This is a genomic window from Arthrobacter sp. NyZ413, from assembly GCF_049390645.1.
Classification (GTDB): domain Bacteria; phylum Actinomycetota; class Actinomycetes; order Actinomycetales; family Micrococcaceae; genus Arthrobacter.
Map to the genome: position 1 here is coordinate 1 of NZ_CP155435.1, position 53,874 is coordinate 53,874.

62 protein-coding genes and 1 pseudogene are annotated in these 53,874 nt (G+C 65.1%); 32 read left to right on the forward strand and 31 right to left on the reverse strand.

Going from position 1 to position 53,874, the window contains the following annotated elements; genetic code table 11:
* Window positions 1-1,371 (forward strand): MFS transporter, encoded by a 1,371-nt coding sequence (locus tag ABCW42_RS20755; RefSeq protein ID WP_423183365.1) that lies wholly within the window; start codon window positions 1-3, stop codon window positions 1,369-1,371.
* A gap of 45 nt (window positions 1,372-1,416) precedes the next feature.
* Here ABCW42_RS20755 and ABCW42_RS20760 read toward each other — a convergent pair whose 3' ends face one another.
* Window positions 1,417-1,617 (reverse strand): hypothetical protein, encoded by a 201-nt coding sequence (locus ABCW42_RS20760; protein WP_423185068.1) that lies wholly within the window; start codon window positions 1,615-1,617, stop codon window positions 1,417-1,419.
* A gap of 324 nt (window positions 1,618-1,941) precedes the next feature.
* On the reverse strand, window positions 1,942-3,333 hold the full coding sequence (locus ABCW42_RS20765; protein ID WP_423185069.1) for a PucR family transcriptional regulator: 1,392 nt from the start codon (window positions 3,331-3,333) through the stop codon (window positions 1,942-1,944).
* A gap of 168 nt (window positions 3,334-3,501) precedes the next feature.
* Between ABCW42_RS20765 and ABCW42_RS20770 the strand changes: the two genes are divergently transcribed.
* Genes ABCW42_RS20770 through ABCW42_RS20780 form a run of 3 tightly spaced genes read left to right on the forward strand, consistent with a single transcriptional unit; the run spans window position 3,502 to window position 6,433 of the window.
* Window positions 3,502-4,833, forward strand: a complete 1,332-nt coding sequence (locus ABCW42_RS20770) for an MFS transporter (protein WP_423185070.1) — start codon at window positions 3,502-3,504, stop codon at window positions 4,831-4,833.
* Window positions 4,830-6,077: a flavin monoamine oxidase family protein gene (locus ABCW42_RS20775; RefSeq protein WP_423185071.1), complete on the forward strand. Its 1,248-nt coding sequence runs from the start codon at window positions 4,830-4,832 to the stop codon at window positions 6,075-6,077. Before ABCW42_RS20770 ends, ABCW42_RS20775 begins: the two co-directional genes overlap by 4 nt.
* Complete coding sequence (locus ABCW42_RS20780; RefSeq protein WP_423185072.1) at window positions 6,074-6,433, forward strand: cupin domain-containing protein; 360 nt, start codon at window positions 6,074-6,076, stop codon at window positions 6,431-6,433. Before ABCW42_RS20775 ends, ABCW42_RS20780 begins: the two co-directional genes overlap by 4 nt.
* A gap of 38 nt (window positions 6,434-6,471) precedes the next feature.
* Here ABCW42_RS20780 and ABCW42_RS20785 read toward each other — a convergent pair.
* Window positions 6,472-6,692: pseudogene (locus tag ABCW42_RS20785) on the reverse strand (recombinase family protein); the annotation flags it as partial.
* An 894-nt stretch (window positions 6,693-7,586) separates the two neighbouring features.
* Between ABCW42_RS20785 and ABCW42_RS20790 the strand changes: the two are divergent.
* A complete protein-coding gene (locus ABCW42_RS20790) occupies window positions 7,587-10,931 on the forward strand; it encodes an RHS repeat domain-containing protein (protein WP_423185073.1) in 3,345 nt (1,114 codons plus the stop codon).
* Between the two features lie 836 nt (window positions 10,932-11,767).
* Here the strand turns inward: ABCW42_RS20790 and ABCW42_RS20795 are convergent.
* The 7 genes from ABCW42_RS20795 to ABCW42_RS20825 form a co-directional block, all read right to left on the reverse strand.
* A complete protein-coding gene (locus ABCW42_RS20795) occupies window positions 11,768-13,042 on the reverse strand; it encodes an MFS transporter (protein WP_423185074.1) in 1,275 nt (424 codons plus the stop codon).
* 78 nt (window positions 13,043-13,120) lie between these two features.
* Entirely contained in the window at window positions 13,121-14,533 is a 1,413-nt protein-coding gene (locus ABCW42_RS20800) for an MBL fold metallo-hydrolase (protein ID WP_423185075.1), read from the reverse strand.
* A gap of 106 nt (window positions 14,534-14,639) precedes the next feature.
* Window positions 14,640-15,002 carry a thioredoxin gene (trxA, locus tag ABCW42_RS20805; protein WP_076797777.1) on the reverse strand — a complete coding sequence of 121 codons (363 nt, stop codon included), beginning with the start codon at window positions 15,000-15,002 and terminating at the stop codon, window positions 14,640-14,642.
* A 52-nt stretch (window positions 15,003-15,054) separates the two neighbouring features.
* Complete coding sequence (locus tag ABCW42_RS20810) at window positions 15,055-15,351, reverse strand: rhodanese-like domain-containing protein (protein ID WP_076797778.1); 297 nt, start codon at window positions 15,349-15,351, stop codon at window positions 15,055-15,057.
* Window positions 15,352-15,401: 50 nt separating this feature from the next.
* A complete protein-coding gene (locus ABCW42_RS20815) occupies window positions 15,402-15,743 on the reverse strand; it encodes a rhodanese-like domain-containing protein (protein ID WP_423185076.1) in 342 nt (113 codons plus the stop codon).
* 22 nt (window positions 15,744-15,765) lie between these two features.
* A complete protein-coding gene (locus tag ABCW42_RS20820) occupies window positions 15,766-16,524 on the reverse strand; it encodes a sulfite exporter TauE/SafE family protein (RefSeq protein WP_423185077.1) in 759 nt (252 codons plus the stop codon).
* On the reverse strand, window positions 16,521-17,144 hold the full coding sequence (locus tag ABCW42_RS20825) for a rhodanese-like domain-containing protein (protein ID WP_423185078.1): 624 nt from the start codon (window positions 17,142-17,144) through the stop codon (window positions 16,521-16,523). Before ABCW42_RS20825 ends, ABCW42_RS20820 begins: the two co-directional genes overlap by 4 nt.
* A 116-nt stretch (window positions 17,145-17,260) precedes the next feature.
* Between ABCW42_RS20825 and ABCW42_RS20830 the strand changes: the two genes are divergently transcribed.
* Entirely contained in the window at window positions 17,261-17,518 is a 258-nt protein-coding gene (locus ABCW42_RS20830) for a metal-sensitive transcriptional regulator (RefSeq protein ID WP_076701482.1), read from the forward strand.
* Between the two features lie 33 nt (window positions 17,519-17,551).
* Window positions 17,552-17,956, forward strand: a complete 405-nt coding sequence (locus ABCW42_RS20835; RefSeq protein ID WP_423185079.1) for a DUF302 domain-containing protein — start codon at window positions 17,552-17,554, stop codon at window positions 17,954-17,956.
* A 755-nt stretch (window positions 17,957-18,711) separates the two neighbouring features.
* On the opposite strand, the gene ABCW42_RS20840 is transcribed toward ABCW42_RS20835, so the two are convergent.
* The 4 genes from ABCW42_RS20840 to ABCW42_RS20855 form a co-directional block, all read right to left on the reverse strand.
* On the reverse strand, window positions 18,712-18,987 hold the full coding sequence (locus tag ABCW42_RS20840; RefSeq protein ID WP_423185080.1) for a hypothetical protein: 276 nt from the start codon (window positions 18,985-18,987) through the stop codon (window positions 18,712-18,714).
* 144 nt (window positions 18,988-19,131) lie between these two features.
* Window positions 19,132-19,506 (reverse strand): hypothetical protein, encoded by a 375-nt coding sequence (locus ABCW42_RS20845; RefSeq protein WP_133206100.1) that lies wholly within the window; start codon window positions 19,504-19,506, stop codon window positions 19,132-19,134.
* A 35-nt stretch (window positions 19,507-19,541) separates the two neighbouring features.
* Window positions 19,542-20,057 (reverse strand): J domain-containing protein, encoded by a 516-nt coding sequence (locus tag ABCW42_RS20850; protein WP_423185081.1) that lies wholly within the window; start codon window positions 20,055-20,057, stop codon window positions 19,542-19,544.
* Between the two features lie 207 nt (window positions 20,058-20,264).
* Window positions 20,265-20,690, reverse strand: a complete 426-nt coding sequence (locus ABCW42_RS20855; RefSeq protein WP_423183389.1) for an Hsp20/alpha crystallin family protein — start codon at window positions 20,688-20,690, stop codon at window positions 20,265-20,267.
* Window positions 20,691-20,821: 131 nt separating this feature from the next.
* Between ABCW42_RS20855 and ABCW42_RS20860 the strand changes: the two genes are divergently transcribed.
* Complete coding sequence (locus tag ABCW42_RS20860; RefSeq protein ID WP_423185160.1) at window positions 20,822-21,142, forward strand: MerR family transcriptional regulator; 321 nt, start codon at window positions 20,822-20,824, stop codon at window positions 21,140-21,142.
* 480 nt (window positions 21,143-21,622) lie between these two features.
* Here the strand turns inward: ABCW42_RS20860 and ABCW42_RS20865 are convergent, their stop codons facing one another.
* Entirely contained in the window at window positions 21,623-21,880 is a 258-nt protein-coding gene (locus ABCW42_RS20865; RefSeq protein WP_423185082.1) for a hypothetical protein, read from the reverse strand.
* A 314-nt stretch (window positions 21,881-22,194) separates the two neighbouring features.
* On the opposite strand from ABCW42_RS20865, the gene ABCW42_RS20870 reads away from it, so the two are divergent.
* Window positions 22,195-22,893, forward strand: coding sequence for a TetR/AcrR family transcriptional regulator C-terminal domain-containing protein (locus tag ABCW42_RS20870; RefSeq protein WP_423185083.1), 699 nt, complete (start codon window positions 22,195-22,197; stop codon window positions 22,891-22,893).
* A 374-nt stretch (window positions 22,894-23,267) separates the two neighbouring features.
* Here the strand turns inward: ABCW42_RS20870 and ABCW42_RS20875 are convergent, their stop codons facing one another.
* Complete coding sequence (locus ABCW42_RS20875) at window positions 23,268-23,477, reverse strand: hypothetical protein (protein WP_423185084.1); 210 nt, start codon at window positions 23,475-23,477, stop codon at window positions 23,268-23,270.
* A 172-nt stretch (window positions 23,478-23,649) separates the two neighbouring features.
* On the opposite strand from ABCW42_RS20875, the gene ABCW42_RS20880 reads away from it, so the two are divergent.
* Window positions 23,650-24,378, forward strand: coding sequence for a GAF and ANTAR domain-containing protein (locus ABCW42_RS20880; protein WP_423185085.1), 729 nt, complete (start codon window positions 23,650-23,652; stop codon window positions 24,376-24,378).
* A gap of 183 nt (window positions 24,379-24,561) precedes the next feature.
* Here ABCW42_RS20880 and ABCW42_RS20885 read toward each other — a convergent pair whose 3' ends face one another.
* Window positions 24,562-24,795 carry a hypothetical protein gene (locus ABCW42_RS20885; RefSeq protein ID WP_423185086.1) on the reverse strand — a complete coding sequence of 78 codons (234 nt, stop codon included), beginning with the start codon at window positions 24,793-24,795 and terminating at the stop codon, window positions 24,562-24,564.
* 438 nt (window positions 24,796-25,233) lie between these two features.
* On the opposite strand from ABCW42_RS20885, the gene dprA reads away from it, so the two are divergent.
* The 3 genes from dprA (at window position 25,234) to ABCW42_RS20900 (ending at window position 28,120) form a co-directional block, all read left to right on the forward strand.
* On the forward strand, window positions 25,234-26,142 hold the full coding sequence (gene dprA, locus ABCW42_RS20890; protein ID WP_423185087.1) for a DNA-processing protein DprA: 909 nt from the start codon (window positions 25,234-25,236) through the stop codon (window positions 26,140-26,142).
* Window positions 26,143-26,762: 620 nt separating this feature from the next.
* Window positions 26,763-27,788, forward strand: coding sequence for a DUF4192 domain-containing protein (locus tag ABCW42_RS20895; protein ID WP_423185088.1), 1,026 nt, complete (start codon window positions 26,763-26,765; stop codon window positions 27,786-27,788).
* Window positions 27,789-27,970: 182 nt separating this feature from the next.
* Window positions 27,971-28,120, forward strand: coding sequence for a hypothetical protein (locus tag ABCW42_RS20900; RefSeq protein ID WP_423185089.1), 150 nt, complete (start codon window positions 27,971-27,973; stop codon window positions 28,118-28,120).
* A 323-nt stretch (window positions 28,121-28,443) separates the two neighbouring features.
* Here the strand turns inward: ABCW42_RS20900 and ABCW42_RS20905 are convergent, their stop codons facing one another.
* From ABCW42_RS20905 to ABCW42_RS20915, 3 genes are all read right to left on the reverse strand, one after another.
* Window positions 28,444-29,205 (reverse strand): DeoR/GlpR family DNA-binding transcription regulator, encoded by a 762-nt coding sequence (locus ABCW42_RS20905; protein ID WP_423185090.1) that lies wholly within the window; start codon window positions 29,203-29,205, stop codon window positions 28,444-28,446.
* Window positions 29,206-29,395: 190 nt separating this feature from the next.
* Entirely contained in the window at window positions 29,396-30,214 is an 819-nt protein-coding gene (locus ABCW42_RS20910; RefSeq protein WP_423185091.1) for a shikimate 5-dehydrogenase, read from the reverse strand.
* 22 nt (window positions 30,215-30,236) lie between these two features.
* Complete coding sequence (locus ABCW42_RS20915) at window positions 30,237-31,814, reverse strand: PTS fructose transporter subunit IIC (RefSeq protein ID WP_423185092.1); 1,578 nt, start codon at window positions 31,812-31,814, stop codon at window positions 30,237-30,239.
* A gap of 814 nt (window positions 31,815-32,628) precedes the next feature.
* On the opposite strand from ABCW42_RS20915, the gene ABCW42_RS20920 reads away from it, so the two are divergent.
* The 9 genes from ABCW42_RS20920 (at window position 32,629) to ABCW42_RS20960 (ending at window position 37,787) form a co-directional block, all read left to right on the forward strand.
* Window positions 32,629-33,138 carry an ester cyclase gene (locus ABCW42_RS20920; protein WP_423185093.1) on the forward strand — a complete coding sequence of 170 codons (510 nt, stop codon included), beginning with the start codon at window positions 32,629-32,631 and terminating at the stop codon, window positions 33,136-33,138.
* A gap of 55 nt (window positions 33,139-33,193) precedes the next feature.
* Complete coding sequence (locus ABCW42_RS20925) at window positions 33,194-33,412, forward strand: hypothetical protein (RefSeq protein ID WP_423185094.1); 219 nt, start codon at window positions 33,194-33,196, stop codon at window positions 33,410-33,412.
* 171 nt (window positions 33,413-33,583) lie between these two features.
* Complete coding sequence (whiA, locus tag ABCW42_RS20930) at window positions 33,584-34,573, forward strand: DNA-binding protein WhiA (protein ID WP_423185095.1); 990 nt, start codon at window positions 33,584-33,586, stop codon at window positions 34,571-34,573.
* 548 nt (window positions 34,574-35,121) lie between these two features.
* On the forward strand, window positions 35,122-35,382 hold the full coding sequence (locus ABCW42_RS20935; protein ID WP_423185096.1) for a glutaredoxin family protein: 261 nt from the start codon (window positions 35,122-35,124) through the stop codon (window positions 35,380-35,382).
* Window positions 35,379-36,191: a single-stranded DNA-binding protein gene (ssb, locus tag ABCW42_RS20940; RefSeq protein WP_423185097.1), complete on the forward strand. Its 813-nt coding sequence runs from the start codon at window positions 35,379-35,381 to the stop codon at window positions 36,189-36,191. The genes ABCW42_RS20935 and ssb overlap by 4 nt, the downstream gene beginning before the upstream one ends.
* An 88-nt stretch (window positions 36,192-36,279) precedes the next feature.
* Window positions 36,280-36,549 carry a hypothetical protein gene (locus tag ABCW42_RS20945; RefSeq protein WP_423185098.1) on the forward strand — a complete coding sequence of 90 codons (270 nt, stop codon included), beginning with the start codon at window positions 36,280-36,282 and terminating at the stop codon, window positions 36,547-36,549.
* Between the two features lie 138 nt (window positions 36,550-36,687).
* Window positions 36,688-36,936, forward strand: a complete 249-nt coding sequence (locus ABCW42_RS20950; RefSeq protein ID WP_423185099.1) for a hypothetical protein — start codon at window positions 36,688-36,690, stop codon at window positions 36,934-36,936.
* A 118-nt stretch (window positions 36,937-37,054) separates the two neighbouring features.
* Entirely contained in the window at window positions 37,055-37,507 is a 453-nt protein-coding gene (locus tag ABCW42_RS20955; protein WP_423185100.1) for a hypothetical protein, read from the forward strand.
* A complete protein-coding gene (locus tag ABCW42_RS20960; protein ID WP_423185101.1) occupies window positions 37,500-37,787 on the forward strand; it encodes a ParB family protein in 288 nt (95 codons plus the stop codon). Before ABCW42_RS20955 ends, ABCW42_RS20960 begins: the two co-directional genes overlap by 8 nt.
* Window positions 37,788-37,801: 14 nt before the next feature.
* Here ABCW42_RS20960 and ABCW42_RS20965 read toward each other — a convergent pair whose 3' ends face one another.
* From ABCW42_RS20965 to ABCW42_RS20975, 3 genes are all read right to left on the reverse strand, one after another.
* Complete coding sequence (locus ABCW42_RS20965; RefSeq protein WP_423185102.1) at window positions 37,802-38,068, reverse strand: hypothetical protein; 267 nt, start codon at window positions 38,066-38,068, stop codon at window positions 37,802-37,804.
* A gap of 25 nt (window positions 38,069-38,093) precedes the next feature.
* Entirely contained in the window at window positions 38,094-38,705 is a 612-nt protein-coding gene (locus tag ABCW42_RS20970) for a hypothetical protein (protein WP_423185103.1), read from the reverse strand.
* Between the two features lie 95 nt (window positions 38,706-38,800).
* Window positions 38,801-39,193, reverse strand: coding sequence for a hypothetical protein (locus ABCW42_RS20975; RefSeq protein ID WP_423185104.1), 393 nt, complete (start codon window positions 39,191-39,193; stop codon window positions 38,801-38,803).
* 386 nt (window positions 39,194-39,579) lie between these two features.
* Here ABCW42_RS20975 and ABCW42_RS20980 point away from each other — a divergent pair, with 386 nt between their 5' ends.
* The 3 genes from ABCW42_RS20980 to ABCW42_RS20990 all read left to right on the forward strand — a co-directional run bounded on the left by ABCW42_RS20980 (window position 39,580) and on the right by ABCW42_RS20990 (window position 40,773).
* Complete coding sequence (locus ABCW42_RS20980; protein WP_423185105.1) at window positions 39,580-39,918, forward strand: Lsr2 dimerization domain-containing protein; 339 nt, start codon at window positions 39,580-39,582, stop codon at window positions 39,916-39,918.
* A gap of 46 nt (window positions 39,919-39,964) precedes the next feature.
* Entirely contained in the window at window positions 39,965-40,447 is a 483-nt protein-coding gene (locus tag ABCW42_RS20985) for a hypothetical protein (protein WP_423185106.1), read from the forward strand.
* Window positions 40,448-40,539: 92 nt separating this feature from the next.
* Complete coding sequence (locus tag ABCW42_RS20990; RefSeq protein WP_423185107.1) at window positions 40,540-40,773, forward strand: hypothetical protein; 234 nt, start codon at window positions 40,540-40,542, stop codon at window positions 40,771-40,773.
* Window positions 40,774-41,178: 405 nt separating this feature from the next.
* Here the strand turns inward: ABCW42_RS20990 and ABCW42_RS20995 are convergent, their stop codons facing one another.
* Window positions 41,179-41,685: a hypothetical protein gene (locus ABCW42_RS20995; protein WP_423185108.1), complete on the reverse strand. Its 507-nt coding sequence runs from the start codon at window positions 41,683-41,685 to the stop codon at window positions 41,179-41,181.
* A 224-nt stretch (window positions 41,686-41,909) separates the two neighbouring features.
* On the opposite strand from ABCW42_RS20995, the gene ABCW42_RS21000 reads away from it, so the two are divergent.
* The 6 genes from ABCW42_RS21000 to ABCW42_RS21025 all read left to right on the forward strand — a co-directional run bounded on the left by ABCW42_RS21000 (window position 41,910) and on the right by ABCW42_RS21025 (window position 46,716).
* Complete coding sequence (locus ABCW42_RS21000; protein ID WP_423185109.1) at window positions 41,910-42,140, forward strand: hypothetical protein; 231 nt, start codon at window positions 41,910-41,912, stop codon at window positions 42,138-42,140.
* 288 nt (window positions 42,141-42,428) lie between these two features.
* Window positions 42,429-42,725: a hypothetical protein gene (locus ABCW42_RS21005; RefSeq protein ID WP_423185110.1), complete on the forward strand. Its 297-nt coding sequence runs from the start codon at window positions 42,429-42,431 to the stop codon at window positions 42,723-42,725.
* Between the two features lie 240 nt (window positions 42,726-42,965).
* A complete protein-coding gene (locus ABCW42_RS21010) occupies window positions 42,966-43,766 on the forward strand; it encodes a hypothetical protein (RefSeq protein ID WP_423185111.1) in 801 nt (266 codons plus the stop codon).
* 717 nt (window positions 43,767-44,483) lie between these two features.
* Window positions 44,484-45,515, forward strand: a complete 1,032-nt coding sequence (locus tag ABCW42_RS21015; protein ID WP_423185112.1) for a PDDEXK nuclease domain-containing protein — start codon at window positions 44,484-44,486, stop codon at window positions 45,513-45,515.
* 224 nt (window positions 45,516-45,739) lie between these two features.
* Entirely contained in the window at window positions 45,740-46,075 is a 336-nt protein-coding gene (locus tag ABCW42_RS21020; RefSeq protein ID WP_423185113.1) for a hypothetical protein, read from the forward strand.
* A gap of 497 nt (window positions 46,076-46,572) precedes the next feature.
* Window positions 46,573-46,716, forward strand: coding sequence for a hypothetical protein (locus ABCW42_RS21025; RefSeq protein ID WP_423185114.1), 144 nt, complete (start codon window positions 46,573-46,575; stop codon window positions 46,714-46,716).
* A gap of 51 nt (window positions 46,717-46,767) precedes the next feature.
* On the opposite strand, the gene ABCW42_RS21030 is transcribed toward ABCW42_RS21025, so the two are convergent.
* Entirely contained in the window at window positions 46,768-48,144 is a 1,377-nt protein-coding gene (locus ABCW42_RS21030; RefSeq protein ID WP_423185115.1) for a type II toxin-antitoxin system HipA family toxin, read from the reverse strand.
* A complete protein-coding gene (locus tag ABCW42_RS21035) occupies window positions 48,144-48,428 on the reverse strand; it encodes a helix-turn-helix domain-containing protein (protein WP_423185116.1) in 285 nt (94 codons plus the stop codon). Before ABCW42_RS21035 ends, ABCW42_RS21030 begins: the two co-directional genes overlap by 1 nt.
* A 614-nt stretch (window positions 48,429-49,042) precedes the next feature.
* Between ABCW42_RS21035 and ABCW42_RS21040 the strand changes: the two genes are divergently transcribed.
* Window positions 49,043-49,399, forward strand: a complete 357-nt coding sequence (locus ABCW42_RS21040) for a hypothetical protein (protein WP_423185117.1) — start codon at window positions 49,043-49,045, stop codon at window positions 49,397-49,399.
* Window positions 49,400-49,526: 127 nt separating this feature from the next.
* On the opposite strand, the gene ABCW42_RS21045 is transcribed toward ABCW42_RS21040, so the two are convergent.
* The 5 genes from ABCW42_RS21045 to ABCW42_RS21065 all read right to left on the reverse strand — a co-directional run bounded on the left by ABCW42_RS21045 (window position 49,527) and on the right by ABCW42_RS21065 (window position 53,819).
* On the reverse strand, window positions 49,527-49,865 hold the full coding sequence (locus ABCW42_RS21045) for a hypothetical protein (protein ID WP_423185118.1): 339 nt from the start codon (window positions 49,863-49,865) through the stop codon (window positions 49,527-49,529).
* A complete protein-coding gene (locus ABCW42_RS21050; RefSeq protein WP_423185119.1) occupies window positions 49,862-50,332 on the reverse strand; it encodes a type II toxin-antitoxin system Phd/YefM family antitoxin in 471 nt (156 codons plus the stop codon). Before ABCW42_RS21050 ends, ABCW42_RS21045 begins: the two co-directional genes overlap by 4 nt.
* A gap of 546 nt (window positions 50,333-50,878) precedes the next feature.
* On the reverse strand, window positions 50,879-51,988 hold the full coding sequence (locus tag ABCW42_RS21055; RefSeq protein WP_423185120.1) for an ATP-binding protein: 1,110 nt from the start codon (window positions 51,986-51,988) through the stop codon (window positions 50,879-50,881).
* A 640-nt stretch (window positions 51,989-52,628) separates the two neighbouring features.
* The gene (locus ABCW42_RS21060; RefSeq protein ID WP_423185121.1) at window positions 52,629-53,225 is read right to left on the reverse strand and encodes a hypothetical protein; all 597 of its coding nucleotides are present in this window, start codon (window positions 53,223-53,225) and stop codon (window positions 52,629-52,631) included.
* A gap of 348 nt (window positions 53,226-53,573) precedes the next feature.
* Window positions 53,574-53,819, reverse strand: coding sequence for a hypothetical protein (locus ABCW42_RS21065; protein WP_423185122.1), 246 nt, complete (start codon window positions 53,817-53,819; stop codon window positions 53,574-53,576).
* Between the last annotated feature and the right edge of the window lie 55 nt (window positions 53,820-53,874).

Consider the following 53,874-nt stretch of genomic DNA (forward strand, 5'->3'; position numbering starts at 1 on the left):
ATGCGCGAGCTGCACAAGACCGCCGCCCCTGCACTCAAGGACCACCCCGTGCAGGGGCCTTCCGCCGGAAGCCCCGCACCTTCGGTCGGGACCGCCGCGTTCTACACCCGCAGGGAGGTCCGGTTCATCCTGGCGTTCGCCCTGCTCGGCACCCTGTTCGACGGGGCCGAGCTGAACCTGATCGGCTTCCCGCTGGCCTACATTTCCGACAGCCTGCACGTCTCCACCATTGCCCTGATCACCGTCGCCACGGTCCAGGGCTTCGCATCGATCCTGGGCGGGTTCGTCTTCGGCACCCTCGGCGACACCCTCGGCCGCCGACGGACGTTCGCGGTCTCGGTCCTTGCCTTCGGCGTCGCGGCAACCCTTGGCGGCCTTGCCACCAACTACGAAATCTTCCTCCTCACCCGGGTGCTCGCCGGCGTCGGGATGGGCGGCCTCTTCGGACTGTCCTTCTCGATGTTCACCGAATGCTGGCAGACCACCAAACGCGGCACCATGGGCGGCATCATCCAGTCCATGTACTTCGTCGGCGAAATTCTCACCGCCGGCCTCATCTACTTCTTCCTGTCCGTCCTCGGACACGACCTGGGCTGGCGGGCAGGCTACGTCGCCATCGGTGCGATCAGCCTGGTCATCGGCGCGGCATCGCTGAAACTGCTGCCCGAATCCAAACAATGGCTCAGCTACCAGGAACACCGCCGCAACGGCACCCTCCCGCCGGAGATCCGCCGCTCCAAAGTCCCAGTGATCGACATCTTCCGCCCCCGGTTCCTCTACGGGACCGTCCTGTTCATGATCCTGTCGACCGCGATGTTCCTCACCACGAACTCCGTCGGCGCCTACCTGTCCACCTACTTGCTCAAAACCCAGAAACTGTCCCTCGACACGGTCAGCCAGATCGTCCTGCTCGGTTACGTCGCCACGATCCTCACCTACTCGGCGACCGGTCTCATCTCCGACCGCATCCGCCGCAAATACGCCTTCACGGCAGCGTGCCTGTTCGGCACCGCAGGCTTCGCCTGGTTCCTGACCCTGCTCACCACAGGGCACGCGCAAATCACCGGCACCTTCTGGACCGCACCCGGCTTCTGGGCACTCATGATGTGCGCCGGCGGTGCAGGCGGCTTCGGTGTCCTCGGCGTCTGGATGTCCGAATTCTTCCCCACCCGCATCCGCTCCACCGGCTCCAGCGCCAGCTACTACGTCGGACGAGGCCTCGGCGCCGGAGTTTTCCCCCTCTTCGCCCTCACCCTCGCCGGAACCGTCCCGTTCGCCCTCGCCCTCGGAATCATCGGCCCCGCAGCAGGAGTCATCTTCTCCATCCTCACCCCCGACCGCACCGGCCGCACCATCGCCGAACTCGAATAAAACCACCACCCGGAAACCCCTCCCGGACCTAAGGACCGCAAGCCGTCAGGCCAGCCAACGGGCGAGCCATTGCGTAGACAGGGAGACCCTGTGCTGGATTGCATTGGTCTTGCCAGGGGCTTTGCTCGGCGCCGGCCTCTTGGCGATCCGGTCCGAGAAGTCTTGGCGGCGCGCCTGCCGGCTGGGCAGCAAAAGCTTTCCGTGGCTGCGGGTGACCGGCACCGACGGAGTGCACAGAACGGGCATGTTACATGAAGTGTTCATCCTTGAAGGTGAAGGCGGCAAGTGACAGCCAGTCGCCTTTCAGCTCAAGGACCCTTCGTGGGCAAAAATGCCGAACCGGGCGAGGAGCTCACCTTGCACCTGCACTCCGACGGCGGCCGGGCCCGCATCGTGGCTGTGGGAGAGCGTCCATGGTCTGTAATTGTTCGGCGGGAATGGCGGGTTAGCCGCAGTTTGAGATGGCGGCTTCGTGATGCGGTGTGTCGTCTAAGTGCGGTAACGGCCCGAGTCATCCTCTTTTCCGCCGCGTGATTTCATCGCCCTGACGCGGATCCTGGATAGGGTTGCTCAGGTGCGGCCCTTGAGATGGTCCCAGGCGACTCTGGCAAGCCAGAGTTCGGACACGTCCTTTGTCCGGCGCACGCTGCGTCCGGTGAGTGTCTCGATCTGGTTCAGCCTGTAGACGATGGTTTGGCGGTGCGTCCCTAGGGCGTCGGCGGTGTCCTTCCAGCTCAGGTCGTGGTCCAGGAATGTGAAGAGTGTTTCCCGTAGTGGAACGTACCTGGGTTCGTTGGTTGCGACGGGCCCCAGGACGGTTTGGACGATGAGGGCTGATTCGGTCCGTGAGCGCGCCAGCAGCGAAACGCGTTCCCCGTGGAATTCACGCCATTGCTCTCCGGAGGAAACGGCAACGGAGAACTCGGATGAGGCTTCCGCGATGGCGCCGGCCAGATCGCCAAGGTCGTGGTGTTCTGAGGAAACGCCGGCCGCCACGGAGAGTTGCCGGAGGATTTCCCGGACGGGTTCGACATCGGCTAGGGGGCTTATGAGAATTGTTCTTCCGTTGCTGCGGGTGGTGGGAAGATCGAGTCCGGACAACACGATGGCCAGTGGAATCCGGTTCTCCACTTCGGAATCGGTGACGATGGCGCGGTAGGCGACGTGCCCTTTCCCGTCGGCGAGCCACGAGGTGAGACGCTGGTCCGGCCGACCCGCCAAGGCGGAATCGAGCGTGGCGCCTTTTTCGCGGACCCGCTCTGTTGCTTCTTGGAGGATTGCGTTGGCGTCCACCGCGAGGACCTGGGTCAGGTGCACGAGGGAGAACCCATCCAGCTGGGCCCCGGGACTGACCGTCAGCTGTGTTGCTCTGTGGGTACGCAGCGGGTACCTGCGCCAATCTTCCCGGCCCAGGACTCCATTTCCGACGACCACGCATCCCGTGGCGTCGTCTATCACTTGAAGATCGGTACGGAACAGGTCGCGCAATGGTTTTCCGGTCCGCCTCTCCGCCGGGCTCTGAGCAGCCACGACTTGGTACAGCTTCGCCAGCACGAGGACGTCCATCGTTTGCCGGTTGGCGTTGGCGGCCGCGACGGTGCGCCCGATCGCCGCAAACGGTGTGTTGTGCCCGGTGGCCAGGACCGGGAACCCCCGGGCCTCGGACTCCTCAAGCATCGCCCTGGTCAAACGGGGCGCAAGATCGTCGTCACCGACCGTGATTCCGGCCAGGCCTGCTTCATCAAGGCTGGCGACGAACTCACGCTGTGCTTGGCTCTTCGAGGGAACGCACAAGCCGATCGTCATCAGCAGCTCGTGAGGACCCAGCCAACGGGCAGGCTCGGGCATCTCGCATGAATGGGCCCACAACACGGCCCGGTCAACCCCTTTCGCACCGCTGACGAGGCGGGTGTCCAAGCTGGGATCGGCGATGATGTCGGCAATGGTGATCGTTGATTTCACCTTTCAACATTCGTATGAAAAATCGGCTTTGTCTAGCAATAGTGCGAATGTACGACGTCAAGGGGCCTTCGTATCGTTGAGGACGAGATCGCGTCACGTGGCGTCGATCACCCCCAACCATCAAAGGAGATGTTTGTGAGCGGATTCTCTGTAATCGACGATGCGCCTGTGACACGGTTTCATCGGAAGCTCCTTATCGCATGCTGTGGAGGTCCCTTCCTCGACGGCTACATCATCAGCTTGATCGGCGTGGCCCTCGTAGGGTTCCTCGCCGAAATTCCGGCCAACCCTGTTGAACTGGGACTTATCGGCGCCTCCGGACTCATCGGCATTTTCTTCGGCGCGACAGTCTTCGGTGCCCTGACCGACAAAATCGGCCGCGAAAAGATGTACGCGCTTGACCTCACGGTGCTGGTCGTCGCTTGCGGGCTGACGGCATTTGTCGGTACCGCATGGCAGCTCATCGCCTTGAGGTTCATCATCGGGCTGGCCATCGGCGCGGACTACCCGATCGCCACCTCCCTGCTCACCGAATTCACGCCCCGCAAGCGTCGTGGTTTCATGATCGGGCTGTCGGGCTTCGCCTGGTCACTCGGGGCAATGACCGCTTTCCTCTTCGGATTCATCCTGATCAACCTCACCGGGGCGCACCCCTGGAGGATCATGCTAGCCTCCGGCGCGGTCCTGGGCCTGATCGTCGTCCTGATGCGCCGCGGGATCCCCGAATCCCCGCGCTGGCTGGCAGGCAAAGGCCGCCTTACCGAGGCCAGGGACGTCCTGACCCAAGTTTATGGTGCCGAAACAGCAGCAGAAGTCGATCTGGCCGCCGTGCCGACCGAGCAAAAGAGCTCCACCCTCCGGGACCTGTCCCTGCTGATCAAGGACGGATACTGGAAGCGGACCCTGATGTGCGGGGTGCTGTACTTCGCCCAGATCACCCCCCAATACGCACTCTACACTTTCGGCGGCGTCATCCTTGCCGCCACGGGGCTTAGCGGAGGAAACGCCGAAACCCTCGGTGAGTTGCTGATCGCGGCCTTGTTCGCCGTCGGCGTCATCCCGGCATTGAAACTGGTGGAAACCTGGGGCCGCCGGCCGATGACACTGGTGCCCTTCGCCTTGATGGCGCTCTCCCTAGGCGGGCTCGCGCTCTGGGTCGGCGCACCCGGATGGTTCGTCATCGCCGGGTTCCTCATTTACGCCTTCGTCTCCGGCGGCCCCAGCATTCTTGAATGGATCTACCCCAACGAACTGTTCCCCACCGAGATCCGCGCGACCGCAGTCGGAGCAGCGGTCGGTTTCAGCCGCATAGGTGCCGCCACCGGCACCTACCTCGTCCCGATCGGCATCGCCACCATCGGCATCAACTGGACTCTCGGGATCTTCGCCCTCGTCACCCTGGCAGCGTTCATCGCCTGTGCCGCCTGGGCGCCCGAAACGAAGGGCCGCTCCCTGGCCGAAACAGCACTTATCCACCCCAAACAAGGAGTACTCCTGTGACCACTGCGCCCCGCATCGCCGTTATCGGCGCCGGGCTGGCCGGCCTTGCCGCCGCGACCCGACTCGTCAAAACCGGCCACGACGTCACCGTGTACGAAGCCCGTGACCGCGTCGGCGGACGGGTCTGGTCCGAGACCATCACAGCTGCCGGCACCGACCATGTTATCGAGCGCGGCGCAGAATTCGTCCTCAACGGCTACACAACCCTCCGAAGCTATTGCACAGAGCACGGCCTGGACCTCGTCGACACCGGCATGAGCTACTACATCCGCAAGCCCGCGGACCGCCCCGAAGTAACGACCCAAGCTATGGCAACCCTCGGCAAACAGGCCGCCGCCGCAGCTGCCACCGGCCGAAGCGCCCGTTCCGTGGCTGATGTACTCGACGGGATCGGCGCCGCCGGACCGGTGCGGGAAGCACTCGAATCCCGTATCGAAGTCTCAACCGCCGTCCGCATCGACCAGGTCACCGCGGAGGAAACCCTTGACCACGTCGCGTCGTTTGAGCCCGGGCCGAGCTGGCGGATCGGTGGCGGCAACCAAAGCCTGCCCAACGCCATGGCAGGAAACCTGGGGGAGCGCATCCGGTTCGGGACGAAGATTGAAGCCATCGCCCAGACCGACGACAAGGTCATCATCAGCACCGGGAATCACTCGGAATTCTACGACTACAGCGTCGTAGCGCTTCCCTTCGGTGTTTTGAATTACTCAACGACACTGGGCATCGACCTGCCCAATTGGAAGCGCGAGGCAATGACACGTGTAGTGCAGGGAAACGCCGCCAAACTCCATCTCGCACTCGATAAGACGCCGGAAACAAGCGCGGTGATGAGTGTCGCCGACAGGTTCTGGACCTGGACCGCCATGGCCTCCGGCGGTGAAGTTGCCCCGGTGCTGAACTGCTTCGGCGGCGAACTCGGCCACCTCGAAACCCTCGGCATCGACGGGAACGGCAAGGAATGGGAAAAGCGCGTCCGTGACCTCCGTTCGGACCTCTCCATTGCCCCCCTCGACGCAATCTTGACCGCCTGGCCGTACGATCCGCTCGCGAAGGGGGCGTACACGGCCCACGCGCCAGGTTTCTCGACCCACGACGCCGAGGCGTTGGCAGCCCCGCACGGCAGGCTGTTCTTCGCCGGCGAGTACATCGACCGTGAATTCACCGGCCTGATGGAAGGGGCTCTGCGCAGCGGAGACCGGGCAGCACAGGCAATCATCAGCATCAGCGCAGGAATCGCAGCATGAGCATCTCGAGGGCAGAACAGATCAACCTGGCCGCCATAGACTGGCCCGAACCCGTCGCAATACCCGCTGAGCGCGTCATCATCGGAACACCGGCCGCCAGCACCGTCATCCTTAACGACACGCCCTCCCACCAGCTTGGCCTCTGGCAAGTCACCCCCGGCGAGTTCCACACCGAACACGCCGGCTACCTCGAATACATCCACATCGCCCACGGCTCCGGACAACTTGTCGACCAGTCGGGGCTCATCACTGAACTCGCCCCGGGCATCACAGTCCTCATGCAGCCCGGATGGAAAGGCCGATGGATAGTGACGGAAACCATCACCAAGGTCTACACCATCATCACCACCGCCTAGCAGTCTTCCACTCTGAATCTGCTTTGACCCTGATGGAAGCCGCCTTCTACCAGGCGGATTGCGTTTCGGATCTGGCTGTCGGTGATCCTGCGGGGGCGGCCGCCGAGGTCCTGTCCGGCTGCCCGGCGTTTTGCTGACCGAGTCGATGATGCGTTCCCGTTTGACCTCGTGTTCCATCTGCGCGAGGGCGGCCATGATCGTGAACAGCATCGATCCCATGGGTGTTGACGTCGCTGCCGCCAAGATTCAGCACACGCAGAGTCCGTAGGCTCTTCGCGAGAAGGCCCGCGTCTGAGGATGAGAGTTGAAGTTCCAACGCGGTCAGCGGGCTGGCGTCGATCAGTTCCGTCGTGCGGATCTCCGGATGTGACTATTGGTTGGGAATGACGTAGCCCGGACGAAACACTGGTTTCGTGGTTGACGTGATCTGCAGCTTGGTGGCGGGATGTCGCTGACAGTTACTGTGTGCGATGTGTCGCATAACCAAGAATGGATACACCGATTCAACCAGAAGGTTGCGAGACATGGATGTAAGAATCGTCGATCCCGGACACCCTCGAAAAACGGCGCGATTCCGCCGAAACCCGGGCCTCCTTCGCGATCGTTGCTTCGCGGTCGCCCGGCGTTGTGAGACGTCTCGTTTCCCCAGGGTTGTGAGCTGGCCCAGCATGTCTGAGTTAGGGCCTCTTTGGCGGGGAGCATGGGTGGGCGGCGTTCGTCGGCTGGCATGGTTTGGTAGGAGCGGTGTCAGGTCGGCTGGATGTTGCTAAAACTGTCAAGAGATTGACTGATTTGACAAAAATATCAAAACATGCGTCAAAAATGCATGTTTTGGTGAGGTGTCCTTCGGCCTGGACGGCCAGGCGCGGTCGTAGGCTGGGAGGCAAAGGCTGGTGCTGACGTGCGGATTTGTTGACTCGGGCAACCTTTCCCGTCGCCCGGTGGCCTCGTTGTCGTAGTTGTCATATTGGTCTTCGTCGGGGCGGGGCTGCAGTTGCGGGTTCTGGGCTGCTTGGAAAATCTTCGGGAGTCGGCTCTTGCTTTCTTGAATTAGTAAGCATGATGATCATTTCGTGCTCGCTGGGGGCGCAACGGATGCTCACTGGGGAGCACGAAATTTCGGGGGCGCAGCATGGCTGCTTTACGGTCTCTTTTGTCAGGTTTTGTTCTTTCTGCGGTTGTTGTCACGGGCCTTGCCGTGCCGTCGAACGCCGCCGTCACGCAGTTAGCGCCGGCGTCGGTGAAGCCGCCGGAAAGAACGACCTCCGCGTTGCAGCACCGGGTGCCCGGGGTGGACGCGGCGGCGGTGCCGGCGGTGGGTCTGGCGCCGATGGTTCTTCCGCCCGCGTCGGGGTCTTTGGGGAGCCGGTCGGGGATCAGGGGTGCGGCGGCGATGGTGACCCGGCATCTGACGGACATGAGTGCGTTGTCGTGGAACCCGACGAACGGGAACGTGGTCTTGACGGGGCAGTTGCTGCACGTGAAGGGCGCCGGCCGGGACCTGACGATTGGCTGGCGGTACAACTCCGAAAACGATGTCCGCCCGACCTTGTCGGTGGGCGCGAACGAGGCCGCGGTCACGGTGGGATCGGACAATTCGGTGGTGTACACGGCGCCGGACGGCGGGACGTACACCTTTGCTCCGGCAGGGACGGGGGCGTGGACGATGCCTCCGGGGTTGAATGCGACGATCACGACGTTCACGTCCACGGCGGTAACGATCCGGTTCAACGACACCGGGTATAGCAACGAGTACCAGCAGGTGGGTACCAGTTCCACGTTCCGGCTTGTCTCCGAGGATGATCAGAACGCGTCGGCGCCGAACAAGATCACGTACACGTACAACACGGCCGGGTTGTTGACGACGATCAACGACACCATCGGCGGCCGTCCGGTGACCTTCACCTATGCTGATCCGAACAACGCCGAGCAGCCCTCCCAGATCCACGACGACGCGCTGTCCCGGAACATCTATCTGCAGTATTCGGGTCCGAACGGTGCGCTGTCGAAGATCACCGACGCGACCGGTGCAGTGATGAGCTTCGGCTATGGCGGGGCGAACAACCAGATCACCACGATCACCGATGATGTCGGCACCGTGACCACGCTGGCCTACACGCCGTCATTCACCACGTTGAGCCAGGTGACGTACGCGACCGGCAAACCCGAGCAAAGCATCTGGCAATACACTTACGCTTCCTCCCCGACGGACGGGTTCCTGGGGTATGTGAAGGACCCGAACCTGAACACCACGCGGTTCCGGTCCTTCAGCGCGAACCAGGTCACGGAAGTCATGGACCCGCTCGGGCACCTGAACAACTTCACGGTCGACTCCCACGACAACATCACTACGGCCCAGGCGTCCCTGGGCAACACGACCACCTACACCTTCAACGCGAACAACTCGCTGACGAAGGTCACGGCCCCGGCCGGGGGAACCGGGGGCGGGGGAGAGATCTCCTTCACCTACCCCACCAACGCCGGGAACCCGCTGTCGAACTACCAGCCCAGCGGGGTGGTCAGCACCGAGAACCAAACCACGTCCTACAGTTACGACGCGAACACCAACAACAAATACCAGACCACCACGCCGGGCACGGGCGGGGGTGCCGGGGGAACGCCGACGCTGAACTATCAGGGCGACGCAGCCGGGACCACCTGCGGGGCGAAGAAAGGCCAGGTGTGCAAGTCCACCGACGGCAACGGCAACGTCACCAGCTACACCTACGGCGCCCTGGGCCAGCCGACCACCATCACCTATCCTTCGCCGCTGGGGGCGGTCACAAACGTCTACGATGACGCGTCCCGGCTGATCACCTCCACGGACGGAAAAGGCCAGGTCACCAACTACGACTACGACGACAACGACCGGCTCGTCCAGATCGACAAGGGCGTGAACTGTGCCAGCAACTGCGTCTCGTACACCTACGACACCCGCGGGAACCTGACCCAGAGCCAGGACGACACCGGGAACACCAACTTCACCTGGGATGCCCAGAACCGGCCCAAGACCAAATCCTTCTCCGGAACCACGACCACCGTGGCCTACGACGGGGCGTCCAACGTCGTCAGTTTCACCGACCCGACCGGGACCGTGAACTACGCCTACGACGCCGCGAACCGGCTGAGCAGCCTCGCCGAACCCGGCGGATCCTGCTCCGGGACACCGGCGTTCCCGAACAGCACCAAATGCACCGGCTTCGGCTATGACAACAACAACCGCCACACCACCACGAGCTATCCGAACGGGGTCGTGAACACCACCGCCTACGACGGCGCCTCCCGGATCACTTCCATCACAGCGACCAACAGCTCCAGCGCGGTGCTGGCCAAGCGGGCCTACACCTACACGGTCAACGGCACCAAGGACGGGGCGCTGCGCAAGACCCTGACCACTGAAACAGGGGCCGTCACCACCTACAGCTACGACGAAATCAACCGGCTCACCTCCGCCGTCACCGGGGCTACGACCGAGACCTGGGCGTACGACAAGAACGGCAACCGCACCCAGGACACCAAGACCGGGACCGCGACCGTCTACGCCGCCTACAACGGAGCCGACCAGCTCTGCTGGACCGGTGCCAGCACAGGATCCTGCGCCACCCCGCCCGGCGGGGCCACGACCTACAGTTACGACGCGAACGGCAACACCACCGGGGCAGGGGCCGCCACCCAGGTGTACAACATCTTCGACCAGTTCACCTCCAACACAGCAGGCGGCACCACGACGAACTTCACCTACAACGGGCCACGCAACGACAGCCGGCTCAGCGCCGGAGGCACCTCGTTCCTCAACGGTTCCCTGGGCATCACCCGTCAAACCACCGGCGGGGCGACCACCTCGTTCATCCGCGATCCGCAGGGTAACTTGGTCAGCATGCGCACCAGCACCGGCGCAAGCTTCTACTACACCACCGACGCCCTCGGCTCTGTCATCCTGCTCACCGACAGTACCCAAACCGCCGCAGCCACCTACGCCTACGACTCCTGGGGCAACACCACCAGCACCGGGGCGCAGGCCGCCACCAACCCCTGGCAGTACGCCGGAGGTTACAAAGACACCAGCACCGGGTACTCCAAATTCGGCGCCCGCTACTACAACCCCACCCGCGGCCGCTTCACCCAAGTTGATCCCTCAGGCCAAGAAACAAACCGCTACCTCTATGCCGGAGCTGATCCCGTGAATGAGACAGATCCGAGCGGCCTAGGTTTAGGCGATGTACTCGGCCCGACCATTGGGATTGCCGTCACAGGAATGGTTGCGCTGGCCGGCGCCCCACTCGTTACGGGACTTGCGGGCGCTATCGGTCTCGGCATTCTTTCAGTTGGCCTAGGGTCTGCAATTGGTGCTGGTACAACCTCCTTCTTGAACGGAGATAATCCTCAAACGGTTGCCAACAACACGTTCAACGGCCTCGGCCAGGGAGCGATTGCCGGGGCTGTTACTGGGTTCGCCGGAAGCGTTGGCGGTCTGTTCGGGAAGATCCTCGGAGGATAAAGTAGCTGGACTGATAGGAGGTCGATCACCATCAGCATTGGTATCCGCAAGGCGACCGTTTTCATCTTTTGTGTTGTATCCGCGGGATGGATTACCGCATGGGCGACTCGTTGGGGAGACAAAAACGAAGCCGTGTACCTTGCACTGGCCGGATTGTTTCTTCTGGGTGCATTGTGGTCTTGGTGGGAGCTGCATAGAGCCTTGAGAAGCAGGCAGAATCCGAGCATTCGAAAGAACGAATGACATGTCGATTCGTTCGTCATTTTCCTAGGTCAGATGCGGCACCGGGCATAGCCCCGAGAGTCAGTCGGTAACGGTGACGGTGGAGGGTGCTGGCCCTACGGCCGTCCCGGATCACGGTCGGCCAAAACCGATGCACGCAGTTCCTTTCGCCAAACGCGGCACGTTCTTAAGCCGACGGTGTAATAAGTGCCGGCAACCGCGCCGGAGCTGATCCGGCCCTGCAGTACACCGCGGAGAGGCCTGGCGTTTAACCCCTCGGCATCGGACAGGCCACCGGGCTCGAGTCCTTGCTTATGACCGGATTCTCCCACAAACATTTCCCGGAACGTACGGTCGGGAAAAGTGTGTGAGAACGGCTTCTGGGAAAGAAATGGGACTTGCCGGGTGCAGTGGACGGCATCTGGCGAGGTCTCCCGCAAAGGGCCGATTATGAGAGAACGACGTCGTCGTCGGCATGGAGACCTGTGGGTTTTGGCGGTGCTTGGCGGCGTTCTGTTGTCGCTATGTGTCGTGACTGCCTATCAGCTGAACGCTGACAGTAGTGCGTCTGCGCGGAGTCATTCAGGGCTAACGTGCCGGCCAAGGACCAGTTTCTACTGCGTTATGTGGTCGTTGCCGCGCATTCGAACGGCGACCACCAGACCGGAGGCGGCTGTGAGTGCAGCGACGGCCGCGATCGCTGCGGGAATGCCATACAGGTCTGCGAGAAGACCTGACAGAAGTGCACCGATGGCGAAGCCGCCGTCACGCCAGAGGCGGTAAATACCGACGGAGCGGGCCCGCCAGGTGGGGTGTGCGATGTCCCCGATGGCGGCGAGGAGGGCGGGGTAGACCATAGCCGTTCCGATACCGAGGAGGACTGCGGCGATGAGCCAAGGCCCGAAACTATGGGCTGCGGCGACTATTGCCAGTCCCGCGGCTTGGACAATCATGCCGGTCACAATGAACCATTTGCGGCCCCACCGGTCTGAGGCGGCACCGGTGAAGAGTTGCCCGGCGCCCCAGACCGCGGGATAAACGGCGGCCAGGATCCCTACCTGGTTCAGGTCTAGCCCGGCGCTGATAAAGAGGACCGGAAAGAGACCCCAGGCGAGGCCGTCGTTGAGGTTGTTCACCAGTCCGGCCTGGCTGGCGGCGGAAAGTGAGCGGTCCTTGAAGCTGGTGAGGGTGAAAATCTGTCCCGTGGTGAGGCCGGCGTCGGCACTCCTGTGTGCACTTACGTGCTGGGAGGCTTCCGTCTTGGCATGGTGGTGGGTCTCGCGAATGGTCAGAACTGACAGGCCCAACCCGAGGGCGATGTAGGCGGCACCGAGGAGGAACGGGCCGGGTCGGAGTCCGTACACGGACGCGATATACCCGGTCGTCAGGGCAGTGACGGCGACTCCGAGGTAGCCTGCTGCTTCGTTCAGACCCATGGCGAGACCGCGCTGTTTCGGGCCGACGAGGTCCATCTTCATGATCACGGCCGTGGACCAGGTCAGGCCTTGGCTGACACCGAGGAACACGTTTGCCGCAACGATCCATCCCCACGACGGGCCGAAGATGAGCATGAGCGGTACGGGGATCGCCACCAGCCAGCCCGCGACGAGGACTGGTTTGCGGCCGAACCGGTCACAGAGCGTTCCCGCGAAGTAGTTCATCGCGGCCTTGGACAGGCCGAAGGCAAGGATGTATGTCAGCGCGCTGGTGTACAGGTCCAGGTGGGAAACCTGCCCTGCCAGCAACGGCAGCACGGTGCGCTCCTGGCCAAGAGTGCCGCCCACCAGGGCGTTGACCGTCACCAGCAGCACGAACTGCGCCAGGTTCTGTCCCAGGCCCAGAGTGACGCCGGTGGAGTCCAGGGTGCTTCCCGCCTTTGTTCTGGCCATTCCGGGATGCTCGCTTTCGTGGCGGGGACATAAAGGTGCCCGGACGCGTGGGGGAACGCGTCCGGGCGGTCTAAGGGGCTACTTTGCTGAGACGGCGTTCTGTCGGCTCTGCTGGAAGGCGTCCCAGGCGGCGTAGCTGCCGTCGAGTTCGACGACGTCGTACCCGGCGCGGCGCAGGGCGCTGGCTGCCACGGAGTTCCGGACGCCGGACTGGCAGTAGGTGACGATGGTGCCCTCGGCGGGGAGCTTGTCCAGGTGCCACATGATCCGTCCGGCGCTGAGCTGGTACGAGCCGGGGATGTTCCCGGCGGTGTGTTCGCTGCGGTTGCGGACGTCCACGACCAGGGCGGCGTCGAAGCCCTGCAGGTCTTCGGGCTGGATCAGCTTCGGCGTGAAGGTGGGGAGTCCTTCGATGCTGGTGACGTAGCCGGCGACGTTGTCGATGCTAACCCGTACCAGGTGGTCCCACATGTCCATAGCCTGTTCCTGGTCTGGGGCGAGGAGTACCAGCGGGTTCTTGTCCGTCTCGGGGTTCACGACCCAGGCACCGTAGCTGGCCACGGACTTGCCTGCCGGCACGTTCAGGGAACGGGCAACAGTTCCTTCGTGGACGTCGCTGTTGGGGCGCGTGTCGATGAAGGTCAAGGTGTCTGCTTCGAGGCCGGCTGCGACGATGCCGGTTGCCAGTTCGGGCAGCGGCGTCCGCTCACCCATCACGACAGGGCCTTCACGGTTTTTCCGCTTCATCCGACCGAAGTAGGCGTGGGCGTCGGGCTGGCCGTCTAGGAGTTCCTCGATGAAGCCCTGCTCGTCATTGGCGGCGAGGTAGGGACCCCACCAGGCGTAGAGCCGCTCGTAGCCCACCGTAGAGGACGGGGTGGCGCCGAGGGCCTTGCCGCAGGCGCTGCCGGCGCCGTGGGCCGGGTGGACCTGGACGTAGTCCGGCAGGGTCAGGAACTTATCCCGGAGGCTGGCGAACAGCTGTTTGGCACCTTCAAAACGGGTGTCGATGCCGCCGGCTGCCTCGTCCAGCAGGTCCGGCCGGCCGAGGTCGCCGGAGAAGACGAAGTCGCCCGAGAGCAGGTAGCCGGGCTGGTCGCTGAACGCGCCGTCCGTGACCAGGAAGGACAGGTGCTCAGGGGTGTGTCCCGGGGTGTGCACGGCCTGGATGCTGATGTTGCCGATGGTGATCTTGTCACCGTCGTAGAGGCGTTCGCCGTCGAATTCGTACTGCCAGTCCGGGCCGCCCTCGCCGGAGACGTAGATCTTCGCGCCGGTCGCTGCAGCCAGTTCGCGGGTGCCGGAGAGGTAGTCGGCGTGGATGTGGGTCTCGGTGACAGCCACGATCTTCATGCCGTTCTTCTCAGCCAGTTCCTGGTACACCGCGATGTCGCGGCGGCCGTCCACAACAACGGCAGTGCCGTTGGCCTGGCAGCCAATCAGGTAGCTGGCCTGGGCGAGGTCTTCATCGTAAATGCGCTCGATAAGCATCTGGTGTTCTCCTTCATGGAGTGGGTGTCTGGGGGATTGATTCAAGTGTAATACCCCTGGGGGTATATCGCAATGAGGGATGTGCGCCGGGCAAACGGTACGAACGCTAGGCCTGCTGGTGGTTTTCGGAAGGCTGGAGTTTGTCTATGTCCAGGTTTTTGACGGCCTGGATGACCTCTTCGAGACCGGTGGCGTTGAGGGCTCCGGGCTGGGAGAAAACCAGCTTTTTGTCCTTGAAGGCCATGAGGGTGGGGATGGAGGTGATGTTCGCTGCGGCGGACAGGGCCTGTTCGGCTTCGGTGTCGACCTTGGCGAAGGTGATGTCCGGGTGCCGTTCGGCGGCGGCTCCGTAGGTGGGGGCGAACATGCGGCAGGGGCCGCACCAGGCTGCCCAGAAGTCAACGAAGACGATGTTGTTGTCCTCCAGGGTCTGGGCGAAGGATTGGTCGGTGATGTCGATGGTTGTCATGATCTGTCGTGTCCTTTCGGGCGGGTGGGGTGGTTGCCCTGCGGCGGGGTGCCTAGGTGGTGGGGAGTCCGGCGCGGGTCCAGGCGGTCATGCCGCCGGTCATGGTGTCCGCTTTGTAGCCGGCGCCGTTGAGGGCGTCGGCGACGGCGGCGCTGCGGTTGCCGCTGCGGCAGACGGCGATGACGGGCACGGCCGGGTCGAGTTCGCCCAAGCGGGCCTGCAGCTGGCCCATGGGGATGTGCAGGGCGCCGGGGATCATGCCTTCGGCGACTTCGAAGTCCTCGCGGACGTCCAGGATGCGGGCGGTGGAGCGGCGTTGGTCGGCTTCGGTAATGGTGATTTCAGCCATGGGGGTTCTCCTTCGAAGTGGTTCGGCTGGTGTGTGGAAGTGTTGCTTGCCTAGCGGACGGGTTCGCCGGTCTGGCGCCAGGCGGCCATGCCGCCGCGCATCGAGTAGGCGTCGTATCCCTTGGCGGCGAGGAGCCGGGCTGCTGAGGCCGAGCGGACGCCGGAGGCGCAGACGGCGATCACCGGACGGGTTTTCTGGATGCCGGCGGTGCTGGCCTGCAGCCTGTCCAGTGGGACGTGCTTGGCCTGAGGCGCCCGTCCGGTCCGCCATTCCTGGGCTGACCTGACGTCAATGAGCGTGGCCCCGGAGCCCAGGAGGTCCTTGGCCTGCGCTACCGAGATTGTCTTGTAGGGCTTGCTGAAGGCCTTCTTGAGGGAATCGATCAGTCCCATGGTGTTCTCCTCTATGGATGGGTCAGGCGGTGACCGTGCCGGCGGTGACCCACGCCGCGACGGCGAAGATGAGTACCGCGAAAGAGATGCGGATGTGCTTGTCCTTGAGGCGACGGGCAAACCGGGCGGCAACGAGCGATCCTGCGATGGCCGGGACCGCGAATGCCAATGTGGTGGTCCAGTCGATGGTGTAGCCGGCAGCGTGGGCGCTGAACCCGGCTGCGGAGTTGATGGCGATGATTGCCAGCGAGGTCCCAACGGCCTGCTTCATGCGCAGGCCCAGGAAGATGGTCAGTGCGGGGGTGATGAGGAAGCCGCCGCCCACACCCAGCAGTCCGGTGAGGAACCCGACGAGCAGGCCCACTCCCACGGCCTTCGGGGCGCAGGACCGGAAGGCCCTGCCCGGCCCGGTGCTGCAGGATCCCTCGGTTTCGCGGGTCTTCATGAGCATGCGGACGCCCGCGGCCACCATGATCACCGCGAATGCCAGCATCAGGATGTTTGGGTCCAGCAGCTTGCCTACGGCCGCGCCGGCCCAGGCTGCAGGGATGCCGGCACCTCCCACCAGGGCGATCACCGGCCAGTTCAGGCCCTCGCGGATCCTGGGGATCAGGGCTGCCAGGGAGGAGATGCCCACGACCAGCAGCGAGGTGGGAATGGCCTGGGCAGGGCTCATCCCAACGCCGTAGACCAGGGCTGGAACGGCGATGATGGACCCGCCGCCGCCCACTACGCCAAGGACGATGCCGACGGCCAGCCCCAGACCCAGTGCCGGGATCATGCCGCGGCATCCTCTGGGGCCGCCTGAACGGGAAGCTGCAGGATGGCGCTTTCGCGGGTGGGTTCGTTGGCGGCCTTGTTCCACGGCATGGCAGAGAGGGCCTTGCCCATGGCGCAGGTGTTGGTCGCGGCCGAGAACGTCAGGCCGGTCCCGATGACCCCGGCAAGCGTCCGGATCTTCGGAGAGACGAACTTGCCGCCTGCCAGGCCCAGGACCACGAGGGACCCGGCCACAAGGCGGACCTGCCGCTCAAGGTCCCAGCGGTTTTTGCCCCTGACGACGTCCCCGCCGGCGGCAGCGAAACCGGGTGCGCCGCCGGTCAGTACGTAGGCGGTGTCGATACCGGACTTGGCAAGGCGCTGGCGGGCCTGCTCGGCGCGCACGCCGGACTGGCAGACCAGGACCACGCGGGAGCCCAGGCGGGCGGCGAGCTCGTCAGTGTGCTCGGACAAAAGCGGCAGCGGCACGTTGTAGGAGCCGCGGATGTGCATCGATTCGAACTCGGCCGCGGACCGCACATCAAGCACCACCAGGTCCTGATGCTCACGGAACCACGCTTCGAGGGTTTCCGGAGCCAAGGCGGCGACGGCGGGGCCGGCTGAAGAGGAAGGGGAAGTCACGGAGGTCCTTTCGACACAATCTGAATACCCCACCGAGTATTACAGATACCCCCAGGGGTAGTCAAAACACCCTAGGGGGTATAGAATGGATGCAGCCCCGATCTTTGGAGAAACCCATGGAACTCAATCCTTCTGAACTCACCCCTGTCATCAACCGCCTCAAGCGGGCCCAGGGTCAGCTGTCCGCTGTCACCCGCATGCTGGAAGAAGGCAGGGACTGCAAGGACGTCGTCACCCAGCTGGCCGCCGTATCGAAGGCGCTGGACCGGGCCGGGTTCGCCATCATCGCCACGGGCCTCGAGCAGTGCATCGTCCAAAAGGACGAAACGATGGACAAGAAAGACCTGGAGAAGCTCTTCCTCTCCCTCGCCTAACCAAACCAGCCGTCGGGCAGCCCCAGGAGAACCATGACGTACACACTCACTACCACCGTCGACCTTGCATGGGCCGAAACCCTGGACCGCACCCGGGACGCACTGGCAGCCCAGGGTTTCGGAATACTCACGGAAATCAACGTCCGCTCCACCTTCGAGGCCAAGCTCGGAGCTGAAGCGGCCGACGCTGTAGGAGACTATGTCATACTCGGCGCCTGCAACCCGGCCCTGGCCAGCCGCGCCCTCGCAGCCGAACCGGAAATCGGTGCACTGCTGCCATGCAACGTGGCGGTGCGCCGGAACAGGAGCGAAAAAACGACCACAGTGGAAGCCATTGACCCCCAGACCATGGTCAAGCTCAGCGCTGCGCCGGCCATCAAAGAGGTCGCCGGTGACGCCGCCACCAGGCTGCGCAAAGCCCTCGCCGCCTTTGAGTGACCGACGGAAAACGGAATGTCCGCCACCGAGGGCACCCGGGCGCGGCAAGAAGGACCGGTCCAGGCCTGCCCACCCACGCAGCCGGTCCGCTTGAGCCAGGCACTTTGCCGGCATCCTGCACAGCGCAGCCAATGCGCGAAAATCGCTCAACCCGGAGCGACCATCGAAGTGGTGATCCAAGGACCCGGCGTCTGCGGCTGCCGCTGCGTGAACAGTTTGCGCTCTGCGGGACCAGGTGCAGGAGACCGGACGGCACGAGTCGGTCCCCGATTTGGCCAATGCCGTGCTTCTGTCAAGGGGGTTGTCGTGTGCGGCTTTGGTATTCCTAGGGGAGTCGCTCCAGAGCTTGCCCGAGCCGTCGGTCGCTGGCGGCCTGCCATGCTGGACCTGCTACGACCGCAGACGACTCGAAGGCAAAACCCGCATCCCGGCCATGCTGTCCCTGGCACGGCGCCGGCTGAGTGCCCTCTGGGCATGCTCCGCGACGGAGCCGCGCACAGCTCTGCTGTCGTCGGCCATGTCAACGCCGCTGCCGCTGCCGCGGCGGCTGTGGCCGCGCCGGGATAGGCCCCGGCCACCTGACGCTTTCGGTGAACGAATCACCACGAGCCACGTAGCGGCTCGAGGAGTGCCAGCGGTCCTGAAGCCAGCGGTGCCACTGTGTTTGCCGGGCTATCGGTGCCGGGACGTGCACCCGGGCCGTAGTGTTTCTGCCGGGGCGATGGTGCGCGGCGTCGGACCTGGTTGGTCGTGTTTTAGGGATTGCTGTTGAGGATGTAGTCCACCGCTGCCGGTCCTGTCATGCGCAGGCCGTGGAAGGCGCCGTTTTTGTTCTTCCCGTTCTTTTCCATGCGAAGGCCCGCGAGGCGCAGGGCAGTTCGGAAGGCGGGGTCGGGGAGAGGGACTTTTAGGTTCAGCGCGCACCAGCTGACGTAGAGTCCGTAGAACGCGTCTGGGTTGATCCCTGTATCGGATGCGTCATCGTGGATGATGCAGTCCTGGAGGAACTGGTTGATTTGTGGATCGGTCATCGGGTGCTCCGGGTGATTGGCCATGGGGTCCGGGTATTGCGTTTCGGGCCCGAACGGCGGAAGCGGGGTCGGATCCGTGGCGGATCCGAAGGGGCGGGTGCTGCCGGGCCTGCGGGGTGGTCTGTCTGGTCCGGGACGCGATTTTCAGGGCTGGGTTCCGTAGATGAATTCCTTGGCATGTGCGACGGCTTTCCTGAAGGCGTCGTTGCGCAGGGTGGTTTGCTCGGTGTTCCTGGGGTCGGTTTCGATGTAGTTGGTGTACCCGGGGCGCAGGATCCAAATGTCACCGGCCGGGGGCAGGTAGAACACCCCGAAGGAGCGGTGTTGGGGGTCCTCGGTCCAGATGGGCACGACCGCGACCGCGGCACCGGTGTCCGGGTTGATCCATTGGGCCCGGGGCATGGGTTGTTCGTGGGTTTCGGGATCCAGGAACGGGGCTGTTCCTTTGCCCCACCGCTTTTCGAAGCGTTCATAGAAGGCGGGTATCAATTGGTTGTCGTAGGGGCGCCAGGCGCTCATGGGGGTGTCCTTTGTGATTGCGCAGTCTTCGGCTTTCAGGGCCTGATCCGCAGGATCAGGGTATAGCCGCCTGGGGGAAACGGACCTGGCCGGGCCGGCATGTCCGGGGACCGTCCGCCGGGAGGCTTCCAGGTGACCGGTCCGATCAGCAGCGACGCGGCGGGAAGCAACGCCCCTGGTGTCCGCACGGTCACGCCGTGCGGCCGCACAGCGGTACTGTCCGGGGGCACAGCGGCGCTGTCCGGCCGCTGCGGCTTCGGGTTGGCCGTGGACCGTGGGTGTTCCCGGTCGTAGGCTGAGCGTTTTTCCGGGTTCCCGAGGATGGCGTAGGCGGTCATGATGTCCCGGAGCTCCTGCAGTTCGTCCTGCATCTTCGGTTCTTCGTGCGACGTCGGGGCAGTCGGGCCGGGGCCGGCGTGGTGTTCGCGGGCCGGTCGGGTGTCGGGGTGCGCACCGCGCATGAGTGCGCGGTACGCGCGGGCGACCTCGCGTGCGGTGGCGGTCGGGGCGAGGTGCAGGATGTCGTAAGGATCCGGGTCGTTGTTTTTCATCGGTCGGCCGTAGGGGTATTCAAGCAGGGGGACGGGGATGGTCCCCGGTTAGTTCAGCCGGGGACCATCGTTGCCGGAGCCACCCTCGGGGGCCACACGCGTTCATCAGCGTCCCGGGCTGTGAGGTGTCTGCGAACCCTATCGCCCTTTGGACGGGATGCGGCGTTGCGGTGCCGGTGCTCCCGGTCGGGGTGGCTGCGCCCGCGGTCAGGCGCTGATCTCCTGGCGCTGTGTCCCGGCGGTTTCGATTTCGATGCGGCGCGGTTTGGCTTTCTCGGCCACGGGGATCCGCAGGGTCAGGACTCCGGCTTCGTAGCTTGCTTTGACGCCGTCGGTATCAAGTGCGTCGCCGAGGATGAGCTGGCGGCTGAAGACGCCGCGGGGCCGTTCGGAGGCGATCAGTTCCGTGTCTTCGCCGGTGGGGTCCGGGCGTTCGGCTTTGACGGTCAGCACATTGCGTTCGACGTCGATGTCCACCGAGTCGGCGGTGACTCCGGGAAGGTCGAAGGCGACCACGAAGTCCTCGCCTTCCTGCCAGGCATCCATGGGCATTGCCGCCGGCCTGGCGGTCGTGCCGAGTACCTGCTGGGCCAGTCGGTCGAATTCGCGGAACGGGTCCGTTCGCATCAGCATGGTCTGTCACTCCTTGCAGATCGCAGTATTTTCCTTGTAAAACCAGCCGATCTATATCGGCTGATGTATATTTTTTATAGCACCGGGTATGTATGACTGCAAGAGTGGTTTTCGTGGAATTGGAGGTTCCGATGGGCCAGGCCGGGGACCCCGGGAGGGGTGTGTATGCGATTTCGGTCGCCGCCGAGCTGGTGGGCATGGGGCAGCAGAACCTCCGGCTCTATGAGCGCAAGGGTTTGCTGGAACCGGGCAGGACCTTGGGTGGGACCCGTCAGTACAGCGAGGATGATCTCGTGACCTTGCGTCGGATCGGTGAGCTGCTGGACCTGGGGCTGAACCTGGCCGGCATCCGGATTGTCCTGGTCCTGGAGGCCGACAACCGGCGCCTCGAGGGGGAGCTCAGGTCAGCGAACGCCGCACGGGACACCGCAACGTCCCCGCTCAGGAAATGATGTGACTTTGACCTTGGCCGGTGCGCACACGGGTGGGTCGAACCGAGGCCCCGGGGATTAAAGGCCCTGCCCTGACCGCAGGGCTCCGGATGCACCCGTCGGGGCAGGCCCGCGGGGCCTCGCTGCGCCCGGGCTGCACAAGCGTTTCTTGTCTTTTTTGTTGCTGTCCTCCGGGATCGTACGTGGCCGCTCCACCCCGTCCAGCCCTACCTGATTCGTCGGAGCCTGTTGGCGGGAAACCTTTGAACTCCGGCGCTTTGCTTGTTTAATGCGCAAACTTTCCCGCCGGTGCTCTTGCGGGCGGTGTAACGGGACTCCGTCGCCCACAGCTACGCGATGCTTTGCCAGCAGCCAAAAACCGGGGGAGAAGGGAGGGGGCCGGTCGCCGAAGCCGCCCCGCCCGCCGGAGTCTTCGGCAGTCGGGAGCACTGGGAGCCGGTGCCCTGGGCCGGTTTGTGTGCCCACGGTAGTCCGCGGTGTTCAGGGCAGGGCCGGGTAGGTGTTGAGGATGTAGTCCGTGGCTGCTGGTCCGGCCCTCCACAGGCCCGGGACCGGGGGGCGGATGCCGTGGTGTTTCATGCCTGCCCGGAAGCCGGTTTCGGTGGCCGGGGTGCAGCTGGTGATGCGGCACCAGCTCAGGTAAAGGCCGAAGAGTTCCTCTTCGGCGAGGCAGTGCTCGGGGTCCAGGTCCGGGATGGTGGCTTCGGAGAGGAAGCGGCCAAAGTGCGTGTCGGCCATGACGGGGGTCTTTCTGGGTGGGTACTGCTGCTGCCGGCCCGGGTGGCCGGACAAGGCAGCCGACACCGTGGCGGGGTACGGCGGCCGGGAATGAATGGTGCCCGGATGGCGGCACCGGCCGTGATGCGGGAGCCTGTAAAGGTCCGCGTGAAGGCTAGGACCGGGCTCCCCCTGGTACTACACTGTAGGTAGGAGCCGTAGGATTTTTTCTTTGTCTACACTGTAGGCCTATGGTTCGGGCAATGCAAGGGGTTGCTTGGGCTACGCAAGGGGTTTCGGGTTCCCGGGGGACCACGGGACGGCAGGAGATGGTCATGGAACGTGCAACAACGCCGGCGCGGGAGAGTGCCGGACGGCTGAGCCGCCGGATGGTGCTGGATGCGGCTTTGGAGCTGGTGGATGCCGACGGGGTGGACGCGTTGACCATGCGCCGGCTCGGGCAGGTGCTCGGCCGTGATCCGATGGTCGTGTACCGGCACGCGTCCGGGCGCAAGGAGTTGCTGGACGGGGTCGCCGAACTCGTCCTGGACGAGTTGGAGACGTTCCCGGATGACTTGCATTGGCACGGGCAGTTGCGCCGGATCGCCCATGCGCTGCGCCGGGTGTGCCTGCGCCACCCGAACGCCGTGCCGTTGCTGGTGACCGGCTCGTTGTCCACACCGCTGGGACTGCGCCCGCCCGGGACCCTGCGCCCGCTGGAACAGATCCTGGGGATCCTGATCCGTGCCGGGTTCCTCCCGGCCGATGCCTTGCACATCTCCCGGGCGTTTTACGGTTTCCTCTACGGCCACGTTTTGAACGAACTGCAGGAACTGATCGCGGACCCGGAGGAAAACGAAGCCTTGCTGCGCCTGGGACTCCAGCGCCTTCCCCTGCGCGACTTCCCGCACCTGCGCCACCTCGCCCCCGAACTGCTGGACTATGACGGGGAGAAACAACTCGAAGAGGGCCTGGACATCCTGCTGGCCGGACTCGACCAGCAACTCGCCGTCCGCGACAAAAGCTACACCTGAAACCCCGGACCGGCGCCCCGGCAGGTGCCGCGGGGCCGGCCCCGGTCCACGCGGCACGGTTGCGCAGGTCAGGGTGGTCGGGACGGCGGCGCCGTTGCACCGAACGGGGACGGCCCGGCAAGTGCAGTGCCGTTGTCCCCGCGTCACCACCGCCGAGCCCGCTGTCCGGATCCGCCAAGAGCGGCAGCGCTCAAGGGTGTCAACGCTGCGAGTTGTGGCCGGTGTCAGGGCGCGGCGGCAGACGGGGGCCGCCGCAGGCCGGCCGTGACACATATCCTGTTTCCATCAACGAACCGTCCCCGCCGCCGGTCGTGCCTGACGGATGCGCGGCAGCCTGGGCGGGACTATCCCGCCGGATTCATCAGGGCCGGGCGTCAGCCGGGGAGGTCGGTGATGATCTCGGTGACGGCCCAGCCGAGGATTTCCAGTTCCTGCGCCGGCGGGTCCTGCGCGGCGTAGAGGTAGGCTTCGAATTCGACAGGTCCGGCGCTTCCACCGTTTCCCCAGTACCTGGCCCAAAGCTGGTCCAGGGTGGCCGTGCCCCGTTTGAGGTATTCCTGCGCTGTCTTCCGTGGATCATCCATGAGTATCGTGCCCGCAGCCGTACGTCCATTCCAAGAGATACTAAGCACCCTTATTTTGTACTGTAGGCCGATCCACGGTTTTGGATCAAGGCGTCAACCGCGCAGTTCCCCCGTCCCGGGGCGCCCTGCAGCGGGGTGCGGGAATGCGGGGGCGGGTCCTACGATGGTGGTCATGGACCCTGCGGAGCACATTCTTGACCTGCACGAACTGGTGACCGGCACCGCCGACATCAAAGGCATCCTGAATGCGGTGACCGGTTTCGCCTCGGCTGCGGTGGCGCAGGCAGCGGGCGAAGGGATCGACTGCGCCTTGACGCTGCGCCGGCGCAAGCGGACGGCCACCGTCGCCGGCAGCAGCGAGAAGGCGGTCCTTTTGGACGCCATCGAACAAGGCCTGGGGCAGGGCCCGTGCCTGGAGGCCTTGGATGCCGGCCGCCCGGTGCTCCTGGCCGACGCCGGGTCGGACACCCGGTGGCCGCAGTACAGCCGGGCGCTGTCCGAGGCCGGGTGCCGGACGGCGTTGGGTGTGCCGATGGATCTGGGCGCCACGTCCGAAGCGGTGTTGAACTTTTTCGGGCCGCGGCCTGGCGTGTTCACCCCCGACGTGATCGACGCCGCGACAGGGTTCGCCGAGGTTGCCGGGAGCACTTTGCGCCTGGCGATCCGGATCGAAGCGGTCGAACACACCAACACCGACCTGAAGGCCGCGATGGCCAGCCGGTCCGTGATCGACGTCGCGTGCGGGATCATCATGGCCCAGAACCGGTGCACCCACGAGCAAGCCGTCGCGATCCTGACCGCAGCCTCAAGCCACCGGAACCAGAAAATGCATGCCGTCGCCGGCGACATCGTCGCGGCCCTGAACGGCGACCCGGAAAACCTGACACGCTTCGAGGACTAGAAACGAAACATGCCACGCACGGGACCGGGACCTGTTCCGGACCAGGACGGGCCGGGGCGCGTACGGACGGCCGCTCCTGATCCGGTGGCCGACAGCAGGGCCGGGTGTGCGGGTGTCTGACCAGTCCGGAGGGCTACTTCTGGTTCAACGGTTGCGGGTTTGCCGGTGTTTGACCTTCTGTCTTCACCGTGAACCAGTGTCGCCGTAGATAATCCCGCCAATCAAAGCGCCCGAAAGCAAAGGCCATCCGGCCCAGGCTGGCGAGATCGCGGCTTGGATCCCGTACGTCACCCCGATCCAGAGCAGAGCCATGAAAGCGGCCAGGATCCACGTGCGTCCTGCAACCCAGTCCCGCACGCTCCGCACCAGCCACCCCCAACCGTTCGTGGCCCGCCACCCCCGCACCGGTCCTGGCATCGTAGAAAGCCAAAGCCCCGGGCGGAAGACCCGCGGGAGGCGACAGCATCTGACATTTGCATACACCCCCGACCCCGCTGCCCGCCGCGGGGTCCCGGGTGCGCCGCGCACGCGAGGATCGGGCCTCGCTGCGCTCGGACTGTACAAGCATTTTCTTGTCTTTTTTGGCTGCTGTCCCAAGGGATTGTACGTGTCCGCTCCACCCCGTCCAGCCCCATCGTTCCTCCGGGGCCTGCGGGCGGGAAACTTTGCTCCGGCGCTCGTTCCTCGCTGATTTCCTCCTCAAAATTTCCCGCCCTTGCCCTTCGGGTGGACGGGCCTCCGTCGGCCACCGCTCCGCAAGCTTCGCCAGCAGCCAAAAAGCGTCGGGGGGAAGGGGACGCTGGCCGGTCACCTGAGCCGCCCCGCCCACCGGATCCTCAGCAAAGGACACACACCATGAACGACCGTATTGCACGCGCCGCACTGACCCGTCTCTTCGAACCCGGCGACCGTGTCGGGCGTGCCCTCGTGGGCAGGCTCGGCGCGTACGCCTCGTTGCGGCTTGCGACCGGCGCGCAACCCGTACACGCCATTCCGGAGGTCACGGTCGAAGAACTGTCAGAAGCCTTGAGCCGATGGGCTTCGCGGGTTCCGGAGGTCGACCCGGAGAAGGACCTGGCGACCATCGAACGACTGGGCGGCGGGTTCCTCATTCCCGGAGACGAGCACTGGCCGACAGGGTTGGATGATCTGCCCGACGCCCCGTACGGGCTCTGGTACCGCGGGAACATCGCCCACGGCATCCCCGCCCCGGAACGATGCGTGGCCCTGACCGGCTCCCGTGACTCCACCAGCTACGGGGCAGCAGTGACCGGTGACATCGCCTACCAGCTGGCCCAGCGGGAGATCTGCATCATCTCAGGGCTCGCCTATGGGATCGACGCCCACGCGCACCGTGGCGCCCTCGCCGGTTCCGCCGGGGAGGGCCCGGCAACGATCGCTGTCGTTGCCGGTGGCCTTGACCGCGATTACCCGGCCGGGAACGCCGACCTCGCCGCAGCTCTGCGCATCCATGGTCTGATCGTGTCCGAACAGCCACCGGCCACCGCACCCACCCGGTACCGGTTTTTGCAACGAGACAGAATCATTGCCGCGCTGGCGGGGGTGACCTGCGTGGTGGAGGCCCGCTGGCGTTCGGGGGCGTTGAACACCGCCGCGCAGGCCGAGACCATCGCCCGCCGCGTCGCAGCAGTCCCGGGAAGCGTCCACAGCGCGAATTCGGCCGGGTGCCACCGGCTGGTCAGGGACGGGGGCGCGGTCCTGGTCACGGACGCGAACGACATCACCGAACTCCTCGCCGGATAACACCCTGGGGTGGCCGGTCCCGTCCGGGGCCGGTCACCCCGGGCGGTCCGCCGTCCTGGCCGGGTATCGTTGCCGGTCGCCGACGGCGGACCGCCCAACGCGCAGAAACACTCGCCGGGACTGCGGCGTCGCGGCCCACCGGCCGCGGGTGCACACATGGGGGATGGGTCGGGGTGCTGAAGGGGTGGCTCGCAGAGCTCACCCAGAGGATCGGGCGTCCACTCCGCAAGCTCCGCGGCCGACAGTCTGGACCCGGCCGCGGGTCCGCCCCGCACCGCAGGCGCGTGCCGCGCACGCGAGGATCGGGCCTCGCTGCGCTCGGGCTGTACAAGCATTTTCTTGTCTTTTTGGCTGCTGTCCCAAGGGATTGTACGTGTCCGCTCCACCCCGTCCAGCCCCTCCTTTGTCGGGGCCTGCGGGCGGGAAACTTTGCTCCGGCGCTCGTTCCTCGCTGATTTCCTCCGCAAACTTTCCCGCCCTTGCCCTTCGGGTGGACGGGCCTCCGTCGGCCACAGCTTCGCAAGCTTCGCCAGCAGCCAAAAAGCGTCGGGGGGAGAGGGGACGCTGGCCGGTCACCTGAGCCGCCCCGCCCACCGGATCCTCAGCAAAGGACACACACCATGAACGACGCCATCCGCATTTCCAGCCCCGCCGACATCCTCGGCTTCATCCCGCACACCCTCGGATTCGCACCCCGCGAATCCTTCGTGTTCCTCACCCTGCGCGGAAACGCCCTTGGCGCGACACTGCGCGTCGATGCCCCCGTGACAGTGGACCCGGACGGGTTCGCCCGGGCCATGGTCGAGTACATCGCGCTGGACACGCACGCCACCGCCGTCCTGCTGGCCATCTACACCAGCAACGCCCCGTCCCCGGGGCAGCCGCGGCCCTTCCACGATCACGTCGAGGCCGTGATCGGTGCGCTGGAAACCGCGGGAACCCCGCTGAAAGACGCGTGGCTGGTTACCGCCGGGTACTGGCAGAACCTGCTGTGCGATCCCGACGCCGGGTGCTGCGGCCCCGAGCCGCTGGAATCCATCACCGACGGGCAGCTGAACGCCGAAATGGTGTTCCGCGGCAGCAGCTACCAAAAGCAACCCGGCACCAGCTACGCCCCCTTCACCGGCCCGGCGGACACCGCGGAGCGTATCCGTGAAGCCCTGCCCGGGGTCCTCGCCTCCGAGCTGGGCACCGGACGGGCGTTGTGGGCGGCGGCCCTCGCCGGGACCGGCGTCGCCGACGGGGAAACGACGGTGCAGCTGCTGGCGTGCTTCCAGCGCCCTGACCTTCGCGACGTGTTGTTCTGCAACGTGATCGACCCGGACCGGCCCGATGCCCAGGACAGCGGGGACCTGCTGATCGGGCAGGGAATCGTCCCGGACTGGAACCGTGTGGACAGGGCGCAGGACATGGCACGGGTTCTGATCGACGCCGCCCCCGAAGGCTACCGCGCACCGTTGCTCACCTTGATTGGCTGGCTGGCCTACCTCAAAGGCCAGTCCTCGGTCGCGGCCGACCACTTCACCGCAGCCATCGAAGACACGCCCGGCTACCGGCTCGCCGAATTGATGGATCAGCTCGTCAGCCGGGGAACCATCGCCCCGGTCGCCCAGGACGAACACACCTCCTACAAGAAGCACCGCTAAAAGAAACCGGGGGCCGGAACCGTTCAAGGTCCGGCCCCCGGCGCGGCGGCGGCCTCCCCCGCTGCGCTCCTCCGGCCGCCGATCAACGCTGACGCGGGCGCAGCACCCGCAACAACGTCCAAGCACCCGCCGCCGGGCTACAGTGGAAAGGCAACGACCCACCACTCACCCCGGGGAGCGCCATGGGCCACAACTTCATCCTCACGGACGACGACGCCGCACCCGCCGGCGCCACCCACGCCCAGGACGTGATCGAACTGTCCATGCTCACCATGGACCAGGGTTCCTCAGTCGTGGACCTCTCCTGGGAAAAACCACCACTGGACTACTGACCCCGCAGCTACGACGCTGCACCACATGGTTTCCTTTTGCTGAGGGAATAAACAGAGGCCGGCCCCGCGGGGGCCGGCCTCAGCCAGTTAACGGCGACCCTGACGGGCCCGGAACGCCGGACGAAGGGCGGTCAGGACAAAGGCCGGGCCAGCTGGATGGGGAGGTCGGTGCAAAATGCCCGTATCCGTCAGCCAGTATTCAGCCGATCCGATCACCAAGGATTGCGGTCCCCACCGGCTTGAGGCCGGGAGGTCCCTCCATTTTGCCGGCCCGGAAAGAATTCTGGCCCTGTGTCGGTCAGGTTGGCGGCTGTGGTGGGGGATCAGGCGCGCACCACGTGCACCCCCGCGGTCTCGAGTTCCTCGGCCAGCGCGGAGTTCAGGCCGGTATCGGTGATGAGGGTGTCGATGGAGGTGATGGGGGCGACGAGTCCGAGGCCGGTGCGGCCGATTTTGGTGTGGTCCGCCAGAACAACTACTCGTTTGCCTGCCTGGACCAGTGCCCGTTTGACCACGGCCTCGGCCATGTCCGGGGTGGTGAGGCCGTCCTCGACGGTGAGTCCGTTGGCGCCGAGAAACGCGACGTCGGCGCGGACGTCAGCGAGTGAGCGCTCTGCCCATGCCCCGACGGCGGCCAGCGTGGTGCCGCGGATCGTGCCTCCCACAAGGTGGAGGGTGATGTTGGGGCGACCGGCGAGCAGCGTGGCGATGGGCAGCGAATGCGTTACCACGCCCAGTTCCCGGTCGGCCGGAAGGATTTCCGCGAGGCGGTAGGTGGTCGTGCCGGCGTCAAGGATGATCGCCCCGCCATCGGGCAGTTCAGCCAGCGCCGAGCGTGCGATGGCTTCCTTCTCGGCCGAGAGCAGCCCTTGGCGCGTGTCCACACCCGGTTCGAAGCCCAGGCGCTCGAGCGGGATCGCGCCCCCGTGCACGCGGCGCAGCAGTCCGCGCCGCTCCAACTGGGTCAGGTCCCGACGGACCGTCTCGGGTGTGACGTCGAGTTCGTTCGCGAGCGTCGTCACGTCAACGCGTCCGTCGGCGCGCGCGCGATCGACGATCGCCTGGTGCCGTTCCTGTGCGTACATGTTCTCTCCAGTCGTCCCCGACGCTGGCGGTTCGCCGGTTGGTTCATGTCCGTTTCTATGCCCATTTCTGTTCGTTGTCCAAACGGGCAGGGAACAGCATCGTGCATTCGGTGCGAGGTACAAGCACCCGGGCAGGACCGGGGAGACCCGGACCTGCCCGCACAGGCCGACCCGGGTCTCCCTCCGCCGGTCAGGACGCCGCGAACGCCTCGGCGCGCTCGATCTGCCCCGCAGTGGGCACCACACCGGTGTACATCGTGAACTGTTCCTTGGCTTGGCGCATCATCACCTCGTCGCCGCTGAGGACCTGCCTGCCGAGCTCACGGGCGAGCTTGACGAGCGGTGTGTCCGGGGGCAGGTACACGACATCGAGCACGGTGTCCGCGGCTTCGACGATTTCGCGGTTGAACGCGAGCTGGTCCGCTTCAGGACCCCCTGCCATGCCTACGGGCGTGGCGTTGATCAGGAGCCGGGGACGCCGGCCGCCGAGCTCGGGCACCGCGGACACCCCATATCGGGCTGCGAGCCGTTCGCCGCGCCCGAGGTTGCGGGGCGAGACCACGACGCCGTTGGTGAACCCGGAATCGACCAGGGCGGCCAGCACGGCCTTGCCCATTCCGCCGGCCCCGAGGAGCGCGAAGTCGGCACCGGAGGGCACACGGTGTTCGGCGAGCATGGCACGCACCGCCAGGTAGTCGGTGTTGTACCCGGTGAGCACGCCGTCCTCGTTCACGATCGTGTTGACCGAGTCGATCGCGGCGGCCGAGGGATCGATGGTGTCCAGGAACGGCATGCACGATTCCTTGTACGGCATCGAGACGCCGGCCCCGCGGATCCCGAGCGACCGGATGCCGCCGATGGTCGCGCCGATGTCCGATGAGGTGAATGATTTGTACACGTAGTTCAGGCCGAGCTCGTCGTGGAGGAAGTTGTGGAATTTGTTGCCGTGGTTGCCCGGGCGGGCGGCGAGCGAGAGACACATCACGGTGTCGCGGTCGATGGAGTTCATCGGTGCTGGGTTTCCTGTCGGGTCAGAGCGTTGCGGGAGCCGAAGACGCGGCGGACGCTTCAGCGGAGACTGCAGCCTCGGCCTTGGCATCCGGCCGTCCCCGCCCGGGCGTCTTCGCGGCGATGACGAGCACGGCCGAGAGCACGAAGCCCGCGACGAGCGCTGCGAGGAAGAGAAGGGGTTGCCCGATCAGGGGCAGGACCCAGATGCCGCCGTGCGGGGCGAGCTGCCCGGCTCCGAACATCATGACGAGCCCGCCGCTGAGGGCGCCGCCGGCCATGAAGGACGGGATCATGCGCAGCGGGTCCGCGGCCGCGAACGGGATCGCGCCCTCGGAGATGAATGAGGCCCCCAGGAGCCAGCAGGACTTGCCGGCCTCGCGCTCCTGCTCGGTCCAGATTCCGGGCCTGATGAGCGTTGCCAGGGCGATCGCCAGCGGAGGGACCATCCCTGCCGCCATGACCGCGGCCATGATCATCGCGGGCGAGTCGGAGGCTGTTGCGGCGTTGGCCAGGCCGGTCGTGGCAAATACGTAGGCGACCTTGTTGACCGGCCCGCCGAGGTCGAAGCACTGCATGAGGCCCAGGATCGCCCCGAGGACGATCAGGGAACCGCCCTGCAGCGAGTTCAGCCCGGAGGTGAGGGAATCGTTGATCCATTTCATCGGCGGGCCGATGATCAACGCTGTCGCGATGCCGACGACGGTGACGGAGACCAGGGGGATCACGACGACCGGCATGACGCCCCGGACTCCCTTGGGGACCTTCCAGCGGCTCGCCCACAGGGCGATGAAGCCGCCAAGGAATCCGCTGACAATGCCGCCGAGGAACCCGGCGCCGACGAGCCCGGCCGCGAACCCGCCCACGAACCCGGGGGCGATGCCTGGCCGGTCGGCGATCGCATACGCGATATAGGCCGAGAGCGCCGGGACGAGGAACGCGAAGGACCACTTGCCGACCCAGAACAACAGGACGGCCCAGGACTGCAGGGACTCCCAGCTGAACCCGTGCGAGATCCAGTCGACAAACGCCGTGGCATTGCTGCCGTCCACGACCTTGGTGACCGCGACCGGACCGTTGGCCGACCACGCCACGGTCGCCAGGAGGAACCCGACCGCGATGAGGATGCCGCCCGCGGCGACAAACGGGATCATGTGCGACACACCCGTCATCAGGTACTGGCGGATCCGGCCGCCGGCACCCTGGCGTTGCCGGCGGTGGGCGCCCGCGGTCCCCGGGGCCGCGACCGGGCCGGTTCCACGGCCGCCGCCCGCCACGGCCGTTGCCGGCGCGCCCGACCCGACGGCGGCCACGGCCTGGGCGAGGACGGCGCGCGGGTCGTGCACTGCGGCCTTGACGCCGACGTCAACGAGCGGTTTCCCGGCGAAGCGGGCCTTGTCTTTGACCTCGAGATCCGCGGCGAAGATCACGGCGTCGGCGTCGGCGATGAGCTGCGGGTCCAGGGCGGCAGTGCCGATCGAGCCTTGCGTCTCGACGCTCACCGTGTGCCCGGCGGCCTCGGCGGCCTGCTCAAGGGCCTCGGCGGCCATGTAGGTGTGGGCGATCCCGGTAGGACAGGAGGTCACGGCGACGAACTTCACGAGAAAACCACCTCCCGGTCGACGAGGGCCGATGCGGCCTGCCTGCAAATGCTGTGCTGTTCCGGTGTGTACAAGACGGCTCCGTCCTGGCTGTCGGCGGACCGTCCTTGGCCCCGCCTTGGTGGCGACGGGACCACCCCGGCCCCGCCCAGATCTGTGTTCGTCTTTTTTTATCACCACATACATTTGTTAAGCAATGAAATTCCGCCAAAACAACACCAAAACAGACACAAACAGATATTTTGCATGTCCGTAGCGGGCGGTCCGGTCCGTTTTTGGGGTGATGCGGGGATGGCCGGCCAGTGCCTCAGTGAACCATGCACCCGACACTGGCGCAGTTAAGCCACGGGGAGGCGGAGGCGTTTTGCCGCCAGACGTGCCGATCGCAAACGGAAATCCCGGACATGGGACAGGCCCCGGTTCTCTGGACAGGCATGGTGCGCGGAGTCAAGAACGAGCCGGTGGGGGTCCTCGGACCCCCGGCCGTCGCTCACCATAGCCAATCCGGCCTTTTCGCAGCGTTCGCAGCCGCCAGCCTGTTGCCGGTCGCTGATCCCGCCGAGCTCGGATGCAGCCTCTTCCGGCGACGGCCTGTCTTTTCCTTCATCGCTGAAACCCCGGCTTTCCGGGGCAGGAAAGTGCCTTCTTTAACTCTGCCCTTCCCTGACTCTGCAGGGGGTGAGGTCCTCCTTGAACCTTCCATCCGGGAACGATCACCTACAAGCGTCTGGCCTCCTCGCCGAAGGCTTCCTGGCGGACTGTCCTCTGGGTAATCCTGCGGGAGTATGCTTTGGCTTGGGACGGAGGGCCGCCGATGAGCGAAGCCAACAAAGAACTTGTGCGCCGCCATTTCCAGGAAATCTGGAACCGGAGGCAGCTGGAGGTCTGCGACGAAATCATGGCCGACTCATACGTGGAGCACGCCAAAGCGCCCTTTGGCACGAGCGAACCGGGCGCCGTTGTCGGCCCCGAGGCAATGCGCGAAACGGTGCGGTGGCTGCTCACGCAGTTCCCGGACATGACCATGACGGTCGAGGCGATAGCCGCCGACGGCGATACCGTCGCCGCCCTTGTGCTGTCCGAAGGCACGAATCTTGGCCGACTCAACGGACGCGGCCCCGCCACGGGCAAGAGGATGTCGGCACGTCAATCACACTGGTTCAGGGTGGAGGACGGCAAACTGGCCGAACATTGGGCAACTCGCGACGACCTCACGGCGATGCTCCAGCTGGGCGTGGTCAAGCAGCCCGGACCGCCGAAAATCATCTCGATGATCCAGCGACTGAGGGGCCGCCGAAACCGGACACCGGGCCCTGCCGCCTGATCCCACACCCATCTGATTGCCCGGAATCCAACCCGGCGCAACACCTCCATGCCATATGACCGCGATGCCTCCGGCCGCCCGCGACCGGGCCGACAAGCAGTTGGTGCTCACGTATTCGCCCCCGGATGACCTGGCGCCCGAGGGCCGCCGCCCCCGGGCGAACCACCGTGCCTGCTCACCAGCGGCTGACCGCCCTCCCAAGCCCGACCCGGACCCGCAACCCCACCACCTATCCCGGACGGCCGGGCTGGTCACCATCGTTCAGCTGCGCTGAACCCGCAAAGACTTCCTTTGTGCCGAAGGAGCAGTCCAGGGCCGGCATGTCCGGTCCTTAACCGCCGGCGTTGATGTCCACAGCACACCAGAGAGGAACTGTCTTGCTGGAACCGGGCGCTTCCCCTGCCGGAACCCGCCCCGGGTTGGCGGTAGTGGTTAGGATCGAGCGGTGGCACTGACAGCATCGCTCAAGGAAGAACTCTCCGGCCTGCAGACCAGAACCGTCGCGGCCCGCAAAGCCGAAACCGCGGCGTTGCTGCGGTTCGCCGGCGGCCTGCACACCGTGTCCGGCCGGCTCGTGATCCAGGCCGAGTTCGACCTTCTCTCCACGGCCCAACACCTGGCCGCAGCGATCGCCGCACTGTACCGGCGCCCGAGCCAGATCCACCCCGTCCCGGGCGGACACTCCCGGCCCGGTGGCCGCTACCTTGTCCGCATCGGACACGACAGCCAGACACTGGCACGCCAGATCGGGTTGCTTGACGCACGCGGGAACCCCGTCCGCGGACTGCCGCCCGCCGTCGTGAACGGCACCCTCGCCGACGCCGAAGCCGTCTGGGCCGGAGCGTTCCTGGCCCAAGGCTCACTCACCGAAACCGGCCGGGCCTCCGGCCTGGGCATCACCTGCCCCAGCCCCGAAGCCGCCCTTGCCCTGCAAGGTGCCGCACGGCGCCTGGGCATCGACACCACCACCCGCGACATCCACGGCATCATCCGCGTCGTGATCCGTGACGAGAACGCCACCGCCGACATGCTCGCCCGCATGGGCGCCCCCACGACCCGGGCGTTATGGCAGGCCCTGTCCCGGCACAAGGACACAAAAACCACTGCGGCCCCCGGGGCGGCCAACTTCGAGACCTCCAACCAGCGCCGGAGCGCCGAAGCCGCCCGGCAAGCCGTCGCCCGCGTCCAACAAGCCCTCCACACCCTCGGCGACAACGTCCCGGACAACCTCAAACAAGCCGGGCAGCTCCGCATCGCCCACCCCGAAGCCAGCCTCGAAGAACTCGGCCGCCTCGCCGACCCGCCCCAGAGCAAAGACACCATCGCCGGACGCATCCGCCGCCTCCTGAAAACAGCAGACAAACACACCACCCACCAGAACGCCCCGGCCAACGAAAGCCGAACCCCGCAGAACCACCCCGAACACGGCCGCTAACCACCGATGTTTGGTGGTCTTTCCCGACCATGGGCCCACATGAGGGTGCTGCCGGGGCCCGCAGGCCCCGGCAGCACCCTCACGACCACGACAACCAAGGCCCAGGCCTCGTCGGACACGACAAGCATCCACACCCCAGACCACCCGGCCCGCCACGGCGCGTGATGAGGGTTCTTTCAGCCGGGACCACACGGAACTCCTGATGGGACCAACAGTTCCGGGGCACAGGAACCACGACTGCCACGAGGGTTTCAAGGCACCGGGGGAGTCACGCCGGGCTACTTTCCGTTCATTATCCAAAACCCACCACGAGCTATTTCCTGTTATTTCAAACAGCCGTTATCGGGCCTGCATGGACCCGGAAGCACCGTTTTCCCATTCCCGTAGCACCACCTCCGCCACACACATCTTCTCCGTGAAAAATATTTCCCAAAACCTCTGGAAATCGGGCCAAAACACTGGATAATTCAGTTGAATAGCGCTAGAATTGAAGTACAGAGTTAGCCAGACGAACCCTTACTGACGTGATACGAAACCAGGTACTGAACATGACTCTCACCATTTACACCAAACCCGCCGGATGCTTCGCCTGCACGAAGACCAAGCAGAAATTCACCGACGCCGGCATCGCCTTCCGCGAAGTCGATCTCACCACCAACCCGGCAGCGCTCGAGTTTGTCGAGGACCTGGGTTTCGCGCAAGCCCCGGTGGTGCTCTATGAGCGGGAAGGGTCCGAGGACTGCTGGTCCGGGCTGAACCCGGGCAAGATCGCCCAGGTCATCGCCATCGAAACCGCAGCGGCAGCATGAACAACGCCCAGCCGCCGCGCCGCGATCCCGGCCTGCCGCCCCGGCGTGAAGGACTCAGCCCCCGCACCATGGCAGACCTCGAGACCTTCGGCCGCGAAGCCAACCCCTCCGCCACCGTCAACCCGCCCGTGATTGATCCGTACGTGGTGCTGCCCGACCCGGTCGCGCCCTGGTACGACACCGAAACCCCCGCCACCAACACCGCCCACGCACCGCAGCGCAGCACCGGAAAGGCAGTCACCATGTCAGGCGAAACCACCATCACGGTCACCGGCAACCTCACCGCCGACCCCGAACTCCGCCAGGTCACTCGGGGGTCCGGAACAACCCCGGTGGTGAACTTCACCATCGCCTCCACACCCCGCACCTACGATGCCCAGGCGAACGAATGGAAGGACGGGGAGACCCTTTTCCTGCGTGCCACCGCGTGGCGCGACCTGGCCGAACACGCCGTAGCCACCCTGTCCAAGGGCTCCCGTGTCGTAGCCACCGGTGTCCTGAAGCCCCGCAGCTACGAGACCAGGACGGGGGAGAAGCGCACCGTGGTGGAACTCGAGATCGAGGAGATCGGCGTCTCCCTCAAGTTCGGGCCGATCCACCGCACGTCCACCCATACCACGGCCCCATCCGGGGCGGTCCGCACCCGCCCCGACGCCCAGGCGCCTGCAGCTCCCGCCGTACGGGGCATTGCCGGCACCGGGAATTCACCGGCAGTCAACGCCGACGGGTACGCCGAGGACGACCCGTGGTTCGGGAAAGACGCCAACCCCGCCGCCTGGGCCACCGAACCGGCCGAGCCTTCGTTCTGAGCCACCGTACCGGGCGGGGTCGGCCAGGACGCCGGCCCGCCCTTCCAGCATCGTCAACAACCAAACCGCAGCCGGAAAGGAAACCATCATGATCCAGGACAGCACCATCACCGCGATCCTCGAGAACAACTACATCCCCGCACCCCTGCACACCGACCCGGAGCTGCGTTCCATCGCCTACAGCCTCGCCCGCCTGAATGACCCTGTATCCGGCCCGGAAGCCCGGTTCTACGAGGCCTGTTCCGAGATGCCGGGCGACGAAGACGGCGAGGACAGCTACCTGCTCAACAACACCGCCGCGCTGCGGGAGATCTACCACCAGCAGCTCTCCGACCGGCGCGACGAACTCGAGCCCTAGGATCCCGGCTCCTGGTTATCGGCGGGCAGCCCCGGCGAACAGTGCCGGGGCTGCCCGCGGGGTCTTTAGCTTGACGCCCCTTGGCCGTAGCGTTTCATCCAACACGAAGCACCCCGCCCGGAGGAAGAAGACCACACGATGAGACAGCTCATGGCTATTTCCGCGGCCGAGACGTCCCGGCCCCCGGGCTTTGCGGACTGGATGGTCGCGGGGGCACCGCTGTTCTGGGTGATCCTTGTCCTGTTCTTCGTTGCCGTCGCCGGGTACATCCTCTGGTCGATACGGAAAGAACGCCGGCTCACCGCGCTCATACAGAAACTCAGCACTGAGACATCCACGCCCGGGCACGCCGGCCCGATGGACACCCGCGAACCCGGGAAGGGCTGAGGGCGCCGTCCGCCACCCGGCCTGACACCCCCGCAGACCGGTGAGCGGGTGAAGGTGGCCGGTAGGCTGCCCTTTGGGGGAGTGCAGGCGTTACCTTTCGAGAACAGGACTGACTGACATGACTGACGCAGACGCGTTTCGTGCCTGGGCCAAAGGCTCCTACACCATCGAAGCCGCGACCGAACTGCTCCTTAGGGCCTTTGGCGGCCGCTTCGCCGCCCCCGGAAACCCGTGGGTCCATGTCGACAGCACCGACGGTGACCACCCGAAGACCGCGTGGATCGACTTCGAAGCCATCCCCGAACACACCGGGCCATTGTCCGGGGGCGAACGCCGTCTCCTGGCCATTGCCGCGTCGATCGCCGAGGATGTCCCGATCGTCCTGGGCGATGTGATCCCCGGGCTTGACCGGGACGTCCTGGACCTTGTCCTCGCTGCCCTGGCCCATGCCGGGGGCAGCCACGAACACACCGACGGCCACTTCAGCGGCAACGGGACCTTCGTCCTCGGCCGCGGATACGCCGATAGCCTGCACCCCTGGCCCCGGGAGAGCCCCGGCAGCCATGGCTGACAGGAGGCTCCCCAAGGCGGTGGCCAAGGACAAGACGGCCACCCCGTACTTCACCGAAGAGGACATGAACCAGATCCGCGCCGCCGTGAACGCCGTCGGCCGGCTCGAAGGCTACGCCTCCATCACCGACCTCATCGAAGCCGCCACCTTGCGCGAACTCAAACGCCTGCAACGCAAACACAACCACGGCGACCCCTGGGAAGGCATCGGCCCCGGGATCCTGCGCCGAGGCCGTAGAACCCGCGCCGAAACCGCAGCCCGCGAAGACCGGCACCACTGACGCCACCGGGGCGGCTAGCCCTGCAGGCGCCTGATCTTCTCAATGGCCGCCTGCGCAGCCGCCCTGTCCTGCTCGCGCGCCACGTTCCTTGCTTTCCTTGCTGCGCGTTTCCTGGCCAGGGGCCGCCAGATGAGCAACGCGAGCACCGCCACGAGGACGACAAGGAACGCTATCGCCACCGGATTTCCCTGCCAGAGCGCCCCGACGAAACCGCCGACCAAGAGGAAGAGCAGGACGCGACCGAGGAGCTGCTGCTTCTGCCGGGTAGTCAATAGTGCCATGGTCAGAGGCTAACCCGGTCCGGGCTCAGTCCTCGTTCCATTGGAGCCGGAGGATGCCGAATGCTTCCTGGAGGGCAGGGTCGTCGTGGCCGAGTTCCACGTCTTGGATGTTGGTCAGTCGCGGGCTGACGGGAGGATCCCCGGGGCGTTCGAAGACGGCCCATAACGGCAGGTCATCTCCGTGGCGGGAGGCGAAGGTCACCCCGTCCACCGTGGTGGTCTCGCACAGCCACGCGGCGATGGCCTGGGTCAGGTGCCGGGGCCTGGCATCCTTCAGTGCTGCGGCATCGAAGTCATGCAAGCCCAAACCCAGGGCCATGCCGATGAAATGCGGATACAAGGCGCCCACGGTCCGGGACGAGGTGACGGCGCAGAAGCTGCCGGAGAGTTCAGCGCGGGTCGCGGCCCGGGCCTGGAGCCATTCACGCGGCACCGTGCCCGGCGGCAACGTGGGGTGGAGCGCCGCGTCCTCATCGTCTTCTTCAATGTCCGAGATCCCGGCAACGAGTCTCGGATCGGCCCGGAATCCGGCCAGGACCTCCAGGAGGCAGGCCGTCAGGGTCGAGCCGGCATAGACGGTGCGGAAGTTGCCGTGCAGGTCATCCCACCGTCCGGAAACCTGCCCTCGCCCGCCCATTCCCAACCGCTCCACGCCCACGGTTCGGGGCGGAACCCGATGCGCCACACGGTGCCCGCAGCAGGCACAATGCTCAGTTCAGTCTGATCCATCCCTCAGCCTGTGGCCGCGAACGCCCGGGCCGCGGCAAGGACCTGACGCGCCGCGTCATCCACATCGCCCTCACGCAGGAGCCTGGCCGGCGGCACATCCTCCAGTTGCGGGTTCATGCCCTGGAACCAGGCCTGGACCACGGTCCGGGAGTCCCGCTCGGCCAACAGCGCGGCCACATGGTAGGCGTGGCGGAGCCGGACCATGACCTCGGCCGAGGGCTTCCGCTCCCCGTCGGCCCATTGCCGTACCGCCCGGGTTTCCTTGACCGAACCGATATACGCGACGAGTTTCGCGCCCAGGATGTCCCTGAGCTCGCGGACCAGTTCAGCCTCGGGCAACCTCACCGAGTCCTGATGCGCCTTCAGTCCGCCGCGGGCTCCTGCAACTGCTGTCATAAGTCCATGCTCCCATGAACAACAAGCTGTTTCAACAGCACAATCACACCATGAATCACACCTCGTTGAGCAGGTGGTGAAGGAATGACACCGGCCGTCACGACGGCGAAGTAGTCCGCGAACGCCGGAACAGGTTCCTCCGCGGAATTTCCGCCGCGGAGCCGTGCCACGGCACGGTCTTCCGGGTCCTGTCTCCACTGGAGACTGGAATCAAGGAGTTTGGGATCCGGAGTCCTTGGTGTTCTGCTTTGTCGAATCAGTCTTGAATCGTGCGGTCTTGGCAGTGAAGGCTTGGAGTAATTCCTGGCAGGCACTTTTCAGTCTGATTTATGATGAATCAGTCAAATCGTCTTATCATTCATCAATTGATTATCTATATTGGATGCATGGCAAAGCGAATCATTATTGAGTCGGACCTCAGTGGCGATGGTGGTGCCGAGACGGTCACCCTTGGGTACGCCGGCATCTGGCATGAGGTCGATCTCACGGCACCGGAGCGTCAGGAGCTCGAGACCGTCCTGCAGCCTTATATCAAGGCGGGCCGCAAACAGGTGCCCTCAGAGCCGGAGAAGAAGCCCGTGGTTCCTGAGACGAGTGTTGAAGAGCGCGTAGCGATCCGTACCTGGGGCAAGGAAGCCGGGTTCGATGTCCCGGAGTTCGGTCGCTTGCCGAAGGCCCTGATGGCCGCTTACGACAAGGAGCACAATATCAAACGGGGCCAATAGTCCTTCGCACGGCAGAAGCTGCAACAGAACCTGAGCGGGGGCGTTCATGCCGGCCCCCTGGGCGGGTGGCCTGCCCGGCGAGGAAGAAACCCGGCAAATCATCGCAGGGTGTGTCACCGCAGCGGTGATGGCGTGCCTCAACGGCCTTGGCGCCGACGCCCTTGGCGCCCTCCAGCGCAATGGCCCCCGGATGGGGCAACAGCTCATCAAGCAACTCGTCAATGACACGGCGGTGATAGGGCATACGACGAACCTGGCAGATGGACGCGGTGCAGTTAGGAAATCCGACGCGATCCAACTGGGCGTTTCGACGGGTTCAAACGAGGCAATCCGCCACTTCGCCGCTATCCGCCGCCGTGCCCCTCCCGGTGCCGCACCCGCCAGGAAACCGCCGCCGGGGAAGACCGGAAAAACTGACATCGTTTGTGCAGGCCCCGGTGCAGCACGGCCGCGGTGGCTGTTCATCTCCCGGGAAATAGCATGGTCGTTATCGTTTGTTATAGAAACGCAGTTCCATGGCAAACGATAACGAGTGCGGGTGAAGCCGGATCCCTTGCACACTCCGGCGGGCTCGCGTGCGGTTCCTGGGGAGAGTCCAGCGGCCGCTTGAGATTGGACGCGATGGAGCGCGAAAGGCAGGATGTGGTGACCAACCCGGAAACCGATGTCGACTGGCCGGGGCGGCTGCCTCCCAAGGTGGAGGCCGTCATCCTGGAAGCGGTCGAAATGATCCACGAACTCGACGACACCAGACTCGAGGAGATGACACCGATCTTCTATCAACACGGATACGAGCAAGCAATGATGTCACTTCGGGAACTGCTCACCCTCCTTGGCCACGACCCCGACGCCTGACAACGCGTGAACCGGTCTCAGGCAGTGTCTGGGCTGACAACGACTCCGGGTCATCGCCGGTGGTGGGGTTCGAGCAGGTGATCCGCCCGACGTAAGACCCCTGCGTGCCGGCCGCTAAACTCCGGCCGGCGGCACGCAGACCCGTACCTAGCCACGACATGGTTCAGGTCCGGGTCCGTGCGGTGGATTTCAGTCTCGTCCGGGACTGTGACCGGGCCGGCGCCCACGCCATCGTTCGCTGATGCCTTGGGAACAACGCGCACGGACCCGGGCCTCGCTGAAGCGCCCGATCTCAACGGCAACCGGTCACGACAAAAAACCCCGGATCGGCCCCGGTGGATGCAGGGCCGATGTCACGTGTTTCGACGGCGCTGTTTGCCCGTGCCGGGGCCCTTTCTTGGTCGGTCAGGAGAGCGCGGCGCAGACGTCGACGGACTGGCCGGAGGTGAAGTCGACGGAGAGGGTGTTGGAGAGGGTCGAATCGGTGGTGACGACGAGCCGTCCGGTGTATTCGATGGCGCGGGGGCCGGTGGCGTCCGTGTTGAAGTAGATGTAGCCGTTGTGGCCGGAAAGGTATCCGGTGTAGGTGCCGTCGGGGTTCTGGACGAAGCGGTCGACCGAGCCGGCGGTGTTCACGGTGTAGGACTTTCCGTTGCTCGGGTTGCTGTAGGTGAGCAGGACGCCTTTGCCGACGTTGAAGAAGCTGCCGTTTTTGAAGGTGACCTGGGTGATCTGGCCGTTGGTGCCGGTGATGTCGAGGGGGAACGGGCAGGCCAGTCCGGCGGGCAGTGAGACGCTGAATGCCTGAAGCTGGGGCGGTTTGGACGCGGCCGCGGAGGCCGGTTGGGCGACGAGCAGGATCGCGGCGATCGCGGCGAAGGGCGCCAGGCGGCGTACGGTCTTGCCAAACATGTTTTCTCCTTGCATGGGGTGAAGACGCGCAGGGGATTTCGTGAATGCGCAATGGAAGGATCGGGACGTGCCCTGACGGCCAGCCGGGGTCATCCGGCGCGACCCCGGTCTTGCTGGCGTAGACCTTTTGCATGGTAATGACGCGCCCACGGGCCGACGCGAGTGGCGCTCTCTGGTCTTCGACCCGCACCGCGCCACCCTCCACTTGAGCAAATACTTGACCAATGGCAGGCACCCCCGGGCCGCCCGGGGTCAAGAACCTCGCTGTGTGGGAGGGGCACCCCGGACCCCGCTGGCGCCAAGCCATCGTGGCCCTGGTGCGTTGCGCCATCGGCGCGGGCGGATCAAACCGCACACGGCCTTCGGGAATCTGGGAACAGGTGGTTACAGCGTTCGCCCAAGGCCTGCTTGACGAGGCCGAATTCAATGAGGTCAGCACGGCGGTTCGGTGTTGATTGGGAGGACGTCCACGCTTGCGCCGGCCGTCCCCTGCCCGGCGGGGATGAGTCGGCGAAGCACCGGAGCTGCGCCTTGCGCACTTTGGCGGCGCCGCCGTTGTCGGTTTGGCGGCTAAGGGTTTGCGGCTCGTCATGGAAGGCAGGAGCCTTTCCGTTTCCGAAGCCGTAGGTTATGTTCATGCCGGGGGCCTGATCGACATGACCGGCATTGATGCGGACAAGACGGGGAAGACTCCCTGTTCGATATGTTAGCCGTCGCTTTTTGACAGTTTTGAAAGGTCTCCGATGTCCCCATCGTCATTCGAGCCGCAGGCTCCGTACTACAACGTCCAGCAGAACAACTCGCTTGAACACTTCCAGGGCAGCAAATTCAAGGAGAAGGCGACCATTTTCGGTGTCGTCGGCTTCTTCATCCTGGGAATCGTCTTCGGCCCGCTGGCCATCGTCAACGCCAACAAAGCCGAGAAACTGCATCACTCCGCCACCCTGGGCAAAGTCCTTGGCTGGATCGACACCATCGCCGGCGTTCTCTGGCTCGTGATCTTCCTCTTCATTGTCATCAGCGCCTCGGCACATCGCTGAGCCGAACGGCAGGACACAGGCAGCGGCCGGGACGGCTTTGCGCTCCGGCCGCTGCAGTTGCCCACCCTTGAAGCAAACAGAGGAGATATTGCGTCCGGTGGTATCCCGGAGGAAGCGGGAGCCAGGGGGAGATGTTCCTCAGTCCTCAGCGACAGGGGCCGGTGTGCACGGACGCCGAACGCCCGGGTCAGGGCCCGCCGTGACGGCCACGTCCTGGAATGGGCGGCAGATGGGGGATCCATGGACATGACCACGGTGCTCGCTCCCGGCGTGCACGTGCAGGCTTCGAAACCGTTCGGGGACACGCCGGCGCGCGGGGTCGACGCCCTGATGGCGCGCTGGGTGCGCAGCGCACGGGCGCGGACCGTGGTCGTGTCCCTGGTCTTTATCGTCGCGGCGCTGGTGTTCTGGCACGCGGGCAAGCCGATCTGGGGCAACTGGGCCGAAACGAACGCCGTCATCACCAGCCAGCGCGACTACCAGGGCAGGTTCGACCCGGCCTGTGATCTGGGCCTGGCCTATCGCGTCGACGGCCGGCAAATACGCACCCACGCATCGGTGCCCGAACCGTGCACCGTGATGCCATCAATCGGGGCGGCCATGGTCGTCCGCCACGACCAGTTCGACCCTGGTTGGGTTCAGATCCGCGGATTCCCGCAACCGACAGGGCTCTTGCTGATCGGGCTGAGCGTCCTCATGCTCACACCTCTGGCCTCGCTCGCCCTGTACCTCGGAATCGCCTGGCGCCGCGTCGCGGCCGTCCGGCAGCTCGGGGACGCGCCATGGTACGAAATCACCGGCACGGTCCAAACCAGCCCACCAGCCACCCGGAATCTTCTTCGCCTCGCCCTCCAACACACCGGGCCGGGCCAGGCCAACACCGAGCTTCGCTTCGGAATCAGGCCGATCTCCTTCTTCCCCCTCCCCGCCGCAGGCAGCACGTTCACGGTCCGGGTCACCGGCACCGGCAGCGGGAAAGTCCTCGTTGCCCTCCCCGGCCACGCTGGTGTTGCCCTCGGAACAATCACTGCCACACCGTGAACTGGCTCCGGTACGAACCGGCGCGGTGGTCCCGGACTTTGTCCAACAGGCTGTTGGACCGGATGTCGAACCGGGCTGGCAGGTAGCTACCTCTCGGTATAAAGAAAAACTTATACGGGCAGATACTTTTTTATCGCGCCCGCTGCTGACAACACCGCGGCCTGCAATGTTGACGGCTATGGTGCCGGGCCTGAGGGGCATGGAAGCAAATGCGCCACAGTCCGTGGCTCCATTCGAGAGCAGTGCGGCCTGAACCGCACGGTGGGGCGCTTCCTCCATCCGGAGCAATCAGGCCTTGCGGCCATCCGGACGGGAAACCGTCGGTGGAGCCGCTGAGCGCGAACGGGATCGTCCATCGTGCATCAGCTCCTGCGTTGCCTTTCGTTTATGCCAGGATGGGCCGGCAGGTTTACGTCGGCGTTTCGGCGGCATGGCCGGCAAGTGTCCGGCGGGTGTGCGCAGGCAAAGCGACGGAACGCCCGGCCTGCGCGGTCTGGCGGCCAGAGACCGGTTGCGTAAGTACCGGGGTGCAACGCAAAGATAGTCCAGCCGCGACATAAGGAGCACCTGGCCCCTTGGCTGACGAGGAAGTGACCTGGGAGGGTGGGCAAGAGCGCCAGGAAACTTCGGTGATTATTCGTTTCAATCGAATCGTTGTTCGCGCCTACCGGGGGTCAGACCGGGGTCTTGTCATAGGCAGGGGCTAGGGTGGGATGCGTGTCTTCCCTTGAGCCAGAACTGCCGACTGACTACGCCACGACTCTCGCGTCGCTGAAGACTCTCGTCGCTTCCGCCCGGCTCCGTGCGCAGCGGGTCGTGAACGCCGGAATGATCGAGCTTTACTGGAGAATCGGCCGCATGATTCTGGACCGGCAGCAGTCGGAACCCTGGGGGAGTAAGGTGCTGGGCCGCCTTGCCGATGACCTGCGTCGGGAGTTCCCGGAGATGAAGGGCTTCTCGCGCCGAAATCTCTACTACATGCGTGCTCTTGCAGAAGCATGGGATGGTCCGGATGGATTTGTGCAGACAGTGTCTGCACAAATCAGCTGGAGCCACAATGTCGCACTTCTTGACCAGTTGCGGGACCAGGACCTGCGTGAATGGTATGCCCGCCGTGCCGTACGCCATGGCTGGTCGCTCTCGGTTCTGGAGCACCAAATCGCCTCCCGACTTCATGAACGCGAAGGTTCCGCGCCTAATAATCTTGAGGCGCGTCTTCCCGGGGAGGGCACGGCTTTGGCGCGGGAGGTCGCGAAAGATCCTCTGGTCCTGGATTTCCTGGGCCTGACACCAGAAGCTGACGAAGCTGCCATTGAGGAGGCCATGACGCTGCGCATGGCACAGACACTCATGGAATTCGGCACTGGTATGGCTTTCGCAGGCCGCCAGGTGCATCTGGAGGTCGGCGGCGATGATTTCTACATCGATCTCCTGCTGTACCACATACCTACGGACAGGTATGTAGTGGTCGAATTGAAAGCCGGCAAGTTTAAGCCCGAACACCTCGGGCAACTGAACTTCTATGTCTCTGTCGTCAACGACAAGATCCGGCTCTCCAGGCAGCGCCCGGCGGTAGGCATTCTTGTCTGCGGATCCAAGAACCAGCACACGGTCCGGTACGCGCTCGATGGCGCAGCACAGCCGCTGGCAGTGGCCTCCTACACCTACGAAGCACTTCCGGAGGCGGAGCAACAGGCGCTGCCGTCGCCCGAAGCAATCGTCACTGCGCTGGACCTGGACGACGAGTAACCTGCCCCGCTGCTTTGTGCAGATGCTGTCTGCACAAAGCAGCAATTCGCGCCGCGGACTCAACGAAGCCATCTTCGGCAACGGACCAGTAGCTGTCGGTGTCTTTCCAGCCGACCACCTGCGGCGGCGGCCGCCACAGGGTGCTGGACGGGTCCTCGTTCTCCCGGGCAATCTTTCCTCCGTTCACGATGCGGGGTACGAATTGATTCCCGCGGTACCGGTTTTTGGCCCGTTCATTCCTGCCCACCTATGGCAAATTATTCGCCGTCGTCGGTTTTCTGCTCTTCGCCCTGCGGGCGCTTTTCCTGCAGGGAAAGGACGTTCTGTTCGCCGCCGGACCGCTGTCCGTCAGTGTCGAAAGCCTCATGGGCGGCCTGTCGTTCGCGTTCGTCGTCATGGCCATGTGCGGTGTGCTGACGTTGTTCTTCGCGCTCGTACCGGCCAAGCTGCTCATGCTGGCCTTGGAAGAACTCGGCGTCTCGCCCAAGGCCACGTATGGCGGGAGGGGCCACTCGCGCGGCATCCCCCGGAAGCGGCCTGGTCGTTATCGTTTGTTATAGAAACGCGGTTCTATAACAAACGATAACCAGGGCGGGTGAAGCCGGATCCCTGCAGCCGGTGAGAGCCCGCGGATGACGCCGGCAGATTTCCAGCGGCCGAATGAGATTGGACGAGATGGAGCGCGAAAGGCACGATGTTGTGACCAACCCGGAAGCAGGTGCCGACTGGCCGGGGCTGCTGCCTCCGGAGGTCGAGGCCGTCATCCTGGAAACGGTCGAAATGATCCACGAACTCGACGACACCAGCCTTGGGGGAGATGACACCGCTTTTCTATCAACACGGCTACGAGCAGGCAATGATGTCACGTCGGGAACTGCTAGCCCTCCTTGGCCACGACCCCGACGCCTGACAGCGCGTGAACCGGTCTCAGACAGGTCTGTGCTGACAACGACTCCGGGTCATCGCCGGTGGTGAGGTTCGAGCAGGTGATTCGCCCGACGTAAGACCCCTGTGTGTCCTGTGCCGCGGTCCGGCGCCGGAAATATACAGTCGTGGGGTGGAGACGAGCGGGACGCAAGAACTGGAAGGGCAACGGTCGATCAACGAATTGCTCGACGAACCGATCGGCGATGCGCCCATTCAACTCGTCTTGCCGATCCACCTTCAGCTGCCCTCGGGCCGGATCCTCCGGGTCTCCTGAGGCCCGCGATGGGGTAGTGATTGGATCCGTGACCCATGCCGGGGGAGCCGCTCAGTTCCGTCGGCGGAAGTACCCCGGGACAAGCTTCCCGGCACGGGTGTGCCCGGGCACCCACACGTCGCCGTGCGAACGCGCAGGGACCGGGGTTGATGATCCGCCCATGTCTATCACTGCCGGGGCGGGGGTCAGGGAGGCCACCCGCTTGGTATTCTCACCGTCGAAGGCCTTGGCCATGTAGTTGAGGGAGTCAGGTTCGGCTCCGAGACTGAGGGCGTCCTGGCGCCAGTGGGATACCGCGCCGGCGACCTGCTGCAGCCGGCCGATGGCCGCGTCCCTGGTCAGCCGGAAAGCATCGGCGAAGTCCAGCAGATCCCGGACGTCCCTGTCGAAGAGCCCGCCGTCCGGGGTGAGGGGTGTTTCCGATGCTCCAACGGGCATCGGGTTCACATCGAACGATGGTGACAGGCGCCAGCCTTTGCCGGTTCGCAGCAGCCCATGGTTTCTCATGTGGTCATCGGTGTTGTTGACCATGGCGATGAGAGCGGCACGGTTGAACATCTCGTTGGCGTCCTGGACCGGTTCGGCGGAGATGTGTGCGACTTCACCGGCGATTTTCACGTAATCGGGGTGCGAGTAGGTGTCGAGCTGGAGGGCCGTGCGCACGCTCATGTACGGGATGCGCCGGTTGCCGTCGCGGTCGAATCGTCGGGTGAGGAAGATGTGGGAGAACGCCGACAGGGGCATCAGCCGCGACTCGGCGACCCTGATGCCTGCCCGCTGCTGGAGTCTGATGGCGACCATTTCCCACAGCTGGACGTTGCCGACGTCCGATGTCTTCGGGAACTTTGCCAACAGCATGGACCCGTCCTCGTCCCGTATCCAGGCTTTTGGCCGGGCACCGCCAGGAGAAGAACCGGCGCCCAGGAGCAAGGAGTTCTCTTGGTTGACCTCACCGGTTTCAGCGAACAGCCTGGCTTCGTCCGCGAGCTGCGCGAGGTCGCGGATTCTGGCCTCCTTGCCCCACGAGGACAGGAACTGCCCGTTCTCCCTGAAGCGGAGTGCGCCTTGCCTGGTCTCATCGTTGACCAGCAGCAGGTAGCCGGCTTCCCCGGTGGGTGGAATGCGGCCGGCACCTCTGGCGAGGGCCTGCTGGCGCAGTTCTTCGAACAGCAGCCTCCTGCCCCAGCCATCCGGGGCGGCATCCTGGAAGGACCCGAACAGCTCACGGCCCCGGGTGGGGTTCTGGGGCCCGCGCCGCAGGGGCAGCTCCGGGGAGACTTCGAAAGCGTCCGCGGCCGACATCCAGCTGTCGGCGTAGGTGAACGAGACGTGCTCGCGGGCGGAAAGCCCGTCCGTTTCAATGTCCATCACACCGGCCAGGGTCTCGTTGACGAGCACCTCGACGCGCCTGATGTTCCGGGCCGCCACTAGCTCCTCCTCGGGGCGCGCTGCCTGCCCAGCAGGTGCGCCCGCGCCCTGCCTAGATCAGTATTCAGGGGATCGAGGGCGCTGATAAGGTCTTCAGCAACACCGAGCACGGACGCCACCGTCATCAGGTGCTCGATCTTTCCACCCGCACCGGTTTCCAGGCGCATCAGGGTCGGCCGGGAGACATCAGCGCGTTCGGCGACAAGCTCCTGCGACAAGCCGAGAATGATTCTGCGGCTTCGCAGGTTCTCCCCGAGACGGCGCATGGCCTCGCTACTGTTCATGTAGCTATTTTGTTTCATTGCATCATCTAATGCAATAAAACAGCTATCTTATGGAGGTTTAGTAGGAGAGGCGCGGCAGGCCGGTATGAGCCCGAAACCCGGTTTGACGAATCGAGCGTTGATGGCCGGGCTGCCAGGGCAGCTGGAGCAACCATGCGGGGAGTGAAGCGATCGGGCCGCCGGGTGAGGGGCAATTGTCCAGACGCGTCTGGACAATTGCCCGAGTGTTCGGGCGCGGTCGACGTCGGCTAGCCTGTGGCCGCTGTGAAAGCCCGGGCCGCGGCAAGCACCTGACGCGGCCGCGTCATCCACGTCGCCCCCTGGTCGCGGAACTCCGGGGGTTCGGCCCCAGGGGCAGGTGTTTCGCGTCCAATTCCTGGATTGACGTCCGGGAGCCTCGCGGAACGGCCGGGGCGAAAGCGTCCATCCGGCACGGGCAGTACAGGAAACCTGGTCTCTGATGGGGTCATGCCGCACCCGACACACGGTGTCCGGCGCGGAGAGAGTCGTTCCGTTGACGTGCCCGTCGTATCGACGTTGTCATGGTGGGATGCCGTGAGCGCCGGCTCCACTACGTTGGTTTCGGAGAGCTCATGAACCGGAAGGGACAACGGATGCTTGGTTTCGATGTATCGGTTTATTACTACGACGGACAAGGGAAGCGGCAGAGCCTTGCGGGCTGGTCCGCGCACGGTCTTGACTGGATCAACAATCTGGTGGCCGGGAACCGGGCGGCGCTTGTTCAAGACAGCGGCGGCTATCCCTATGTTTACGAGGTGGCTGCGGCAGAAGTCATTCCCATGTTTTCACTTTCGCAGCGCGCAGCACTGGACCGGCGTATTAGCCGCAAGGGCGGATCAGGGGGCTGGAACCAAACGCCTCTGGCCTGGGGCGGGACCATCAACGACGAGGGTATTGCGATGTGCCCCGGGGACACGAAGCTCACGGTAGAGGCATGGGACCAGTCCTGATCAGGCCAGGCGGTTGCGGGCATCCCTGGCGGAAGAATTCCTCGGGGGCGGAAGCGGCTGGCTAGACCAGGGGTTGGCTGGGCCGGTCGTCCCTGAGGGTGCTGGGGGTCGTGCCCGGCGGCCTGGGTTACTTTGTGGCGTTCGGGTGGTGCGTGTGGACATCGATGAGGACCACGGTTCCGTCGTGGACGTAAAACCAGATCCTGGCACCATTGGACAGCTCATACTGCCGCCTGCGGTGGGTTGAGCCTTTGCGGGGGAGGAACTCCAGATCGCCTTTCATCCCATGGCATGTCTGGTCGTTGCTCAACGGATCTTTGGTCAGGCGCTCCCATGCCTCCACGACAGCGTTGCGTTGCACCGCGAGAACATCAGTCCATCCCTTGCGCGCATTTGTCGTACCGAAGACAATTTCGTGTTCGGTACGACGCAGCGGACGGGGGACGGTCTCCTTCTTCGGGCTCACTCTCCGGCCCGTGGGTCGGAAACCGTTTCGGAGTCATCCAGCCACTCGAGCTGATCGTCAGGGGTGTACCCGGCGGCGACCGCCTCGGCCGTCGCTCTCCATTCGGCCAGCACCACGAACAATCGCTCAAAGCTGGAGACGGCGGCGCAGGCGCGGGCCACTTCCACGATCTCGGTCGCGAAGTGTTCGCGCTGTTCATGCGGCAGGAAACCCAGCCACGGGAACGGCCCGAGCAATCGTTCGGCGAAGCTCCCTTCGCCAGGCGCCAGGGATGCGGCCACCAGATTCGCGGCAAGGCGCAGCGCGTCGTGCTCCTGCTCGATCGTGCTCGACCGGACCAATATCAGGGGCTCACCGTCGCGGCGGGTAATCGTGACGGGACCCTCTTCGGCGGCACGGAAGACCTGGGCAGGGTTCCGCGACAAGTCCGAGGAGGTAGCTGAGCGGCTGTGCGCGACGATGGACATAAACCCATTATTCTGAATATGTTCAGAACGTGCAAGCGACGGTTCTGGCGCCCCTCGATGGATGGCCCGCCGGTGCACCGGAAGTGACGCCGTTGATGGGCTGGGCCACCAGGGCGCCCGGTGCAACCATCCGGGGTGTGAAGCCATCGGCCCGCCGGGTGAGGGCAATTGTCCAGACGCGTCTGGACAATTGCCCGAGTGTCTGTCGGCTGGCACGTGGCCGCCGTGAAAGCCCGGGCCGTGGCGGGGGAGTCCCGCTCGGCCAGGTGCGCGGCCACGTGGCAGGCATGGCGGAGCCGGGTCATGACCTGTGCGGAGGGCTTCCGTTCCACGTCGGCCCGTGGCGCACCGGCCCGGGGTTCCTTGACCGAACCGATGTACGCGACAGCTTCACACCCACGATGTCACTGAAAGCCCGGACCAGCTCAGCCTCAGGCAACCTCACCGGAGTCCTGATGTGCCCTCAGCCCGCTACGGAAGTGCCAGCGTGGCGCTATCGCGGGAGCCGGATCCTGCCGGGCGGATGTCCCGGGGGCTCCGGTGTGGTCAGGACGCCGGGTTTTTGCGCAGGTATTCGCGCAGGCCCGGGATGGCGTAGTCGACTCGTCCGTGGCTGATGGATTCGATAAGTCCCGCGGCCAGGAGCCTGGTGCGGTACTTGGCGACGAGGGTCGGACCCGAGCCGGTGCGGGCGATGATGTCCGCGGTCCGTGACGGCCCGTCATCGACCGACATGGCGTGCAGGAACTCGAGGTCCTTCGCTGACGCGGTCGCCAGGGCGGCTTCGATGACGACGCGTTCGTTGCGCCGGATCGCGCCGGCAATGGCCCTGTCGACGGCGGCGGGGGAGAGAGAATCGTTCTGGTTCTCGGCTTCCCGCCACAGGAAATAGCCGACCAGTTGGATCAGGAAAGGGTAGCCTCCCGTGGCCGCTGCGGCTTTACGGACGAGCTCGGGAGCAACCGTGATCCCCGCGCCGGAAAAGGTGTCCTTGAAGGATTTCTCCACGTCCTTGATGGCGGCCGCGTGCAGGTCGATCTTGTCGGCCCGGCGCAGGAACGTCGCCACGCCCTCATTGAGCAGATCAGACACCGCAGAGGGCAGGCCGGCGAAGATCAGCGCGATGGGCAGCCGGTCCTGGATGAAGTGTTGGACACTGGCCGCCAGCTGCGCCAATTCGGTCCGGTCCGCGGCATGGATCTCGTCCACGGTGATCAGCAGTCCGGTGCCGCGTTCGTCCAACAGCGCCAGCAGTGTTTCGCCCAATTCCCGCCAATCCACCTGCCGCTCGGGCGAGAGCTGGGAGGTAATACTGAAGCCGGCGATGGACACACCCGTGATGTGGCGTCGTGACTCCGGCTGCTCGCCCAGTTCCTGGGTCAGGCGGCGCATTTTTTCCCCGATGCGCCCCATGAAGGTACCGGTTGCCGTTTCGGACACGACGGCCCATCCGTGCTCACGCGCGAGATCATGTGCCGCGCCGAGCATGACGGTCTTGCCGATGCCCCGGGCTCCCGTGAAGATGGACAGCAACCCCGGCGCGCCCGACCCCAGACGCAGGCCGTATTCGAACTCATCCAGGAGCCCCGAGCGGCCGATCACCTCCGGCGGGGTGGCACCGGCCGAGGGACGGAACGGGTTCTCGGCGACGGGCACACAACCTCCACGGGGTGAATAAAGGTGAATTAGGTGAATTTGGAGTACGAGGTGAATTTGGTTAACTTCAAGCTCATCATACCCACCGCGGTTGTGTCACCACAGCGGTGATGCCGTGGCCGCAACGGCCCCGGCCGCATGACGCCGCTGTTCTGCCGGCACTGGTGCGAAGAATTGAACATCTCGATCCGGGACCTGCCCAGGATTCTTGGCCACGACCCGGATACCCGCCAAACCAACCCCCTGGACACGGGTCATTGACCGGTCAACCCCGCGGACGCCTGTTGTGCCCGACGTCGCCCCGCGAAGGCCCCGTCCAGCCCTCAGCCGCACCAGAGCCTGACGGGGGGCGTTCACGCCGGCTCCTGGGCGGGCCCTGCCCGGACGGTGACGAGTCCCGGGCGAATCATCGCCGCTTGTGTGAGCGCAGCGTGATGCCGTGGCTTCAACGGCTCTCAAGGGCCCCGGGGCATGCTGGCGGTTGTCCCGCGCCGCCTTGCTGCATCGCCGTGACGGGTCCCGGCGCGTCCACCGTGGGGCCTTGCGTTTTCCGGGCAGCCGGCAAGACCCTTCTTCGCCCCGGGGAGGGGGAGTGGCGGCCAAAGGAGGCTTCTGTGAGGCAGGGCGGAGGCGGCCTAGGTCAGTCCGATGTATCGGCCATGTCGTCGAAGATGAGGTAGTCGGCGTGGGCTGGCTGGAAGCCGAAGCTTTCCCAGTACCGGCGCAACGCCGTCTTCCCGGAAAGGTAGGCGGGGCTGCCTTCCATCGGAGAGTGGTCGGTGGGTTCGGGGAGGGCCTCGAGGATGACTTTTGTCGAGGACCTGCCGACGGTATTCAGGATGGCTTTCAGGATCGCGTGCCCGAGCTTGTTTCCCCGGTACTTTGGGCCGACCCGCAGCCCTGAGAGGATCAACAGGTCCCCGCCCAGGCTCATGTCGCGGATCAGGTCCGGGCGATTAATGGTCAGCATTTCGCCGACGTTGGCCACTTCCTGGTTCACGGCGTCCAGGGTCAGGAACAGGTCGATGATCCCTGCGTCGGGCACGATGTACAGCTCCGCCTCGCCGACGGAGACTTCCTTGCCGTCGCCGCCGTCATTCTCGTCGTCCCAGACACGGCCTTTGACCTTGACCTTCCAGAACATCGGGTAGTCGCCCGGGTCATGCCGCACCCCGGGCACCCCGCGGAACCGGCACCGGTAGTCATAGCTCAAATACTCCGGAACCAGGTCCGCCATGAAACTCCTTATGGTCCAAGCCGTCCGGCCCCCTTGGCCCCGCGATCCTTCGCCCGGCCCCGCGAATCCCGACGGCAATTCCAAGAGTAGGGGAGGACCTTCCGCCACCCCAAGCAGGCCCTCGATTCCCTCGACGAAGGCCCCGGCATATCAGCACGGCCGGTCGGAAGCGGGCGCCGGCGGCCGGCTCGAACAGGGCTTTCGAGGTTTGTCCTTTACATGGCTCTAAATTCTTTAAAGTCTTTATATTCGCCGCACCAGTCCATCCCTTGCGCGCATTTGTCGTACCGAAGACAATTTCGTGTTCGGTACGGCGCAGCGGACGGGGGACGGTCTCCTTCTTAGGGCTCACTCTCCGGCCCGTGGGTGGGAAACCGTTTCGGAGTCATCCGGCCACTCGAGCTGGTCGTCAGGGGTGTACCCGGCGGCGACCGCCTCGGCCGTCGCTCTCCATTCGGCCAGCACGACGAACAGCCGCTCAAAGCTGGAGACGGCGGCGCAGGCGCGGGCTACTTCCACGATCTCGGTCGCGAAGTGACGCGTTGATGGCCGGGCTGCCAGGGCGGCCGGTGCAACCATCCGTTGTGAAGCCATCGGCCCGCCGGGTGAGGGGTAATTGTCCAGACACGTCTGGACAATTGCCCCGAAT

Coding starts and splice junctions, on each gene's coding strand:
- ABCW42_RS20755 (WP_423183365.1), top strand. CDS start 1: ATGCGCGAGCTGCACAAGACCGCCGCCCCTGCACTCAAGGACCACCCC.
- ABCW42_RS20760 (WP_423185068.1), bottom strand. CDS start 1,617: ATGCCCGTTCTGTGCACTCCGTCGGTGCCGGTCACCCGCAGCCACGGA.
- ABCW42_RS20780 (WP_423185072.1), top strand. CDS start 6,074: ATGAGCATCTCGAGGGCAGAACAGATCAACCTGGCCGCCATAGACTGG.
- ABCW42_RS20795 (WP_423185074.1), bottom strand. CDS start 13,042: ATGGCCAGAACAAAGGCGGGAAGCACCCTGGACTCCACCGGCGTCACT.
- ABCW42_RS20800 (WP_423185075.1), bottom strand. CDS start 14,533: ATGCTTATCGAGCGCATTTACGATGAAGACCTCGCCCAGGCCAGCTAC.
- trxA (WP_076797777.1), bottom strand. CDS start 15,002: ATGACAACCATCGACATCACCGACCAATCCTTCGCCCAGACCCTGGAG.
- ABCW42_RS20810 (WP_076797778.1), bottom strand. CDS start 15,351: ATGGCTGAAATCACCATTACCGAAGCCGACCAACGCCGCTCCACCGCC.
- ABCW42_RS20815 (WP_423185076.1), bottom strand. CDS start 15,743: ATGGGACTGATCGATTCCCTCAAGAAGGCCTTCAGCAAGCCCTACAAG.
- ABCW42_RS20820 (WP_423185077.1), bottom strand. CDS start 16,524: ATGATCCCGGCACTGGGTCTGGGGCTGGCCGTCGGCATCGTCCTTGGC.
- ABCW42_RS20830 (WP_076701482.1), top strand. CDS start 17,261: ATGGAACTCAATCCTTCTGAACTCACCCCTGTCATCAACCGCCTCAAG.
- ABCW42_RS20835 (WP_423185079.1), top strand. CDS start 17,552: ATGACGTACACACTCACTACCACCGTCGACCTTGCATGGGCCGAAACC.
- ABCW42_RS20840 (WP_423185080.1), bottom strand. CDS start 18,987: ATGACCGATCCACAAATCAACCAGTTCCTCCAGGACTGCATCATCCAC.
- ABCW42_RS20845 (WP_133206100.1), bottom strand. CDS start 19,506: ATGAGCGCCTGGCGCCCCTACGACAACCAATTGATACCCGCCTTCTAT.
- ABCW42_RS20850 (WP_423185081.1), bottom strand. CDS start 20,057: ATGAAAAACAACGACCCGGATCCTTACGACATCCTGCACCTCGCCCCG.
- ABCW42_RS20855 (WP_423183389.1), bottom strand. CDS start 20,690: ATGCTGATGCGAACGGACCCGTTCCGCGAATTCGACCGACTGGCCCAG.
- ABCW42_RS20860 (WP_423185160.1), top strand. CDS start 20,822: ATGGGCCAGGCCGGGGACCCCGGGAGGGGTGTGTATGCGATTTCGGTC.
- ABCW42_RS20865 (WP_423185082.1), bottom strand. CDS start 21,880: ATGGCCGACACGCACTTTGGCCGCTTCCTCTCCGAAGCCACCATCCCG.
- ABCW42_RS20870 (WP_423185083.1), top strand. CDS start 22,195: ATGGAACGTGCAACAACGCCGGCGCGGGAGAGTGCCGGACGGCTGAGC.
- ABCW42_RS20875 (WP_423185084.1), bottom strand. CDS start 23,477: ATGGATGATCCACGGAAGACAGCGCAGGAATACCTCAAACGGGGCACG.
- ABCW42_RS20880 (WP_423185085.1), top strand. CDS start 23,650: ATGGACCCTGCGGAGCACATTCTTGACCTGCACGAACTGGTGACCGGC.
- ABCW42_RS20885 (WP_423185086.1), bottom strand. CDS start 24,795: ATGCCAGGACCGGTGCGGGGGTGGCGGGCCACGAACGGTTGGGGGTGG.
- dprA (WP_423185087.1), top strand. CDS start 25,234: ATGAACGACCGTATTGCACGCGCCGCACTGACCCGTCTCTTCGAACCC.
- ABCW42_RS20895 (WP_423185088.1), top strand. CDS start 26,763: ATGAACGACGCCATCCGCATTTCCAGCCCCGCCGACATCCTCGGCTTC.
- ABCW42_RS20900 (WP_423185089.1), top strand. CDS start 27,971: ATGGGCCACAACTTCATCCTCACGGACGACGACGCCGCACCCGCCGGC.
- ABCW42_RS20905 (WP_423185090.1), bottom strand. CDS start 29,205: ATGTACGCACAGGAACGGCACCAGGCGATCGTCGATCGCGCGCGCGCC.
- ABCW42_RS20910 (WP_423185091.1), bottom strand. CDS start 30,214: ATGAACTCCATCGACCGCGACACCGTGATGTGTCTCTCGCTCGCCGCC.
- ABCW42_RS20920 (WP_423185093.1), top strand. CDS start 32,629: ATGAGCGAAGCCAACAAAGAACTTGTGCGCCGCCATTTCCAGGAAATC.
- ABCW42_RS20925 (WP_423185094.1), top strand. CDS start 33,194: ATGACCGCGATGCCTCCGGCCGCCCGCGACCGGGCCGACAAGCAGTTG.
- ABCW42_RS20935 (WP_423185096.1), top strand. CDS start 35,122: ATGACTCTCACCATTTACACCAAACCCGCCGGATGCTTCGCCTGCACG.
- ssb (WP_423185097.1), top strand. CDS start 35,379: ATGAACAACGCCCAGCCGCCGCGCCGCGATCCCGGCCTGCCGCCCCGG.
- ABCW42_RS20945 (WP_423185098.1), top strand. CDS start 36,280: ATGATCCAGGACAGCACCATCACCGCGATCCTCGAGAACAACTACATC.
- ABCW42_RS20950 (WP_423185099.1), top strand. CDS start 36,688: ATGAGACAGCTCATGGCTATTTCCGCGGCCGAGACGTCCCGGCCCCCG.
- ABCW42_RS20955 (WP_423185100.1), top strand. CDS start 37,055: ATGACTGACGCAGACGCGTTTCGTGCCTGGGCCAAAGGCTCCTACACC.
- ABCW42_RS20960 (WP_423185101.1), top strand. CDS start 37,500: ATGGCTGACAGGAGGCTCCCCAAGGCGGTGGCCAAGGACAAGACGGCC.
- ABCW42_RS20965 (WP_423185102.1), bottom strand. CDS start 38,068: ATGGCACTATTGACTACCCGGCAGAAGCAGCAGCTCCTCGGTCGCGTC.
- ABCW42_RS20970 (WP_423185103.1), bottom strand. CDS start 38,705: ATGGGCGGGCGAGGGCAGGTTTCCGGACGGTGGGATGACCTGCACGGC.
- ABCW42_RS20975 (WP_423185104.1), bottom strand. CDS start 39,193: ATGACAGCAGTTGCAGGAGCCCGCGGCGGACTGAAGGCGCATCAGGAC.
- ABCW42_RS20980 (WP_423185105.1), top strand. CDS start 39,580: ATGGCAAAGCGAATCATTATTGAGTCGGACCTCAGTGGCGATGGTGGT.
- ABCW42_RS20985 (WP_423185106.1), top strand. CDS start 39,965: ATGCCGGCCCCCTGGGCGGGTGGCCTGCCCGGCGAGGAAGAAACCCGG.
- ABCW42_RS20990 (WP_423185107.1), top strand. CDS start 40,540: ATGGAGCGCGAAAGGCAGGATGTGGTGACCAACCCGGAAACCGATGTC.
- ABCW42_RS20995 (WP_423185108.1), bottom strand. CDS start 41,685: ATGTTTGGCAAGACCGTACGCCGCCTGGCGCCCTTCGCCGCGATCGCC.
- ABCW42_RS21000 (WP_423185109.1), top strand. CDS start 41,910: ATGGCAGGCACCCCCGGGCCGCCCGGGGTCAAGAACCTCGCTGTGTGG.
- ABCW42_RS21005 (WP_423185110.1), top strand. CDS start 42,429: ATGTCCCCATCGTCATTCGAGCCGCAGGCTCCGTACTACAACGTCCAG.
- ABCW42_RS21010 (WP_423185111.1), top strand. CDS start 42,966: ATGGACATGACCACGGTGCTCGCTCCCGGCGTGCACGTGCAGGCTTCG.
- ABCW42_RS21035 (WP_423185116.1), bottom strand. CDS start 48,428: ATGAACAGTAGCGAGGCCATGCGCCGTCTCGGGGAGAACCTGCGAAGC.
- ABCW42_RS21040 (WP_423185117.1), top strand. CDS start 49,043: ATGCTTGGTTTCGATGTATCGGTTTATTACTACGACGGACAAGGGAAG.
- ABCW42_RS21050 (WP_423185119.1), bottom strand. CDS start 50,332: ATGTCCATCGTCGCGCACAGCCGCTCAGCTACCTCCTCGGACTTGTCG.
- ABCW42_RS21060 (WP_423185121.1), bottom strand. CDS start 53,225: ATGGCGGACCTGGTTCCGGAGTATTTGAGCTATGACTACCGGTGCCGG.
- ABCW42_RS21065 (WP_423185122.1), bottom strand. CDS start 53,819: ATGGCTTCACAACGGATGGTTGCACCGGCCGCCCTGGCAGCCCGGCCA.